General features: G+C 70.7%; 51 protein-coding genes, 2 tRNA genes and 1 pseudogene (1 of these 54 cut by a window edge). 20 read left to right on the top strand and 34 right to left on the bottom strand.

Going from position 1 to position 56,305, the window contains the following annotated elements; translation table 11 throughout:
- Both F603_RS33160 and F603_RS0128630 read right to left on the bottom strand, forming a co-directional pair.
- Positions 1–319 carry the 5' end (the start) of a TetR/AcrR family transcriptional regulator gene (locus tag F603_RS33160; protein WP_019549365.1) on the bottom strand. The gene continues 371 nt to the left of window position 1, outside the view, so only the first 319 of its 690 coding nucleotides appear in the window; it begins with the start codon at positions 317–319; its stop codon lies off the left edge, out of view.
- Positions 316–1,536 carry a cytochrome P450 gene (locus F603_RS0128630; RefSeq protein WP_019549364.1) on the bottom strand — a complete coding sequence of 407 codons (1,221 nt, stop codon included), beginning with the start codon at positions 1,534–1,536 and terminating at the stop codon, positions 316–318. The genes F603_RS33160 and F603_RS0128630 overlap by 4 nt, the downstream gene beginning before the upstream one ends.
- 127 nt (positions 1,537–1,663) lie before the next feature.
- On the opposite strand from F603_RS0128630, the gene F603_RS0128625 reads away from it, so the two are divergent.
- Together F603_RS0128625 and F603_RS0128620 are read left to right on the top strand one after the other, a co-directional pair.
- Positions 1,664–3,121, top strand: a complete 1,458-nt coding sequence (locus F603_RS0128625; RefSeq protein ID WP_019549363.1) for an MFS transporter — start codon at positions 1,664–1,666, stop codon at positions 3,119–3,121.
- A 179-nt stretch (positions 3,122–3,300) separates the two neighbouring features.
- The gene (locus tag F603_RS0128620) at positions 3,301–4,314 is read left to right on the top strand and encodes an SDR family oxidoreductase (protein ID WP_019549362.1); all 1,014 of its coding nucleotides are present in this window, start codon (positions 3,301–3,303) and stop codon (positions 4,312–4,314) included.
- A 40-nt stretch (positions 4,315–4,354) separates the two neighbouring features.
- Here F603_RS0128620 and F603_RS0128615 read toward each other — a convergent pair whose 3' ends face one another.
- Both F603_RS0128615 and F603_RS0128610 read right to left on the bottom strand, forming a co-directional pair.
- Positions 4,355–4,729 carry a 6-pyruvoyl trahydropterin synthase family protein gene (locus F603_RS0128615; RefSeq protein ID WP_019549361.1) on the bottom strand — a complete coding sequence of 125 codons (375 nt, stop codon included), beginning with the start codon at positions 4,727–4,729 and terminating at the stop codon, positions 4,355–4,357.
- Between the two features lie 59 nt (positions 4,730–4,788).
- Positions 4,789–5,109 (bottom strand): hypothetical protein, encoded by a 321-nt coding sequence (locus tag F603_RS0128610; protein WP_211231133.1) that lies wholly within the window; start codon positions 5,107–5,109, stop codon positions 4,789–4,791.
- Between the two features lie 230 nt (positions 5,110–5,339).
- Between F603_RS0128610 and F603_RS33660 the strand changes: the two genes are divergently transcribed.
- Together F603_RS33660 and F603_RS0128600 are read left to right on the top strand one after the other, a co-directional pair.
- Positions 5,340–8,999, top strand: coding sequence for a WD40 repeat domain-containing serine/threonine protein kinase (locus tag F603_RS33660; RefSeq protein ID WP_051096416.1), 3,660 nt, complete (start codon positions 5,340–5,342; stop codon positions 8,997–8,999).
- Positions 9,000–9,486: 487 nt separating this feature from the next.
- Positions 9,487–9,804 carry a hypothetical protein gene (locus F603_RS0128600; RefSeq protein ID WP_019549359.1) on the top strand — a complete coding sequence of 106 codons (318 nt, stop codon included), beginning with the start codon at positions 9,487–9,489 and terminating at the stop codon, positions 9,802–9,804.
- A 555-nt stretch (positions 9,805–10,359) separates the two neighbouring features.
- On the opposite strand, the gene F603_RS0128595 is transcribed toward F603_RS0128600, so the two are convergent.
- Both F603_RS0128595 and F603_RS36130 read right to left on the bottom strand, forming a co-directional pair.
- The gene (locus F603_RS0128595; RefSeq protein ID WP_019549358.1) at positions 10,360–10,806 is read right to left on the bottom strand and encodes a PPOX class F420-dependent oxidoreductase; all 447 of its coding nucleotides are present in this window, start codon (positions 10,804–10,806) and stop codon (positions 10,360–10,362) included.
- A 17-nt stretch (positions 10,807–10,823) separates the two neighbouring features.
- Positions 10,824–10,946 (bottom strand): annotated as a pseudogene (locus F603_RS36130) (IS5/IS1182 family transposase); the annotation flags it as partial.
- Positions 10,947–10,951: 5 nt separating this feature from the next.
- Here F603_RS36130 and F603_RS34460 point away from each other — a divergent pair.
- Positions 10,952–11,551, top strand: a complete 600-nt coding sequence (locus F603_RS34460; RefSeq protein WP_342665940.1) for a GNAT family N-acetyltransferase — start codon at positions 10,952–10,954, stop codon at positions 11,549–11,551.
- A 67-nt stretch (positions 11,552–11,618) separates the two neighbouring features.
- On the opposite strand, the gene F603_RS0128590 is transcribed toward F603_RS34460, so the two are convergent.
- Positions 11,619–13,682, bottom strand: a complete 2,064-nt coding sequence (locus F603_RS0128590) for a SpoIIE family protein phosphatase (RefSeq protein ID WP_019549357.1) — start codon at positions 13,680–13,682, stop codon at positions 11,619–11,621.
- Positions 13,683–13,820: 138 nt separating this feature from the next.
- Here F603_RS0128590 and F603_RS0128585 point away from each other — a divergent pair, with 138 nt between their 5' ends.
- From F603_RS0128585 to F603_RS0128575, 3 genes are all read left to right on the top strand, one after another.
- Positions 13,821–14,312 carry a MarR family winged helix-turn-helix transcriptional regulator gene (locus tag F603_RS0128585; protein ID WP_019549356.1) on the top strand — a complete coding sequence of 164 codons (492 nt, stop codon included), beginning with the start codon at positions 13,821–13,823 and terminating at the stop codon, positions 14,310–14,312.
- Positions 14,313–14,406: 94 nt separating this feature from the next.
- Positions 14,407–16,518, top strand: coding sequence for an MMPL family transporter (locus F603_RS0128580; protein ID WP_019549355.1), 2,112 nt, complete (start codon positions 14,407–14,409; stop codon positions 16,516–16,518).
- Between the two features lie 67 nt (positions 16,519–16,585).
- Positions 16,586–17,554, top strand: a complete 969-nt coding sequence (locus tag F603_RS0128575; RefSeq protein ID WP_019549354.1) for an amidohydrolase family protein — start codon at positions 16,586–16,588, stop codon at positions 17,552–17,554.
- Between the two features lie 908 nt (positions 17,555–18,462).
- Here the strand turns inward: F603_RS0128575 and F603_RS0128565 are convergent.
- The 4 genes from F603_RS0128565 to F603_RS0128550 all read right to left on the bottom strand — a co-directional run bounded on the left by F603_RS0128565 (position 18,463) and on the right by F603_RS0128550 (position 22,370).
- Entirely contained in the window at positions 18,463–19,236 is a 774-nt protein-coding gene (locus F603_RS0128565) for an SAM-dependent methyltransferase (RefSeq protein ID WP_019549352.1), read from the bottom strand.
- Between the two features lie 303 nt (positions 19,237–19,539).
- Positions 19,540–20,964 carry a protein kinase domain-containing protein gene (locus F603_RS0128560; protein WP_019549351.1) on the bottom strand — a complete coding sequence of 475 codons (1,425 nt, stop codon included), beginning with the start codon at positions 20,962–20,964 and terminating at the stop codon, positions 19,540–19,542.
- Positions 20,961–21,728, bottom strand: coding sequence for a hypothetical protein (locus F603_RS0128555; protein ID WP_019549350.1), 768 nt, complete (start codon positions 21,726–21,728; stop codon positions 20,961–20,963). The genes F603_RS0128560 and F603_RS0128555 overlap by 4 nt, the downstream gene beginning before the upstream one ends.
- A 231-nt stretch (positions 21,729–21,959) precedes the next feature.
- Positions 21,960–22,370, bottom strand: coding sequence for a peptidase inhibitor family I36 protein (locus F603_RS0128550; protein WP_019549349.1), 411 nt, complete (start codon positions 22,368–22,370; stop codon positions 21,960–21,962).
- Between the two features lie 318 nt (positions 22,371–22,688).
- Between F603_RS0128550 and F603_RS0128545 the strand changes: the two genes are divergently transcribed.
- On the top strand, positions 22,689–23,909 hold the full coding sequence (locus F603_RS0128545; protein ID WP_019549348.1) for a PP2C family protein-serine/threonine phosphatase: 1,221 nt from the start codon (positions 22,689–22,691) through the stop codon (positions 23,907–23,909).
- 689 nt (positions 23,910–24,598) lie between these two features.
- Here the strand turns inward: F603_RS0128545 and F603_RS0128540 are convergent.
- The 7 genes from F603_RS0128540 to galU all read right to left on the bottom strand — a co-directional run bounded on the left by F603_RS0128540 (position 24,599) and on the right by galU (position 30,179).
- A tRNA-Ala gene (locus F603_RS0128540) sits at positions 24,599–24,672 on the bottom strand.
- An 87-nt stretch (positions 24,673–24,759) separates the two neighbouring features.
- Positions 24,760–25,950 carry a divisome protein SepX/GlpR gene (sepX, locus tag F603_RS0128535; RefSeq protein WP_019549347.1) on the bottom strand — a complete coding sequence of 397 codons (1,191 nt, stop codon included), beginning with the start codon at positions 25,948–25,950 and terminating at the stop codon, positions 24,760–24,762.
- Positions 25,951–26,167: 217 nt separating this feature from the next.
- Complete coding sequence (locus F603_RS0128530) at positions 26,168–26,791, bottom strand: GNAT family N-acetyltransferase (protein WP_026328797.1); 624 nt, start codon at positions 26,789–26,791, stop codon at positions 26,168–26,170.
- Positions 26,788–27,282, bottom strand: a complete 495-nt coding sequence (locus F603_RS0128525; protein WP_019549345.1) for a MogA/MoaB family molybdenum cofactor biosynthesis protein — start codon at positions 27,280–27,282, stop codon at positions 26,788–26,790. Before F603_RS0128525 ends, F603_RS0128530 begins: the two co-directional genes overlap by 4 nt.
- Positions 27,279–27,779 (bottom strand): cyclic pyranopterin monophosphate synthase MoaC, encoded by a 501-nt coding sequence (moaC, locus tag F603_RS0128520; RefSeq protein WP_019549344.1) that lies wholly within the window; start codon positions 27,777–27,779, stop codon positions 27,279–27,281. Before moaC ends, F603_RS0128525 begins: the two co-directional genes overlap by 4 nt.
- A gap of 128 nt (positions 27,780–27,907) precedes the next feature.
- Positions 27,908–29,260, bottom strand: a complete 1,353-nt coding sequence (glp, locus tag F603_RS0128515) for a molybdotransferase-like divisome protein Glp (protein ID WP_019549343.1) — start codon at positions 29,258–29,260, stop codon at positions 27,908–27,910.
- A gap of 4 nt (positions 29,261–29,264) precedes the next feature.
- Entirely contained in the window at positions 29,265–30,179 is a 915-nt protein-coding gene (galU, locus tag F603_RS0128510) for a UTP--glucose-1-phosphate uridylyltransferase GalU (RefSeq protein ID WP_019549342.1), read from the bottom strand.
- 112 nt (positions 30,180–30,291) lie between these two features.
- On the opposite strand from galU, the gene F603_RS0128505 reads away from it, so the two are divergent.
- Entirely contained in the window at positions 30,292–30,891 is a 600-nt protein-coding gene (locus F603_RS0128505; RefSeq protein WP_019549341.1) for a 5-formyltetrahydrofolate cyclo-ligase, read from the top strand.
- Positions 30,892–30,922: 31 nt separating this feature from the next.
- Here the strand turns inward: F603_RS0128505 and F603_RS0128500 are convergent, their stop codons facing one another.
- Positions 30,923–33,640, bottom strand: a complete 2,718-nt coding sequence (locus tag F603_RS0128500) for a penicillin acylase family protein (RefSeq protein ID WP_019549340.1) — start codon at positions 33,638–33,640, stop codon at positions 30,923–30,925.
- Between the two features lie 436 nt (positions 33,641–34,076).
- Here F603_RS0128500 and F603_RS0128495 point away from each other — a divergent pair, with 436 nt between their 5' ends.
- The 4 genes from F603_RS0128495 to mscL all read left to right on the top strand — a co-directional run bounded on the left by F603_RS0128495 (position 34,077) and on the right by mscL (position 38,324).
- Entirely contained in the window at positions 34,077–35,456 is a 1,380-nt protein-coding gene (locus tag F603_RS0128495) for an MFS transporter (RefSeq protein WP_019549339.1), read from the top strand.
- A gap of 118 nt (positions 35,457–35,574) precedes the next feature.
- The gene (locus F603_RS34450) at positions 35,575–35,904 is read left to right on the top strand and encodes an FmdB family zinc ribbon protein (protein WP_245600930.1); all 330 of its coding nucleotides are present in this window, start codon (positions 35,575–35,577) and stop codon (positions 35,902–35,904) included.
- A 62-nt stretch (positions 35,905–35,966) separates the two neighbouring features.
- A complete protein-coding gene (locus F603_RS0128485) occupies positions 35,967–36,797 on the top strand; it encodes an S-methyl-5'-thioadenosine phosphorylase (RefSeq protein WP_019549337.1) in 831 nt (276 codons plus the stop codon).
- 960 nt (positions 36,798–37,757) lie between these two features.
- Positions 37,758–38,324: a large conductance mechanosensitive channel protein MscL gene (gene mscL / locus F603_RS0128475; RefSeq protein ID WP_019549336.1), complete on the top strand. Its 567-nt coding sequence runs from the start codon at positions 37,758–37,760 to the stop codon at positions 38,322–38,324.
- Between the two features lie 28 nt (positions 38,325–38,352).
- Here mscL and F603_RS0128470 read toward each other — a convergent pair whose 3' ends face one another.
- Complete coding sequence (locus tag F603_RS0128470; protein WP_019549335.1) at positions 38,353–38,550, bottom strand: hypothetical protein; 198 nt, start codon at positions 38,548–38,550, stop codon at positions 38,353–38,355.
- A 101-nt stretch (positions 38,551–38,651) separates the two neighbouring features.
- Here F603_RS0128470 and F603_RS0128465 point away from each other — a divergent pair, with 101 nt between their 5' ends.
- Positions 38,652–39,716 (top strand): P1 family peptidase, encoded by a 1,065-nt coding sequence (locus tag F603_RS0128465; protein ID WP_019549334.1) that lies wholly within the window; start codon positions 38,652–38,654, stop codon positions 39,714–39,716.
- Positions 39,717–39,875: 159 nt separating this feature from the next.
- The gene (locus F603_RS0128460) at positions 39,876–40,508 is read left to right on the top strand and encodes a class I SAM-dependent methyltransferase (protein ID WP_019549333.1); all 633 of its coding nucleotides are present in this window, start codon (positions 39,876–39,878) and stop codon (positions 40,506–40,508) included.
- A gap of 94 nt (positions 40,509–40,602) precedes the next feature.
- Here F603_RS0128460 and F603_RS0128455 read toward each other — a convergent pair whose 3' ends face one another.
- Positions 40,603–41,619, bottom strand: a complete 1,017-nt coding sequence (locus F603_RS0128455; protein ID WP_019549332.1) for a sigma-70 family RNA polymerase sigma factor — start codon at positions 41,617–41,619, stop codon at positions 40,603–40,605.
- Between the two features lie 771 nt (positions 41,620–42,390).
- Between F603_RS0128455 and F603_RS0128450 the strand changes: the two genes are divergently transcribed.
- Entirely contained in the window at positions 42,391–44,205 is a 1,815-nt protein-coding gene (locus tag F603_RS0128450) for a glycoside hydrolase family 3 protein (protein ID WP_019549331.1), read from the top strand.
- A gap of 203 nt (positions 44,206–44,408) precedes the next feature.
- Positions 44,409–44,484 (top strand) — tRNA-Arg (locus F603_RS0128445).
- 68 nt (positions 44,485–44,552) lie between these two features.
- On the opposite strand, the gene F603_RS0128440 is transcribed toward F603_RS0128445, so the two are convergent.
- From F603_RS0128440 to F603_RS0128390, 11 genes are all read right to left on the bottom strand, one after another.
- Positions 44,553–45,704 (bottom strand): tyrosine-type recombinase/integrase, encoded by a 1,152-nt coding sequence (locus F603_RS0128440; RefSeq protein WP_019549330.1) that lies wholly within the window; start codon positions 45,702–45,704, stop codon positions 44,553–44,555.
- Complete coding sequence (locus tag F603_RS0128435) at positions 45,704–45,883, bottom strand: helix-turn-helix domain-containing protein (RefSeq protein WP_019549329.1); 180 nt, start codon at positions 45,881–45,883, stop codon at positions 45,704–45,706. Before F603_RS0128435 ends, F603_RS0128440 begins: the two co-directional genes overlap by 1 nt.
- Positions 45,876–47,195 (bottom strand): replication initiator, encoded by a 1,320-nt coding sequence (locus tag F603_RS33140; protein ID WP_037957304.1) that lies wholly within the window; start codon positions 47,193–47,195, stop codon positions 45,876–45,878. The genes F603_RS0128435 and F603_RS33140 overlap by 8 nt, the downstream gene beginning before the upstream one ends.
- A gap of 152 nt (positions 47,196–47,347) precedes the next feature.
- Positions 47,348–47,665: a hypothetical protein gene (locus F603_RS0128425; protein ID WP_019549327.1), complete on the bottom strand. Its 318-nt coding sequence runs from the start codon at positions 47,663–47,665 to the stop codon at positions 47,348–47,350.
- Positions 47,666–47,677: 12 nt separating this feature from the next.
- Positions 47,678–47,872, bottom strand: coding sequence for a hypothetical protein (locus tag F603_RS0128420; protein WP_019549326.1), 195 nt, complete (start codon positions 47,870–47,872; stop codon positions 47,678–47,680).
- Positions 47,873–47,888: 16 nt separating this feature from the next.
- Complete coding sequence (locus tag F603_RS0128415) at positions 47,889–48,080, bottom strand: mobile element transfer protein (protein WP_019549325.1); 192 nt, start codon at positions 48,078–48,080, stop codon at positions 47,889–47,891.
- Positions 48,080–48,265 carry a hypothetical protein gene (locus F603_RS0128410; RefSeq protein WP_019549324.1) on the bottom strand — a complete coding sequence of 62 codons (186 nt, stop codon included), beginning with the start codon at positions 48,263–48,265 and terminating at the stop codon, positions 48,080–48,082. Before F603_RS0128410 ends, F603_RS0128415 begins: the two co-directional genes overlap by 1 nt.
- A gap of 18 nt (positions 48,266–48,283) precedes the next feature.
- A complete protein-coding gene (locus F603_RS0128405) occupies positions 48,284–48,976 on the bottom strand; it encodes a DUF2637 domain-containing protein (protein WP_019549323.1) in 693 nt (230 codons plus the stop codon).
- An 82-nt stretch (positions 48,977–49,058) separates the two neighbouring features.
- Entirely contained in the window at positions 49,059–50,435 is a 1,377-nt protein-coding gene (locus F603_RS0128400) for an FtsK/SpoIIIE domain-containing protein (protein ID WP_026328795.1), read from the bottom strand.
- A 4-nt stretch (positions 50,436–50,439) separates the two neighbouring features.
- Positions 50,440–50,790 (bottom strand): SCO3933 family regulatory protein, encoded by a 351-nt coding sequence (locus tag F603_RS0128395; protein WP_026328794.1) that lies wholly within the window; start codon positions 50,788–50,790, stop codon positions 50,440–50,442.
- A gap of 203 nt (positions 50,791–50,993) precedes the next feature.
- Positions 50,994–51,782 (bottom strand): GntR family transcriptional regulator, encoded by a 789-nt coding sequence (locus F603_RS0128390; protein ID WP_019549319.1) that lies wholly within the window; start codon positions 51,780–51,782, stop codon positions 50,994–50,996.
- Positions 51,783–51,894: 112 nt separating this feature from the next.
- On the opposite strand from F603_RS0128390, the gene F603_RS0128385 reads away from it, so the two are divergent.
- A complete protein-coding gene (locus tag F603_RS0128385) occupies positions 51,895–52,302 on the top strand; it encodes an NUDIX hydrolase (RefSeq protein WP_019549318.1) in 408 nt (135 codons plus the stop codon).
- Positions 52,303–52,347: 45 nt separating this feature from the next.
- On the top strand, positions 52,348–52,812 hold the full coding sequence (locus F603_RS0128380) for an ATP-binding protein (RefSeq protein WP_019549317.1): 465 nt from the start codon (positions 52,348–52,350) through the stop codon (positions 52,810–52,812).
- 2,386 nt (positions 52,813–55,198) lie between these two features.
- Here the strand turns inward: F603_RS0128380 and F603_RS0128375 are convergent.
- Both F603_RS0128375 and F603_RS33135 read right to left on the bottom strand, forming a co-directional pair.
- On the bottom strand, positions 55,199–55,516 hold the full coding sequence (locus tag F603_RS0128375; RefSeq protein ID WP_019549316.1) for a MazG-like family protein: 318 nt from the start codon (positions 55,514–55,516) through the stop codon (positions 55,199–55,201).
- A 169-nt stretch (positions 55,517–55,685) separates the two neighbouring features.
- Positions 55,686–56,231 carry a hypothetical protein gene (locus F603_RS33135; RefSeq protein WP_019549314.1) on the bottom strand — a complete coding sequence of 182 codons (546 nt, stop codon included), beginning with the start codon at positions 56,229–56,231 and terminating at the stop codon, positions 55,686–55,688.
- Positions 56,232–56,305: the final 74 nt, after the last annotated feature.

Raw genomic sequence — 56,305 nt, 5'->3', positions numbered from 1 at the left:
CGAGCGACGCGAGGTACCTCAGCGGCGGCCGCACGAGGCACTCGACCCAGCCCCGGACGTCGTCGCCTGGCGGGCCGCCCGCCAGGCACCTCCCGCGCAGCCGGTCGACCTGCTCACCGTGGCGCGCCATGATCGCGCGCACCAACTCGGTCCTGCCGCCGAAGTGGTAGCCGACCGCCGTGACGTTGCGCTGCCCCACGGCCTCGCCGATCCGGCGGTTGGAGACGGCGAGCAGCCCGTGCTCGGCGTAGAGCCGCTCGGCGGCCGCCATGAGCGCCTCACGCGTCCCGCCGGTACGGTCCCGGCGTGCGCGCGTCACCGTCGCCAGGTGACGGGGAGTTCGCGTAGCGGAGCGGTGAGCAGCCCCTCGTGGGCGCGCAACTCGGCCGCGTCGACGGCGAGTTCGAGACCGGGCAGTCGGCGCAGCAGCACGCTGAGGACAGCCTGCATCTCGGTGCGCGCGAGCGGCTGCCCCAGGCAGGAGTGCGCGCCCGCGCCGAAGGTGAGGTGCCGGTTGGGACTGCGCCCGAGGTCCATCTCCGACGCGTACTCCCACGCGTCCTCGTCCCGGTTGGCCGAGGCCATGCTGCACACGACGGTCGCCCCCGCCGGTACGGTCCCCCCGGCGAGCTCGGCCTCCTCGTCGGCGTACCTGAGCATGCCGAAGTTGGCGCCGTTCGGGTCGAATCGGAGGCTCTCCTCCACCGCGAGCCGCGTCAGCGAAGGGTCGGCGAGCAGACGCTCCCAGCGGCTCCGGTCGGAGAGCAGGTGGGCGAGCATCAGCCCGATGAATCCTGCGGTCGTCTCGTGCCCCGCGAGCAGCAGCGCCTGCCCCGTGGCGACGAGCGCCTCCTCCGTCATCGGCTCGCCCTCGCCGTCCGCGCCGCTCATCAGGAGGCTGAGCAGGTCGTCGCCCGGCTCGGCGCGCTTGCCCCCGACGAGCCCGGCCATGTACGCGGCGAACTCCCGGTGCGCCGCGGCCGTTTCGTCCTTCGTGTAGCGCGTCATGGTGAGGAAGGTGTCGGACCAGGTCTTGAACCGGTCGCGGTCGGCCTCGGGAACGCCGAGCATCGTGCAGATGACGTAGACGGGCAGCGGGAAGGCGAGGTCCGCGACGATGTCCGCCGGGCTGCCCCGCTCCACCATCCCGTCGACGAGCCGGTCGGCCATGGCCTCCATGTCCGGGCGCAGTGCCGTCATGCGCTTCGCCGTGAACCACTTCCCGACCATCCGGCGCCACCGCTCGTGCCCTTCGGCGTTGAGCGTCCTCGCCATGGGGCTGCTGAAGATCCCCTCCGAGTCCCCTGCCGCGATGCGTGCCGCGTCGGGGCGCGCCAGGCCCTCCCGGCTGAAGCGCGGGTCGGAGAGCGCCGTGCGGACGTCCTCGTACCGGGTGAGCAGCGCGGCCTCGTCGCCGCTGGGCAGGACGACCCGTGCGACGGGGCACTTCTCCCGCAACTCCGCCCACTCCTCGGCCGGTTGGAGCGGCGTCCGCGCTTTCAGCGGGTAGGGGACGGGTGCCTGCGCATCGGTCACGGAGGACCTCCTGGGGACGGCAGCGGTCGGTGGGGGCTCCTGAGGGAGTGAACACCCGCGACGCCAATTAAGTCAATCGACTGATTTATAGTTGCCGCAAACATCTGTGCAGCGGGAGGGGAACGTCTTGAAGCAGGAGTCAACTCGTACCGGAGGGGTCGTCGGCGTCCTGGCCCTCGCCGGCACGACGGCCGCGGTGATGCAGACCCTCGTCACCCCGCTGCTGCCGAAGCTGCCCGGCATCCTCGACACCACGCCGGCGAACGCGACTTGGGTCGTCACCGTCACCCTGCTCGTCTCCGCCGTCTGCGTACCCGTCACGGGCCGGCTCGGCGACATGCTCGGCAAGCGCCGCATGCTGCTGTGCTGCGCAGTCCCGTTGTTCCTCGGCTCGGTGGTGTGCGCCCTCTCGTCGAGCGTCGTGCCGATGATCCTCGGACGCGGACTCCAGGGCATGGGGATGGGCATGGTCCCGCTCGGGATCGCGCTGCTCCGCGACGTGATGCCGCCGGAGCGGCTCAGCTCCTCGATCGCGCTGGTGAGCGCCTCGTTGGGGATCGGCGGCGGGCTGGGGCTGCCGATCTCGGCCGCGGTCGCGCAGTACGCCAACTGGCGTGTGCTCTTCTGGGGTTCGGCCGTGCTCGCCCTGCTGATCGCGCTGCTCGTGCGCAGTGTGGTGCCGGCGGTGCCGGCGAGCGCGCGGGGGCAGCGCTTCGACGCGCCGGGCGCGTTCGGGCTCGGCGCCGGGCTCGTCTGCCTGCTCCTCGCCGTCTCCAAGGGAGCGGACTGGGGCTGGGCCTCCGGCACGACGCTCGGCCTCTTCACCGCCGCCGCGCTGCTCTTCCTCACCTGGGGAGCCTGGGAGTTGCGCACCCGCGAGCCGCTCATCGACCTGCGGGCGACCGCCGAGCCCCGGGTGCTGCTCACCAACATCGCGTCGGTCTTCACGAGCTTCGCGATGTACGCGAGCATGCTCGTGATGCCGCAGCTCCTCCAGTTCCCCGAGGAGACCGGGTACGGCCTCGGCCAGTCGCTCCTCGCCTCGGGGCTGTGGATGGCTCCCGGCGGCCTCACCATGATGCTCGTCTCCCCGCTCGGCGGGAGGCTGACCGATGCGCGGGGCCCGAAGACCACGCTCATCAGCGGCGCCCTCGTCATCGCGGGCGGCTACGCCGTCTCGCTGCTGCTCATGGGCTCCGCCTGGGGGATCATGCTCGCGATCATGGTCATCAACGGTGGCGTCGGGCTCGCCTACGGCTCGATCCCCGCGCTCATCATGGGCTCCGTGCCGCAGTCGGAGACCGCTGCGGCCAACGGGTTCAACACTCTGCTGCGGGCGCTCGGCACGTCGATAGGCGCCGCAGTGATCGGCGTCCTCCTCGCGCAACTGACCACGACGGCCGGCGGCCGCACCCTCACCTCCGAGACCGGTTTCCGCACCGGGCTGCTCGTCGGCTGCGGCGTCGCGCTCGTCGCCGTCGCCATCGCCGCCGTGATCCCCGCGGTACGCCGGGCCGCCGACCCGGAAGAGGACGCACCGTCCGGCACCGGGTCCGCCGCGCCGCAGCCGGCCGGGCGCGACTGACCTCCGCGACGAGCGCACCGGGCAGGTGAGCGGACCCGGCTTCGCTCGTCCCGTGACGGTGCGCCGGACGGCCGGTGGCGCGCCCCGCCCGGGTGAACCCGCGCCCGCGGTTGGCGCGGCGGCGTGGGTCGGCCGTCGCGGGCGGGCCAGTGTGCCTCGTCTCCTGGGAGAGGACGGACATGGCCGAGGCAGAGCGCGCGCGGGTCGCGGTGGTGACGGGCGGTTCCGCAGGCGTCGGGCGGGCCGCGGTACGGGAGTTCGCGCGGCGCGGCTACGACGTGGCGGTGCTGGCGCGCGGGCGGGCCGGGCTGGAGGGCGCCGTCGCCGACGTCGAGCGGGAGGGGCGTCGGGCGCTGGCCGTCCGGGCCGACGTGGCGGAGTGGGAGGAGGTACGCGGCGCAGCGGCCCGCGTCGAGGAGGAGTTGGGCACGATCGACGTGTGGGCGAACGTCGCCTTCGTCGGCGCGCTCTCCTTCGCCTGGGACACCCCGATCGCGGAGCTTCACCGGACCACCCGCGTCACCTACCTCGGGCAGGTGCACGGGACGTTGGCCGCGCTGGAGCGGATGCGCCCGCGCGATCGCGGCGTCATCGTGAACGTGGGCTCCGCGATGGCGTTCCGCTCGATTCCGTTGCAGTCGGCGTACTGCGGGGCCAAGCACGCCGTGAAGGGTTTCTCCGAGTCGGTCGCCACGGAGCTGCGCCACGAGGGCAGCGCCGTACGGCTCTGCCAGGTCCAGCTCCCCGGGCTCAACACCACCCAGTTCAACTGGAACGCCTCCCGGATGCCGCACCACCCGATGCCCGTACCCCCGGTCTACCAACCGGAGGTGGCGGCGCGGGCGATCGCCCACCTCGCGGAGCACCCGCGGCGCAACCTGTGGGTCGGGGTCCCCACCGCGTACACGATCCTCGGCGAGCGGTTGGCACCCAAGCTCGTCGACCTCTACCTCGCCCGCACCGGCGTCGCCTCCCAGCAGACCGGGACCGACCTGCCGCGCTGGGGAAGCAACGTCTTCGAGCCGCGGGACGACGAGCACGACAGGGGCGCTCACGGTTCGTTCAACACCCTTGCGCACGACCGCGATCCGGTGCTGTGGCTCTCCGTCCACCGGTGGCGCGTCCTCCTCGGCGCGGCGGCAGCGGCGACGGCGACGTGCACGGCGCTCGCCCGCCGGAAGACCCGCCGGTGAGTCCGGCACCGCGCCGAGCGGTGCAGCCGCAGACGCCCGCCTAGGCAGGCTCGGCCCCTCCCCGGTAGATCGCCCAGGTGCGGGGCGTCTCGGAGACCCAGACGGCCGTGAGCTCCGGGTAGGTCTCCACCCAGAGTGCGTAGATCCAGTGCGCGAGTCGCTCCCCCGACGGGGAGAAGTCCACGGCGTCGTTGAGGTGGCGGTGGTCCAGGGTCTCGTCGAGCCAGGTCTTGAAGGCGTCCAGGTCGCCGTAGTCACGGACGAAGCCGGCGTCGGTCAACTCCTCGGGGGGAGCGCAGAGTTCGAGGACGACCACGTAGTTGTGGCCGTGCAGGCGGGCGCACTTGTGCCATGAGGGGAGCTTGCTGAGTACGTGGCTCGCCGAGAAGTGGAACTCCTTGGTGATGGTCAGCATTCCGGCCGCGCCCGGACGAGGCCCTGCCTGTGGTTCTCCGTTGGCTGGATGCACGACGGCTACTCACTCTCCAGATCGCCGAGCGCGAGGGCACGGTTCAGCGGAACGTCTTCCCGGAAGCCGCGGAGCAGCGCCGGGTCCTCGATGCTCTCGGCCTTCCTCTCCATCTTCTCCCGCGCCCGGCTCAGGAGCTCCTCCGCTTCGCTCCGGGCGCCGGCGGCGTACAGGGCCCTCGCAGCGTGGAAGAGAACCTCTTCACTCCGCAACGCGGGCATGTCCCCGGTCCGTTCGAGCAGCGCGACCGACTCCCGCGCGAAGGCGGCGGCGCCCGCCGGGTCCCCCTCGCGGAGCCTCGCTCGGCCGGCGTCGCCCGCCGGCACCACGGGTCACTCGGCGCACACGATCCACCACACAAGAAGCTAGCCGATAGGCCGCCCGCGGGACAGCGGAACCTGCCCGCCGCCATCGAACGTGCCCCGGCAGCCCGTTGGGGCACCGTGTACCGATCTCGTCAGCTCCGTAACAGGGCCGCACCCCCGGCCCGGTGCGGGCGGCAGCGCGTCAGGATGGTGACGGCGTAAGGCAACGGCACCGGACGGAAGAGGGCAGCGTGAGCCAGGAGTTTCTCAGGCCCGAAGACCCCCGGAGCATCGGCCCGTACTGGCTTGCCTCGCGGCTCGGGGCCGGCGGGCAGGGCGTCGTCTACGAGGCGTACGACGGCTCCGGGGCCCGCTGCGTGGTGAAGGTCCTGCGGCGGGAGGGCACGGGGGACGACTACGCGAAGGACCGCTTCCGCAAGGAGGTCGCGGCCTCCCAACGGGTCGACTCCTTCTGCACGGCCCGCGTGCTCGCGGCGGACCCCGAGGCCCAACCCCCGTACATCGTCAGCGAGTTCATCGACGGCCGCGACCTCCAGGCCACCGTCGCCGAAGGCGGAGCCTTCGACGGCGACGCGCTGGTCCGCCTCGCCACCGGCATCGCCACCGCGCTCACCGCCATCCACGCCGCCTCGGTCGTGCACCGGGACCTGAAGCCGGGCAACGTGCTCCTCGGACCCGACGGGCCCCGCGTCATCGACTTCGGTATCGCCCGCACCCAGGAGATGTCGCTCACCGAGACCGGCAGGATGATGGGCACCCCGAGCTACATGGCCCCCGAAGTGCTGCGCGGCTCCCGCGCGGACGGGAAGAGCGACGTCTTCGCCTGGGGTGCCGTGGTGCTCTTCGCGGCGACCGGCACCGCCCCGTTCGACGGGGAGAACCTCGGCGAGATCGTCGTCCGCGTGACCGAGCGGGAGCCCGATCTCACGCCCGTGCCGGAGCGCATACGTCCCCTCCTGGCCGCCGCGCTCTCCAAGGACCCGGCGGAGAGGCCGACTTCGGCCGATCTCCTCTTCCGGCTGCTGACGGCCGGCGCACGGGACCCGCGTCCGCCCTCCTCTGCGGACCTGCTGGCGGAAGGCGCCCGCGCTGCGGCGCTCCCCGCGCGTGCGTCCGCCTCGCTGCCCGAGTGGGGCGCGGTGGCGGAGGGCGTGTACGCGGGGCTCGGCCCTGTCGAGCAGGCCGTCGCCGAAGAGGTCCTGCTGCGGCTGACGGTTCCCGGGGACGCGCCGGACGGCTCGCAGGACGGCGTACGGACGGCGGAGTACGGCGAGTTGCTGCACGGTCGCCCGGCCCCCGAGGCGGCCGCCGTCGAGCAGGTGCTCGCAGCCTTTGCGGCGGAGCGGGTACTGATCTGCGAACCCGATGGCTCGGTCCGCCCCGTCAGCGCCGCGTTGCACAGGGCATGGCCCCGGCTCGCGGCGTGGACAGCCGAACACCGGGCGGCGCTCCGGGAGTTGCGCAGGACGGGCGACGCCGCGCGGGCCTGGGACCGTGCCGGGCGCCCCGCCGACCGCCTCCTGCACGGGAGCGTCCTGCGCGCCGCCGCGGACCACGCCGCGACGGCCGGCACCGCGCTCCGGCCCAACCTCGTCGAGCGGGAGTTCCTCTCGGCGTCGCGCGCCCAGGAGTCCCGGAGGCACCGCCAACGCCGCAGGCTGCGGGGCGGGATCGCGGTACTGCTGGCGACGGCGCTCGTCGCGGGCGTCGCCGCCTGGCAGTTCCAGCGCGCCAACGCGGAGCAGCAGGCGTTCGCCACCGCGCGGAACGTCGCCGCCGTTGCCGACGGGCTGCGGACGTCGGACCCGGAGACCGCGGCGCTGCTCAGCGCCGCCGCCTGGCAGGTGGCGCCCGCCGAGGAGGCGCGTGCCGCGCTCTACCGGTCGGCGTGGCAGCGTGAGAGCGCCGTCTTCCAGGACCCGACGAAGCAGCCGACCGTGATCGGAAGCCCGACGACCCGCAGGCTTTCCGCCGACGGCAGCACTCTGGTCACCGCGACGTTCGGAGCATCGGAAGGCAAGACACGGCGCTTCGACCTCCGCACCGGGAAGGAGCTCGCCTCACGCACCAAGGGGGAGACCGCCCCGGGCGCCGTGTCACCGGACGGCAGGTTCGCCGTGCAGGACGGCGAGGTGCAGGAGATCGCCACGGGGAAGGCCGTCGGCGAGGTGAACGATGAGGAACACTCCGTCGAGGCCCTCGCCTCCGGCGGCGTACGCGCACTCGAAGTGAGCGAGAACGGCGAGGATGCAGCGTCCGTGGTCGACACGCACACCGGCGACACCCTGCTCCGGGTGGCCGGCACAGGTGCCCAACTCTCCTCAGACGCCCGATATTTGGTCTCCTGCCCCGAGGACGGCACACCGCTCCTGCACGACATCGACGCCGGCGCCTCGACGGAGCTGGACAGCGCGGAGGAGCAGGGCTGCTCCGACGGCTTCACCGCCTCCTTCAGCGCCGACAGCGGCCGGATGGCCCTCGGGACGACCGAGGGAGCGCTGGCCGTCTGGTCCACCTCGACCGGCGAGAAACTCTCGGAGGCATCCCTCGAGAGCTGGAATCTCCAGGCCCCGTCCGGCGAGGACGTCTATCCGCTCCCCGTCCGCATGAGCCCCGACGGGAAGTTCGTCGCCGCGATGGCGGACGGCTCCGTGGCCGTGGCCGCAGCCGCGGACACGTCCCAACCCCTCTTCACGCAGTCCACGGGCGTCACCAACTCCGAATTGATGACGGACGAGGGCGACCCGCTCGCGCTCGACTCCGCACGCGGCGAACTGCGCTACGTGGAAGGCACGTCGGTGCACACGCTGAGCCTGCGCTCGCTCGCCCTGCCGAGGAAGCAGCGGGACCGCTCGCTCGCCCGCTTCGGCCCCGACGCGAAAACCCTGCTGGCAGCGGAGAACGAGGGCCGGCGCCACCGCGTCCGGACCTGGACGCTCCCGGAGGACGGAAGGCAGGCACCGCGCAAGCGGACCGACCACCCGGTCTCGGGCGGCACGGCCCTGGGGGAGTTCCTTCCTCAGGGCGAGTACATGGCGCCGGCCGAACTCAGCCCGGACGGAGGGACGCTGGCGTACGCCCGCGAGGAGGAGAAGTCGACCGCCGTCCTGCTCCAGGACACCCGGACGGGAAAGGTGACACGTCGGATCGGCTTGGGCGGCGGCTCGGGCGGACGCGTCGCCGCGCTCGCCTTCGGCGAGGACGGACGGACCCTCGCTGTCAGCCGTGCCGGGACCGACGGCAACGACGCCTGGTCCGTCGACGTCGTGGACACCGCGGCGGGCAGGAAGACCCGCACCCTCCCCCGCGTCGGCGGCTACAAAATCGCCGTCGGCGGATCGGCGGAGAAGCCGCTCCTCGTGACGACAGACGGCGACCGCGCGGACCTGTCGACGGGCCGCACCACACGCAGGGCACTCGGCGAAGTCGACCTGAGCGACGTGGCGTTCAGCCCCGACGGGAAGACGCTCGCCGTCGCCGAGCCGGAAGGCGTCGCCCTCTGGAACGGTGACGCGACCCGCCGCGTGGGGCACCTGCCAGGCCCGGACAAGCCCTCGGAACGGGGGGTGTTGCAGCTCCGGTTCTCCCCGGACGGCGACTCGCTCGCCGGCATCGTCGGTTACGGCAGCGTCCACCTCTGGGACGTCCCCTCCCGGCAGCCGATGGGGGGCGTCCTCCCGGGGATCGACGACCGCCTGCTCGACGCGGCCTTCGACACCGCCGGCGACCTCCACCTCGCCGGCGGCGCGGTCGACGCGTACAAGATGAGCCTCGACCCGGAACAGCTCACCGAACAGCTCTGCGCACGCGTCCACAGAGCGAAGAACCTGACACGGGCGGAGTGGCAGCAGAACGTACCGGACGCGCCCTACCGGAAGGTTTGTGACTGATCGAGCGCCGCATCTGGTTGATCGGCGGGACTTCGGGGGTGCGGACGGGCGGTTGGCGGGCGGTGGTTGGCGGTGCGGAACCGCGGACGGGTCGTTGAACGACAGGGCCAGGGATGTCTTCGGTCAGGTGCGCGCAAGAGCGTCGATGAGCCCCTCGCAGTCGCCGTCGTGCGTACGGATTCGGCGCTGCGTCTCGTCGCGATAGGCGTCGGGGCGGTGCCCATGGGAGGCAGAGCAAGCGCTTCGACCGGCTTGCGACAGGCGCGTAACAGACGATCTTGAGCCCTTGAAGCGTTCTTCGCGCGCGTGGTGAGGTTCAGGTGTCCCGACGAGATCTTGGAGCACGGCGCGGCGCTTTGCCACAGCCGGACACGACTCCGGCCGACAGCGAAGCCGGCCGGTTCGCCCCCGCTCCGCGACAACCGGGCTCCTATGCCGTCGAGGTGTGCAAGCACCAGCACACCTCTGCACTCGAAGAGAGGAAAACATGCGCAAGTTCCAGCGCGCAGCAGTCGCCGCCGTCGGCCTCCTGGCCTTCTCGGGCGTCGCCGCCCAGTCCGCCCAGGCCGCACCGGCCGCACCGACCACCAAGGGCGGCGGGTACTACAACGGCACGTACGGGAGCTTTTCGGCCTGCCAATCGGCTGCCGAGAACAACCCGGTGATCACCAAGTACCACTGCGACCAGAACGAGGACGGTAGCTGGTGGCTGCTCGTCGTCGAGGACACCTGCAAGTCGGCAACTCCGAACAGCACGGCTGCGCAGGCTTCCCCGAAGAACGAGATCTCCACGAGGGGATGCTGAGGACTCCTCGGCACGAACCGACCCGGGGCCTGTTCGGCATCGGTGGCACGTGAATTCCGGTAGCTGTTGCCACACCGCTTGATCCAGGCGGTGAACAGACCACGCAAGACGCTCGGCTGGTGTCTTCCAGCCGAGCGTCTTGCGTGGGCGGGCCGTTGAGTTCCTGTGCGCTGTGCGAGGCATCCGTACATCTCACACGCCACGGGACACAGCCACCGCTCCAGCCCGATCAGGGACTTCGTCAAGATGCACCCTGACGCCCTGAAGTCAGCAGTGAGCGTTGATTGGCAGCGCACGGCAGTTGCCGAACGGCACCGAAGGAGCCTTTACCGGGCGGCAGTCGACACCCGGCACCACGGACGGGCAGCAGACGACGGTCGGCACCGCAATCCGCAGTCGGGCCAACTCCGGCTCGACGGGCAGCAGTCGGCGGCCGGCGTCCCGATCCCACCCGGAGTCAGCGTCGCCCACCCCACCGTCGCGCCCCCGGCCCCGGCCGCGCAGCACCCCGTTGCGCCCCCGGCGTGACACGTGCCCGCGACGGTGTCGGACCGCTCAGGAAGCAGCCGTCGGACCGCCGGCACGGAAGCGCTCCACCCCGACGATGTGCCGCACCTTGAGCGGGCGCACGATCACCGCGACGCGCTCCTCACCCGGCATGAGCCACTCGAACCGCTCGCTGCCGAGGTACTTCCTGGCGAGCAGGTCCATGCGCTCGTGCGCCTCGTCGCCCTCGATGAAGCGGGCGACCTCGCCGCTGATCTGCACCCGGTCGAAGGGGTCGTCGTCGGCCGCGTGCGAGAGGTAGACACGCGGATCGCGGCGGAGGTTCTCCTCCTTCACCCGCCCCACCGAGGTGTTGAAGGCGAGCTCCCCCTCCCCCTCCAGATCCACCCACATCGGGCTCACCTGCGGCGCCCCGTCCGGAAACACGGTGCCGACGTACCAGATGTGCGGCGCCTCCAGCCGAGCGCGCACGGCCTCGTCGAAGATCGAACTCATCCCCGGGAGGCTACCAACCAGTACATGACGACGAGCAGAACCCGGTCTCCCGACAGCGACCTCCACGGCCGTCCGCTTGGGACCGCATCCGCGCCTTCGCGGTGCAGCGCGGTGCTCAATCTGCCGAACTGGCGCGCGGAATCCGATGGCGCGACGCTGCTCCGGCGTCAACAATCGCCGGATGCAGGAGGCGAATCCGTCCGACGGGATCATCACTCTGTCCCCACTGCGTCCGGACGATGCCGAGGCGCACCTCGCCGGGGAGGATGAGCCGCTGGTCCACTGGCTCAGCGGCCGTCCCGGCACACGCGAGGGCGTCGAAACCTATATCCGGCACTGTCAGGAACAGTGGGACACCGCCGGCCCCCTCCGCGCCTTCGCTATCCGAGTAGGCACGGACGAGGCACTCGCGGGGACGATCGACCTGCGGTGTGCAGCAGAGGGCCTGTCTCCCGGCCAGGTGAACGTCGCCTACGGCCTCTACCCGCCCTGGAGAGGACGCGGTCTGGCCACCCGCGCGGTCCTCCTGGCCTGCCGGTACGCGGCAAGCGAGGGCGGGAAGGAGGCGGTGATCCGCGTGGTCCCGGAAGAACACCGCCTCCGCCGCGGTCGCTCTCCGGTCGGGTTTCACGCCGAGCAAGCACACGCAGGACGAGGACGGGTCACGCCTCGACTGGTACCTCCGGGACCTGCGGCTCGACACCTGGTGACGCCCCTGGTGTCCGAGCCGATTCAAGGCCGTTGAGCAACGCGTGGACGGCGCTCATGGGCCGCCCTTCAGCTTCGTTGCCGACATGCCCCGGAGCGCCCAGTCAAGAAAGCTCGCACCAGACGCTCTTGCCCGTCCCCCGCGGCTCCACGCCCCAGGCCGCCGCCAGCTCCTCGATGAGCATCAGCCCCCGTCCGCGGGTGGACAGCTCGGTGGCCGCCCGGCGGACGGGGAAGTCGGAGGACTCGTCGGCGACGGAGAGGCGCAGCGACCGCCGCTCCCCGTCGTAGTGCACCGGGCGGGCGCTGAGCGTCGCGTTCCCTCCGGTGTGCCGCAGCGCGTTGGTGGCCATCTCGCAGGCGAGCAGCTCCGCGACGTCGCCGAGCGGGTCCATCGACCACCGGTGGAGGGAGGTCCGCAGCAGGGCGCGGGCGGTGTCGAGGGATGCCGGGTCGTTCTGGAGGACCTCGACGTCGAGTCGGGGTTCCGGCGCCGGCGGGCGCGTCCCCCGTTGCAGGACGAGCAGGGCCACGTCGTCCTCGGCGCCGGTGTAAGCGGCCATGCCGCCGAGCAGGTGGTCGGCCAGCTCCCCAGGGGAGGCCGGACCCGTGGAAAGGGTGTCGACGAGCAGGTCGCGGCCCTCGTCGATGTCGCGTCCCCTCGACTCCAGCAGCCCGTCCGTGCACAGCAAAAGCTCGGCGCCCGGCGGCAGTACCGTCTCGCTCGCCATGTAGGCCGGGCGGTCGTCGATCGTGAGGCCGAGGGGGAGGCCGCCCGGACTTTCGAGCCAGGTGCAGGTTCCGTCGGGGAAGCGGGCCAGGGGCTCGGTGTGCCCGGCACGTACCGTCTCGGCCGTCCCGGTGGCGGGGTCGAGGACGGTGAGGAGGCAGGTGGCGAACAGCTCGGTGTCGAGTTCGGTGAGGAAGGACGAGGCGCGGGCCATCACGGTGGCGGGCGGATGCCCCTCGGCGGCGTACGCCCGCAGCGCGATGCGGAGTTGGCCCATCACGGCCGCCGCCTTGACGTCGTGGCCCTGTACGTCCCCGATCACCGCCGCCACCCGGCCGTCGGGCAGGACGAGCGCGTCGTACCAGTCGCCGCCGATGCCGCTGCGGGCGCGGGCCGGGCGGTAGCGCGGCACCAGGGTCAGCCCCGGCACCGTCGGCATGCGCCCCGGGAGCATGGCGTTCTGGAGCCCGGCCGCCAGTTCGTGCTCCTGGTCGTAGAGGAACGCCCGCTCCAGCGACTGGGCGATGGTGCGGCCCAAGGCCCGCAGCACCGTCCGCTCGTCGGTGCTGAAGCGGCCCTTCCCGTCGTAGGTGAGGCCGAGCGCGCCGATCGGCCTGTCGTGCGCGATCAGCGGCAGGAAGACGACGGCGCTGGCGGCGGAGAAAAGCTGCAGATAGCGCCCCATGGCGGGGTACAGCCTGAGGTACTCCTCCGGATCGGTGAGGAAGACCGGCTCGCGACGGCGGATCACGTCGGCGAGCGGTAGCTGGTCCCCGACCCGGACGACCTGGAGGTCGTGCTGCACCTCCTCGTTGATTCCACTGGCACCGATCATCTTCACCAGACCGTCCTCGACCAGCCCGAGTACGACGCTGGAGACGCCCAGCCGCTCCTGCATCTGCGTGCCGGTGAGCGCCTCGGCGACGTCCTCGACGGTGACGGTCGGGGCGAGCTCGTCGTTGACGAACCCGACGATGTCGGCCTGACGGTGCCGCTCGGCCCGCTCCTCCCGCAGCTTGTGCGTCTGGTCGACGGCGCGCAGCTCCTGGCTGGCGTCGCGGATGATGCCGAGGACCCGGGTCGGCCGCCCCTCGTCGTCGCAGACGACGCGCCCCTGGGTGTGCGTCCAGCGCAGCCACCCGTCGCGGTACCGCACCCGGAAGTAAGTACTGAACGCCGACCGCTCGCGCAGCGCCCGCTCGATCTGCTCGTTGACGACGGACACCTCTTCCGGCAGCATCCGGTCGCTCAGCATGGTGAGGCTTCCGTCGAACTCGTCGGGGGCGAAGTCCATCACCTGGTACGCGCCCTCGTCGTAGTGCATGACGCCGGTTTCCAGGTCCCAGGTGAAGCTCCCCATCCCGTTGACCGCGAGTGCGACGTCCGCGGTCGGAGGCTCCCGGGGGGAGTGCTCACCGCTCGGATCGGAGGAGCCCATCCCTGCCTCCCGCTCGCGCCGCCGCTTCGTTCCATTCTGCGCCGCCTGCGGAGAACCGCCACGTGGCTTGCCCCCACGGTGCGCGGGCCGCCCCTCGCACGTGTCCGGCGTCCACCGCGCTCTCTATAGGGTGGCCGGGTGGTGACGAGCGAGGAGCGCGGACGGCGGGGTCCGCGGCAAGAGGACGGCGCCGATCTCCAGGCGTTCGCCGTGCAGTTGCGGCGGGTGAACGGGGAGGTCAACCGGACGATGCACGCGTTCGCGCCGGAACACGGCCTGCACGCCACCGACGTGCAGGCTCTCTCCCTCGTCCTCGACGCGGAGTGCCCCGTGACGCCCGGCCTGCTGCGCGAGCGCCTCGGCCTGACGTCGGGCGCCGTCAGCGCGTGCCTCGACCGGCTGGAGCGCGCGGGCCACATCCGTCGCCTACGCGACGACGCGGACCGCCGAGTGGTGCGCATCCAGTACGCGGCAGGGGCGCGGGCCGCCGCCCGCACCCACTTCCGTCCGCTCGCGGAGGCCACCGAGCGCGCACGCAACCGCTTCAGCGAGGACGAACTCGCCGTCGTACTGCGCTTCTTGACGGCGCTCAACGAAGAACTGGCCGAGGTCCGCACCGAGCCCCGCTGAGCACCGACGACGCGCAAGGTCGTACCCGGGCGCGGGCCGGGCGGCCGTGTACGGTGATCTCTCAACGATTGAGATTTCTATGCCCCGGAGCACCATGGCCGCCACCGCCCGTCGCACCCGCTGGCTGATCCCCCTGCTCCTGCTCGCGGTCTGGCTCGGCGTCGGCGGCACCCTCGGCCCCTACGCGGGCCAACTCAGCGAGGTCTCCACCAACGACCAGGCCGCCTTCCTCCCCGAGGACGCCGAGTCGACCAAGGTGATCGACGCGCAGGAACGGTTCCAGCAGGGCGAGACGGTGCCCGCCGTCGTCCTGTGGACGGCGGCCGACGGCGGACGCCTCGACACCGGCCAACGACGCGCCGCCACCCGCGCACTCGCAGGACTCCGCGACGACGCCGCCGTCACCTCCGTCTCGCCCGCCCTACCCTCCCGCGACGGCGAGGCCCTCCAAGGCGTCGTCGACCTCCCCCCGGACCTCGACGACGAGCTCGGCGCCGCGGTCGAACGGGTCCGCGACGCGGCACAGCACGTCCCCGGCACCGACGTCGGCGTCGCCGGCCCCGCGGCGAGCCAGGCGGACCTGTCCGAAGCGTTCGCCGGCATCGACGGCATACTGCTGGCCGTCGCCCTCGCGAGCGTGCTGCTGATCCTGCTCGTCGTCTACCGCAGCGTGCTGCTGCCGCTCGTCATCATCGCCGGCGCGGTCTTCGCGCTCGCCCTCGCGAGCGCGGTCGTCTACGCCCTCGCCGACCGGGGCACCGTGAGCGTCGACGGACAGGTGCAGGGCATCCTCTCCATCCTCGTCATCGGCGCCGCGACGGACTACGCGCTCCTCCTCACCGCCCGCTTCCGCGAAGAACTCGCCCGCACGGCCGACCGCTTCGCCGCCATGCGCGCCGCGTGGCGCGAATCCGTCGGCGCGATCACGGCGAGCGCCGCCACGGTCGCGCTCGGACTCCTCGCACTGCTGCTCAGCGGCCTCACCAACAACCGGGCGCTCGGCCCGGTGGGCGCAATCGGCATCGTCTGCGCCGTGGCCGGCGCGCTCACCTTCCTCCCGGCCGTGCTGCTGCTCCTCGGGCGTGCGGCCTACTGGCCGGCGAAGCCCAAGTCCGCGGAGGCGAAGGCCGCTTCGGGCACCCTGTGGGCACGGATCGCCCGCCTCGTCGACCGTGCACCGCGGCGGGTCTGGGCACTCACCACGGTCGGCCTCCTCGCCTGCGCCGCGTTCGCGCCCACCTTCAGCTCCGAGGGCGTCTCCCTCGACGAGATCTTCGTCAACGACGCCCCCTCGGTCGCCGCCCAGCGCACGCTGGGCGAGCACTTCCCCGGAGGCTCCGGCAACCCCGCCGTCGTCCTCGCCGACGCGCGCAAAGCGACGCAGGTGGCCGACGCGGCGACGGCGACCGACGGCGTGGCCTCGGCCGCCCCCGTCACCGAGTCGGGACGGCCGGGCGGCGGCGCTCCGCTCGTCGTCGACGGGCGGGTGCGCGTCGACGTCACGCTGAAGGACGCCGCCGACAGCGACGCGGCGAAGGAGACCCTCGTGCACCTGCGCGACGCCGTGCGCGCCGTGCCCGGCGCCGACGCGCTCGTCGGCGGCTACACCGCCCAGCAGTACGACACCCTCCACACCGCGGAGCGCGACCGGACGCTGATCGTGCCCGTCGTGCTGGGGATCATCCTCGTCATCCTCGTCGGGCTCCTCCGGTCGCTGGTGACGCCGGTGCTGCTCGTCGCGACGGTGGCGCTGAACTTCCTTGCCACGCTGGGAGTCTCCTCGCTCGTCTTCACCCACCTCTTCGGCTTCGCCGGTACCGATCCCGCCGTCCCGCTCTACGGGTTCGTCTTCCTCGTCGCGCTCGGCGTCGACTACAACATCTTCCTGATGTCGCGCGTCCGCGAGGAAACGCACCACCACGGCCCGCGCCAGGGCGTGCTGCGCGGCCTGACCGCCACCGGCGGCGTCATCACCTCCGCAGGTGTGGTCCTCGCCGCCACCTTCGCCGCCCTCGGCGTCATCCCGCTCGCCTTCCTCGCCCAGGTCGCCTTCATCGTCGCCTTCGGCGTGCTCCTCGACACCCTCGTCGTCCGCTCGCTGCTCGTCCCCGCTCTCGTACGGGAGTTGGGGCACCGTGCCTGGTGGCCGGGCGCGCTGGGCCGACGCCGGGACGACGACGGCACGAACGCACGGGTCGAGGGCTGAGCCCCGGCCCGTGTGACGGACACCTCACCGTGTCGCTGCCGTACCGTGCCCGTCACCGGGGACGCTCGTGGACGTGAAGGAGCACCGCACGGCATACGTCAACTCTGCTGCCCCCGACGCGCGTTGCGCCCCGGAGTCTGCGGACGAAGCCGGGGCGCCGGGAGCGGAGGCCCCCGAGGTCCGTCGCTTCTGGGGCCGGCTCGGTCTGCCCGGGCTGGTCGACGTGCACACCCACTTCATGCCCGAGCGGGTCCTGCACAAGGTCTGGGAGTACTTCGACGGCCAGGGGCCGCTGACCGGCGGCCTGGAGTGGCCGATCACGTACCGGGAGACGGAGGCGCAACGCACGGCGCGGCTGGGGGCGTTCGGCGTCCGCGCGTTCACCTCGATGCTCTACCCACACAAGCCCGGCATGGCCCGCTGGCTCAACGGGTGGGCGGCCGACTTCGCCCGCCGCACCCCCGGCTGTCTGCACACCGCCACCCTGCACCCGGAGCCGGACGTCGGCGCGTACGTCCGCGAGGCCGTCGAGGCGGGCGCGCGCGTGTTCAAGTCCCACGTACAGGTGGGGGCGTACGATCCGGCCGACGCACGCTTGGAGCAAGCCTGGGGCGTACTGACCGAGGCGCGCATCCCCGTGGTGATGCACTGCGGTTCCGGGCCCGCGCCCGGTAGGTACACAGGGCCCGAACCCGTCTCCCGACTGCTGGCACGGCACCCGAAGTTGCCGCTCGTCGTCGCACACATGGGGATGCCCGAGTACGAGGAGTTCCTGCACCTCGCCGAGCGGTACGACCAGGTGCGCCTCGACACGACGATGGCGTTCACCGACTTCACCGAGGGGTTCATGCCCTTCCCCCGTCGGGCCCTGCCACGGCTCGCCGCGCTCGGCGACCGCATCCTCCTCGGCTCCGACTTCCCCAACACCCCTTATCCGTACGTGCACCAGCTCCACGCTTTGGAGCGGCTGGGGCTCGGGGACGAGTGGCTGCGCGCCGTGTGCCACGACAACGCGGCGGATCTCTTCGGGCTGTGAAACGTGCGGTGCACTCCCCCGATGACCGGCGCCGGTTCGGGGGTTTCCGTCGAGCGGAGAGAGCTCCTCACCGCGGACGTGGCGACGGCGGCAGGCGGGCTCGCCCGGAGGCGAGCAGGCCGGCTCGACGAACAGCGCGCGGTCGGACGTCAGTCGATCTCCGCGCCGGACAGGGCGTCGGTGATCACACGGGTGGTGAAGTCGGGGTCCGCAGGGACGCGGTTGCTGTGCTCCGCCAGGAGGGAGGCGGTGACTTCAAGAGGGGTCATCTCCCTCTCCGTCCACTTCCCGTACTGCTACCGCCACAGAGTGGGGGCGGGGAGAGGGTGCGCCCGCTTCGGGAGGCTGACCGCGCCGGGGTTCCCTCCGACATCGCGGGCCCGCCTCAATCACCATGGCTCCTGCTCCTCGCAACCTCGGCCAGGAGTACGAACGGCAATCCCTGAGCCGCGTGCGGCTCCACAACGTGGGGGTCGTGCTGGGAAAACAAAATCGCGCACACACTACGGCAACGAGCGCGCGAGCAAAGAAAAGGTAACCAACGCACCTGCCACCGACCACGATTCGTTGCATTCGGCGATCCGCGCACGTCCTGCGGCCCGGCGAGCGCACATTCGGTCGACCCGCCGGTCCCATCTCTCGGGCCTCTTCCGGCGCCCCGCGTGCTGCTTGCTGGTGCTCGGCCAAGACCGTGTCCACGGCCCGAGCACGGCGGCATTCCGCGTAAACGGGAGACGGAAAGGGCGTCCGTCAGGCGTACCCGCCTGACGGCGCCGCGGCTATCGTGCCCTACGTAACAAGACCTGCCGACCACCGATGCTTTCGCCCGAGTCCGGGCACCGCCACCGGCATACGGCAGCGCCTCGACGGTTCGCAGAGTCGAACGGAAGGAGGCGCTACCGTTCACGTCACTGCCGGACTTGTGCCACCCCGGCGAATCCGCCGATTTCGCTGTCGGCCTGGACCACCGGTTCGTCGGGCCGCCACCGATGGGTGGCCACCAGGCCGGGCTCCAGGAGGTCGAGGCCGTCGAAGAACCTCGCCACCTGCTGCTGGTCGCGGGGGGCGAAGGGGACTTTGCCTGTGGCGTAGATGTCCTTGAAGTAGGCGGCGCCTTCCGGGTCGAACTGGCCGGTGGCGTGCGAGAGGACGAGGAAGCTTCCGGGGGCGAGCGGCTCGAGGAGGCGGCGGACCATCTCGTAGGGCTCGTCCTCTTCGGATATGAAGTGCATCAGCGCGACGAGGCTCAGCGCGACGGGCTGCTCCAGGTCGAGGGTGTCGGCGACATGGGGGTCGGCGACGATGTCGTGGGAGCGCACATCCGCTTCGAGGTACGTGGTGCGGCCCTCGGGGGTACCGCGCATGAGGGCGTCGGCGTACTCGACGACGAGGGGATCGTTGTCGACGTAGACGACGCGGGACTCGGGCGCGATCTCCTGGGCGACCTGGTGGAGGTTGGGCGCGGTGGGGATGCCGGTTCCGATGTCGAGGAACTGCCGCACCCCGTGCTCGCGCACCAGGGTGCGGACCGCTCGATGCATGAACGCACGGTTGGCCCGCGCACCGGTACGTACTTTCGGCAGGCGCCCGAGGACGGCCTCCGCGGCCTCCCGGTCGGCGGCGAACCAGTCCTTCCCGCCGAGGTAGTAGTCGTACATGCGGGCGGAGTGGGGCTGGTTCATTGTCGTGTCCTGGGGTAGGCAGTGCGCGCGTCGTCCCACCGCCGGTTGTCGGTGGGCGGAATCGCCGCGGACCTTCGGTGGTCCGGGCGCGAGCACAGGCTAGCGCCCGCAGCGTGGAAATGCCGTTCCGCGTACTGCAAGACTCCGTGGAGGCAGGGCAGTTGCTCGACGAACCGGCCGTGGAGTACGAGGGCCCGGGGGCGACGGACCGGTTGGCACTCGGTCGCGCTGGGAGCGAGCACCGCGCCCTGCATGACGAAGCCACGCGGCCGCGAGGCGTGGGCGCCGGACGAGCCCACGGCCTCAGCAGTCGCGGACCCAGCGGTGGGAGCGCACACGGTAGGTGCCGGTGAGGTTGCCCTGTTGGTTGATGCTGGTGCACCCCACGCGGGCCTTGTAATGCGGCCGCAGGTAGAACTCGACCTTGTAGTACGGGTTTTTCAGGTCGCCGTTGTTGAAGAGGGAGGAAACAGGTTTCCTCCGCGTCCAGGCGCACTCGTCGTTCTTCGCCCAGTCGCCGTCGCTCTCGCGGTAGGAGCACATGTCGCCGTTGCCGTTCCGCTCGCTGAAGAAGCACACATTCTTCTTCGGGCACCGGGCGTAGCCGTAATCGCCCGCCGGGGGCCGCGTCAGGGCCCAACCGAGCCCCAGGCCGAGCCCGCACAGCAGCGCGGTGGTGGTGAGAAGGACCGTACGCAGCCACGTCCGGCGCCTGGTCCCCGTGGCGTCCGCCCCCGTACGGGGCACGACGACCTCTCCGCTCGGTCCGGTCGCCGATTTCGCCCGCTCGAGGAGCAGCGCGCTGGTGTGCGGCGCGCGTGCCGTGTGCGTCGGGGCAAGGCAGTCGGAGACCAAGTCCCGCCAGGCGTCCGGCAGTCGGGCCGACAGCGGCAGCGGCTCGTGCCCCGAGGCGTAGCGCAGAGCCGCGTCGCGCCGCAGTGCCGGGGTGGCGCCGGGGAAGGGCAGGCTTCCGGTCAGCAGCAGGTGGCTCAGGACGCCGAAGGCCCACACGTCGGCGGTCTGGCGCGTCCGGATGCCGCGTGCGCCCGTCTCCGGCCAGAACAGCTCCGGAGGCGTGTAGTCGAGGGTGGAGAAGGCCGGGGTGTAGGCGTGGGTGCCCTCCAGTTCGGCGGCGAGGTTGAAGTCGGAGAGCCGGGCGGCGCCGTCGGCGAAGAGGAGGACGTTGCCCGGCTTGAGGTCGCCGTGCACCCAGCCGGACTCGTGCAGTTGGGTCAGGCCCGTACCGATCTGGATCAGCAGCCGACCGGCGCCCGGCAGCGCGGTGTTGGGGCTGGTGAGCGCGTTCAGGCGGAGCAGTACGTCCAGGGAGCTCTCGGCCTGCTCCAGCGCCAGGACGCCGCAGCCGTCGAGCTCGGGGTTCTCGGGGTCGTCCACGGTGTACGCCTCGTACATCCGGACCAGGTGGGGCCGGCGGAGCGCCTCGTGCAGGCGCAGCTCGCGCTCGGAGAGTTCCTGCAGGTGACGCAGTTGGCGGGGCGTCCGGGTGCCGGTGGCGAGGAACTTCAGGGCGGCCGTCGCGGGTTCGCCGCCGCAGGTGTCACCGTCCGCCTCGGTGGCGTCGTCCACACCTCCTTGCCCGGCCCCGGCGGTGTTCCTGGCCGCGTAGACGCTGGAGAAGGCGCCCGAGGCCAGGGGGTGCAGGACCTCCCAGCGGCCGACCCGATACCCGTACGGCACGACGACCGGCAGGCCGTCGGGATTGCTCATAGCGGTAAGGGGCTGCACACATCCGGAGCCACCGTCTCCAGCAGCTCCAGGTCGTCCTCGCCCACCAGGTCGAACCGGAGTGCCAGCGAGGCCAGTTGCTCCTTCTTCCCGTGCATCCGCTCGCCGCAGACGGACTGCTCCCGGGCCGGCTTGAGACCGAGTTTGACCGCCAGGTAGTCGATGTTCCACTGCACCGAGGCCCGGTTGGCCTCCGGCCATACGGCTTCGACTCTGGAGATGAGCTGCGCGGAGGTCGGAAGCGGCGCCAACGTCCGCCCGCGCAGGCGGGGTTCGCACAGTGCGGCGAGTACGAGGAAGTAGCGCTTGCTGCGATCCAGGGAGAACGCGTGCGCCGTGGTGTGTCCCTCGCCGCGCTCGTGCGCGGCCGACACGTAGAGGTGGCGCGGCGTCCACACGTCGAAGGTCGCCATGCCTTCGCGGGCGGGCAACAGCACACGGGAGAACTCGAACGGCACCGGCGCCTCCACGCGCCCGGGGGCGAGCTTGATGTGCTCCCCCGCACCCTCCGGGTTCTCGACCACGTACGTGTGGTGCCGGCTGAGGTTGCTGAGCGACCAGAACGCCGCACCCGCGGTCAGGCACCCCGCCGTACGGGACACGGCCTCGTCCCCGATCACGAGCCGGAGAGCGTCGGGAGCTGCCGTCCTTCTTGCCCGCCCGAAGTGCAGGACCTCGCCGGGCGCGAGGCGGATCTGCTCCTCCACCCGCGTACACCCGGGCGGCACCACGATGATGCTCTCCATGCTCGATTCCTCCCCCGAAACGAAGCTCCAGACTAGGCAGCGCGCGGGGTGAGGCCAAGCCCTCGTAAGTGGTACTGAGTTGGCATATACCGGATCAGCAAGCGCGGGGAGGAGCGGACGCCCTCAGGCGGAACGGCCTCGGGCCCGGCAGCGGCACTCCGCTGCCGGGCCCGAGGGGCGCCGACCGAACGCCATGCGCCATCAGCCGCCTGGCACGGGTCGCTCAGAGGCTCACCCGCACTTGTTGGAGACCCACTTGAGGGACATGGGCACGTAGTCCCCGGAGATGTTGCCGCCGCTGCCGTTCTTGGTGCAGCCGATCCGGCCGCCCTTGTAGTTGGTCTTCCAGTAGTAGGCGACACCTGTGGAACCGTCGGCGCTGGTCCCGTTGTTGTACACGGACTTCGGCTCGGTGCCCTCCCTCATCCATGAGCAGGAGATCGAGCCGGAAGTGGTGTCGGGGTCCGCGACGTCCCAGTCGCACATGGACCCCGAGTAGTTGCTGCCCGTGTAGAAACATACGTTGCCCGTTGCGCACCCCGAGGGCGCGGCGGCGGGGCTGGCGCTGGCAGGTGCGGCCGTGAACACGGTCGCTGCCGCGGCCATGGAACCGGCCACCGCGAGCACGCTGCGTACCTTCATGTTGGCTCTCCTCCCGTTGAACGCACCCGACAAGGTGCGATACCGACGAACAGGACCTGTCCGACGTCCGTGAGATTACTGACGGAGGGAGGAGCCTTTGTACCTAGCAACAGTGAGGGTCCGTCTCGGCCGTACCGACGACGCGAACCCGGGCACCCGTCGACGCGACGCTTGTGGCGGGAGCCGGTCACGGTGCGGCGCAGGCGCGCGCGTGGGGCTCCCTCAGCTCATGACGCACCCCGGCGCCGCGGATCGTAGCCTGACGGAAGTGCCCTGTAGCCGCAGGTGCGCACCCCCTCGGGCCGGAGGTGAACGGCCATGACCAACCGCTCCGACTCCTCGGACGCGGTCTTCGAGGCTCTGCTGGGCGACATTCACCGCATGCAGCCCTCCGAGCTGCCGCAGCTCCTGCAAAGCCACCGCTCCGAACTGGGCGCGGAGAACGTCTTCCTCTACCTGGCGGACGTCCAGCAGGAACGGCTGACCATGATGCCGGACGGCTCCGCCCCCGCCCATGCCGCACTGCCCATCGACTCCACAGTGGCCGGCTGGGTGTACCGCACCCTCGTCGAAAGAGTGACCACAGGAGAGTCCCGCGGGCTGACCCTGTGGCTGCCGTTGGTGGACGGCATCGAACGCCTCGGTGTTCTGTGCATCGAGGCCGACACCCTCGACGAGGAGGCTCTCCGGCGCTGCCGGACCCTCTCCACCATCGTCACCCTGGTTTTGTACGCCAAGGGCGTCATCAGCGACCTCTATGCCCGCTCCCAACGCACTCAACAGATGAAGATCTCCGCCGAGATGCTGCGGGCCTTCCTTCCGCCACGGTCCATCGGCACCCGGCTGACAACCTCCAGCGCCATCCTGGAGCCCGCCTACAACCTGGGCGGGGACGCGTTCGACCACGCCGTGGTCGACCACACGCTGCACGCCACCATCGTCGACGGCATGGGTCACGACCTGTCCGCCGGCCTGTCCTCCTCCGTCGCCCTGGCCGCCAGCCGCAACACCCGCCGCTCGGACCCGACGGCCGAACTCGAACCGCTCGTCCACAGTGTCGACCAAGCCCTGTCCGACGTTTTCGACGACCGTCACGCCACGGCCGTCTTCGCCCATCTGCACCTGGACACCGGCGCCCTGGAATGGATCAACGCGGGCCACCCCCCGCCCCTGCTGATGCGCGGCACCGACCTCGTCCCCGAGGCACTGGAACGCGAGCCCGAGCCCCCGCTCGGCCTGCCCGCCGGCATGGCCGACTCCAAGCGGACCGTGCAGAGAGCACACCTGCAACCCGGCGACCGGGTCCTCCTCTACACCGACGGGATCATCGACGCCAAAGACGACTCCGGACAGCGCTTCGGCCTCACACGCTTCACCGACTTCCTCATGCGCGCCATGGCCGCCGACGAGCCCCCGCCCGAGGCCCTGCGCCGCCTCATCAAAACCCTCCTCGCATACCAGCACGGCGGCCTGACCGACGACGCCACCGTCATGATGTTCCAGTGGCACCCCGCCAGCTCCCCCGACTACTTCACCTGACCTCCGACCCGAACGAAAAGCAGCCCGACTCCCCGCCTCCCCCGTCGTCGGCCCTTGGCCTTCAGCGGCGGCGACCCGAGCCCGTCGGGCTGCCGCTGACCATGGGCATTCACCGAGTCACGGTCATCAGCGAGAGAAGATCAGCACTGTCGCTCATGCGAGGAACTTACTCGCCAACTTCTTTGCTGCGGTGAGTGGTTGTCCAAGGGGGGCTGCCAAGAAGGGTGCTGAAGACTGCGACGGCCCCGACCGTTGAACGAGGCCCACCCGAGGCAGCCCCTTGGCGGCCTTACCTGCCCGATCAACAAGCGCTCAGCATCTGCCGGAGAGCCACTGCCGATTGGGGTCTCGGCGGACCCTCGAACCGGCGCGTGCCTGCCGTGCACCAGCAAGAGCAACGCATCGGGCTCCGGCCGGCGCCAAGCGCTGACCTTGGGACATACACCGAACCCGGCAACTGCTCAGCGGCCTCTCGGCTGTCGAGCACTCGGGCTCCTTCTTCCCGCTGAGGAGCTGCCCCCCTGCCACCGAACGACGCAGCACCCTGCCCCGTTCGCGCGGCGCCGGTCCTGGACGTGCACCACGCAGAGCAACATAAGGGAGGCGAGCGATGGTGAGATCCGCTCTGGGAGCCAAAAAGATCCCCCTTCGACCAACGTTCCCGCTGATCGAAGGGGGCTCTTGCACTGTGGACCTGAGGGGATTTGAACCCCTGACCCTCTCGTTGCGAACGAGATGCGCTACCGGACTGCGCCACAGGCCCTTGTTTGCGACGGATGAAACTTTAGCATCACCAGCGGGCTGCGACGAAATCCGTTCCTGTGCTGGTCGGCAAGGGCGAGGTGGCGGGCTACTCGTTGGCGGCTCGCGGGCGGTCGTCCTCGCCTGCGTACTGGTCGAAGAGAGGAGTGCGGCGGTCGCGCGGGCGGGCCTCCCGCTCGGGCGCGGGGTCCGCGCGGGGGCCGGTGGAGCGGGCGGAGCTCCACGCGTCGGGGGCGTCGAGGTCGACGTCGCGGGAGGCGCGGGGGGCGACGGGGGCGTTGACGTAGGTGGGCAGAGGGACGGGGACGGGGTCCCAGCCGTCGGTGGGCTCGCGGTCGCGGGCCGCTCGCTGCTGGTCGATCCACTCGGCGTGGTCGGTCTGCTCGACGAGAGCGCGGCGGTCGGCCGAGGCAGGGGGCGACGGGCGACGGGCCGCGCGGGGGCGTTCCGAGGTGGCCGGGTCGGGGGTGGCGACTGCGTCCTCCGTGCCGGGGTCAGGAACGCCGTCGTCGGTCTCGGCGAGGGCGGTGGGCTCCGCCGTCGGCTTGCGGGTGCGGTGGAGTTGCCGGGCGGCGGCCTCGGCCTGGCGGCGGTCCATGGTGAAGGTGAACCGACGGCGCTCCTGGACGCGGAGGTAGACGATGTACGCGCTGAGGAGGACGGCGGGCGCGGCCGGGACCCAGAGGAAAGCGAAGCCCCCGACCGCGGCGACGATGGCACCGAAGGTGAACGCCAGGAAGAGGCACATCGTGGTGCGCCGGCGCCGAGCGAGCAGTTTGGCCCGCTTCGCGCGGCTCGTGCGCTTCGCCTGGCCCGGCCGGGGTGCCGGTCTCGCGTCCCGTCCTGCCTCGGAGGCGGCGCGGGCCGGGCGGCGGGGCGCGGCATCGTCGAAGGGTGCCGCGAGGTCTCGCTCTTCCTCGGCCTGAGGGGCGCCGATCATGGTTCTGGGGTTGGCGAAGGCCCGGACGTCGACCGAGGGATCGGTCGGCTCCGCCGCGTAGGCGTCAGTCCGGGCGCCCGGTGTTTCGGCGGTCGGCGCGGAGGGCTCCTCCGGGTCGGCCGCGTCGGTGTCGTCGGTGCGCTGGGCCTGGCGCCGCTCCACGTCCTTGGCGTAGCGCCGCTCCATACCCGCCTTGCCGGAGAGCAGGCGGATGGCGGTGCTGAAGCGTTCCGTCGGACGGGCCTCGTTGAGCTCGTCCTGTCTACGGAGCCACATCGGCACCAGGTAGGCGGCCCAGGCCCCGACGATGACTGCGTAGATGAGGCCGCTGCTGCTCACCCTCACACCGTAGAGGGGTTTGCAAGGGGCCATCTGCCAAATACCGCGGTGTGTCGCACGATCTGGCTGATCCCTCGAACTTTTTTTGTTACTGCCGGACTTCGTGGCTTCAAATGTGCTCGTTCCATGGGGAAGTTGAGGACACGGGAAGAACGCCGGGGACGCAGTCGGAGTTCCCCGCACCGGTCAACTGCCCTGCTCGGCAACGCACTCCGGGTCACTTCTGCGACGCGCCCGGGGCCGCCCGGTGCCACCTGGCGAGCAAGCTCTCCGGCACCTCCTCGACGGTGAGCGCGTAGACGAGATGGTCCCGCCAGGCACCGTCGATGTGCAGGTAGCGCGGCCTGACGCCCTCCTCGCGGAAGCCGAGTTTCTCCACGACCCGCCGGCTGGGTGCGTTCTCCGGGCGGATGCAGACCTCGACCCGGTGCAGCCCGACCGCGCCGAAGCAGTGGTCGACGGCGAGGGCGACGGCGGTGGGGATCACGCCGCGTCCGGCGACGGACCGATCGACCCAGTAGCCGATGTGGCCCGAGCACATGGAGCCCCAGGAGATGCCCGCCACCGTCAACTGTCCGACGAGGCGGCCCTCGTGCTCCACCACGAACGGCAGCATCCGCCCGGCCTGCGCCTCCGACCGCAGGTGGCGGACCATCTGCCGGTAGGTGGGGCGGTGCCCCGGAAGGTGGCCGGGCGGGGCCGGGGGGATCGTCGCTTCCCAGGGGCGGAGCCAGTCGCGGTTGCGTTGGTTGACCTCACGCCAGGCGCGCTGGTCGCGAAGGCGTATCGGACGGAGGGCCGTTGGACCGTCCGACAGCTCTGCTGGCCATCCGGCGTTCAGCTCGGGTCGTCCCCTCTGCGGTGATCGCCGCCGTGCATCTGCTCGACGGCGTGGACCAGCAGCCGGGCAAGGACGGCGAGGCCGTCGCGGACGCCTCCCGAGGAGCCCGGCAGGTTGACGATCAGAGTACCGCCGGCGACGCCTGCCGTGCCGCGCGAAAGGGCCGCCGTGGGGACTTTGGCGAGGCCCTCTGCGCGGATCGCCTCGGCGAGGCCCGGGATCTCGAAGTCGAGGACGGAGCGGGTCATTTCGGGGGTGCTGTCGGTGGGCGAGATGCCCGTGCCGCCCGTGGTGACGACGGCGTCGTACCCCTCGGTGACGGCGACGCGAAGCGCCTCGGCAACGGGCTTCCCGTCCGGCACGACGCTCGGCCCGTCGACCGTGAAGCCCATCTCGCGCAGGCCCTCGACGATCAGCGGTCCGCCGGTGTCCCGGTAGACGCCGGCGGAGGCGCGGTTGGACGCGGTGAGGGCGAGGGCGCGGTAGCTCATGCGTCTGCCTCCTGTGTGCGCTGCCAGTCGCCGGACTTGCCGCCCGTCTTCTCCTCGACGCGGATGCCGTCGATCACTGCCGCCTTGTCCACGGCCTTGACCATGTCGACGACGGTGAGCGCAGCCACCGAGACCGCGGTGAGCGCCTCCATCTCGACACCGGTCCGGTCGGTGGTGCGCACCTGCGCCGCGATCTCCACCGCCCCTTCGTCGACGGACAGTTCGAGCTCCACGCCCGAGAGGGCCAGCGGGTGGCAGAGCGGGACGAGGTCGGGGGTGCGCTTGGCGCCCATGATGCCGGCGATCCTGGCGACGGCGAGCGCGTCGCCCTTGGGTACGCCCTCGCCGCGCAGGAGTGCGACGACGCGCGGCGAGACCCGCACCCGGCCCGTGGCACGGGCGGTTCGCGCGGTGGTCTCCTTCGCCGAGACGTCGACCATGCGGGCGGCGCCCGTCTCGTCGAGGTGGGTGAGGTGCTGTTGCTCCGCGGTGCTCATCTCTCTCCCGATCCTGCTCTCCACCTGCTCGGCCCCGGGAAGCGCAGGATACGGCCTGCCCGGCCCGCGCCGAGAGTGCGAAGACACCGTACCGGCAGCCCGAAGCCTCCCCGGCGTCGGACGGCTGCTCAGCGGGAGGGCACGCCGCTCTCCTCCAAAAGCAGCACCTCGAACTCCTCGCCCGGACGCGCCCGGGTGACCTTCTCCGGAAGGACGATCAGCGCGTCGGCCCGTGCGAGCGCCGCGACGAGGTGCGAGGAGGAGCCGCCCTCGGGGCGCACGGTGCCGATGTCCGCGCCCTCCGACGGCGGGGCGTAACTGCCGCGCAGGTACTGCCGCTTGCCCTCGGGCGAGCCGAGCGGCTCGGGGCACTCCAGGCGGGCAGGGACGGCGGGGCGCAGCACGGGCTCCAGGCCGCTGAGCGTGCGCAGGGCCGGACGGACGAAGAGCTCGAAGGAGACGTACGCGCTCACCGGGTTGCCCGGCAGCGTGAGGATGGGGGTGCGGTCGGGCCCGATGAGGCCGAAGCCCTGCGGCTTCCCCGGCTGCATCGCGAGCCGGCGGAACTCGACTCCGGCCGCCGGTGGCTCCTCCGCCGGGCCCTCCTCCTGCGGCACGGCCGTCTCGAACTCCCAGTCGGTGAGCGCCTCCTTGACGACGTCGTACGCCCCGACGCTCACCCCGCCGCTGGTGACGACGAGGTCGGCCCGGATGAGCTGGTCCTCCAGGGTGGCGCGGAACTCCTCGGGGTCGTCGGGGACGGCTCCCACGCGGTACGGGATGGCGCCGGCGGCGCGGGCGGCGGCCGTGAGGAGATAGCTGTTGGAGTCGTGGATCTGGCCGGGGCCCAACGCCTCACCCGGTGGGACCAGTTCGGCGCCGGTGGAGAGCACGACGACGCGCGGGCGCGGGCGCACACGGACGGTCGCGATGCCGAGCGCGGCGAGGAGGCCGAGCTGGGGCGCACCGAGCACCGTCCCCGCGGTGAGCGCGGAGGCGCCCGGTTCGACGTCGCTGCCTCGGGTGCGGACGTGGGCGCCCGGTTCTGCCGGGCGGTGGACGCCGACCTCGCCGCGCGCCTCCTCAGCGGTCATCGACTCGGCCGGGCCCTCGCCCGTGCCGCCGTCGGTCCATTCGACGGGGACGACCGCGTCGGCTCCCGGGGGGAGCGCCGCGCCCGTCATGATGCGGGCGGCCGTGCCCTCGGCGACCGTGGGCAGTGCGCCGCTGCCGGCTGCGACTTCGCCTGTGACCTCCAGGACCGTCGGCTTCTCCTCGCTCGCGCCGGCGATGTCGGCGGCGCGTACCGCGTAGCCGTCCATCGAGCTGTTGTCGAACGGCGGGAGCGCGGTGGGGACTTCGATGCCCTCGACGAGGACGCACCCCTGCGCCTCCGGGAGCGGAAGCTCGATCGGCTCCAGCGGGCGCACCCGCGCGAGGATGTCGGCAAGGTGCTCGTCGACCGACCAGGTCCTGCTCAAAGCGCTACATCTCCTCGTTGACGAACGTGCTCAGCCACTCCCGGAACTCCGGGCCCAGGTCCTCACGTTCGCATGCGAGTCTGACAATGGCACGGAGATAGTCGCCCCTGTCCCCGGTGTCATAGCGGCGTCCGCCGAAGACGACGCCGTGGACGGGGCCGCTCAGGGACTCGTCGGCGGCGAGTGCCTGGAGTGCGTCGGTCAGTTGGATCTCGCCGCCCCTGCCCGGCCGGGTGCGGCGGAGGACGTCGAAGATGCCGGGGTCGAGGACGTACCGGCCGATGATGGCGAGGTTGCTCGGGGCCTCCTGCGTCGACGGCTTCTCCACGAGATCGGAGACGTTGACGACGTCGTCGTCCTCGGTGGGCTTGGCGGCGGCGGCGCCGTAGAGGTGGATCTGCTCGGGGTCGACCTCCATCAGCGCGACGACGCTGCCCCCGTACCGCCGGCGTACCTCGATCATGCGGGCGAGGAGCGGGTCGCGCGGGTCGATGAGGTCGTCGCCGAGGAGGACGGCGAAGGGCTCGTCGCCGACGTGGGGGGCCGCGCAGAGCACGGCGTGGCCGAGGCCGCGGGGGTCGCCCTGGCGGACGTAGTGCATCGTCGCGAGGTCGCTCGACTCCTGGACGCGGTCGAGTTTGGCGGCGTCGCCCTTGTCCCTGAGGACCTGCTCCAGCTCGTAGTTGCGGTCGAAGTGGTCCTCGAGCGGGCGCTTGTTCCGACCTGTGATCATCAGCACGTCGGAGAGCCCGGCTCCGGCGGCCTCCTCGACCACATACTGGATGGCAGGCTTGTCGACGACCGGCAGCATCTCCTTGGGGGTGGCCTTCGTCGCGGGGAGAAAGCGGGTGCCGAGGCCGGCTGCCGGGATGACGGCCTTGGTGAGGCCGTTGCCGGTCCGAGAACGGGAGGTAGTCATGTCCCGCACGATAACGGCCGGCTGAGCACCTAAATAAGCTTCGCTACGGTTTGTTGCGGTACACGTACATTCGCGTTCACATGAGGGGTTTTGACGGCGCGGTGATCGAAGAGTGAGCGGGACCGAGGACCACAAGCGCGCCGTACGCCACGAACTCCTCCACGCGCGGACGGCGTTGACGCCCGACCAGGTCAGCCGTGCGGCCTCGGTCCTCACCGAACACGCCCTCGGCCTGACGGAGTTGGCGGACGCACGTACCGTCGCCGGCTACGTCTCGATGGGCGGCGAGCCGGGTACGGGGCCGCTCCTCGACGCGCTGCGGGCACGCGGTGTACGAGTACTGCTCCCCGTGCTCCTCCCCGACAACGACCTCGACTGGGGCGAGTACGCGGGCCAGGAGGCACTGACGCCCGCGAAGTACGGCCTGCTCGAGCCGGCGGGCCCCCGGCTGGGCACGTCGGCGATCGTCGCGGCGGACGCGGTGCTGCTGCCAGGGGTCGCCGTGGACGTGCGGGGCGTACGCCTCGGGCGCGGCGGCGGCTCGTACGACCGTGTGCTGGAGCGGCTCACCGAATCGGGCGCCGAGCCGGCGCTCGCCGTCCTCCTCTACGACCACGAGGTGGTGGCGCACGTCCCGGCGGAGGCGCACGACCGGCCGGTGCACGCGGCGGTGACCCCCTCCGGCGTGCACAGATTCGCCGGGCGCGGCTGACCGCGCCCGGCGCTCCGAGGGGGCGCACCCGTCACGGGGTGAGCGCCATCTTGTCGTCGGTCGCTTTCTCTACGGCCTTGTCGCTGAACGCCCACGGAAGCAGCTCGCCCTTCGCCCAGAGCGACGTCTGGTCCGTGTAGTGGTCGTTGTACGCGTGCCCCGAGGCCCCCGTGAGATTGATCCAGCGGGAGTCGTCGAAGTCGTCGAGGTTGACGACCATGCGCATCGACGGGACCCAGGTGACGTCGTAGCCGCCGGCCGCGTTCCACCCCGTGGCGTCGACGGCCGCCTCACCGCCCGAGAGGTTCCACGGGCCGCGGTTGAGCAGCCAGCGGGCGATGCCGGGGCCCTCGGTGCCGATCGTCTGGTTGCGGAGCGTGAGCTGGTGGAGGCGGCCCCAGCTCCAGGTGTCGATGTCCTTGCCGAGCTTGGCCGTGAGCTCCCAGCGGGCGTCCTTCATGGCGTGCCGCAGCAGTTCGTCGCGGTTCTTGTCGCCGGAGCGCAGCTTGGTGTCGCGGGTCTTCCACCAGTCGCTGTCGGGGTCCTTGAGGAGTCGGCGCACGACCTCGAACCAGCGGTCGCCGCCGTCGGGTTGGGCGGAGGCGGCGTCGCGCTTACCGCACTCGCGCACCAGGCGGGCGTTGCCGTCGAGATCGTCGAGCGGTCCCGACTCATCCGACGGTGGGACGTTGAGGCACTCGCCCTTGACGCGGAGCTCCTTGGGGAGCTTGTCGCCGAAGGCGAGCTTGAGGAGGTTCCGCCAGACGGCGTTGAAGTAGGCGGCCGGTGCGGAGTCGGCGTCCTGGGTGTAGTCCCAGCCTTCCAGGAGCTGTTGCGCCTCGCGGACGTACTCGTCGTCGATGTCGAGCTTGAGCAGGTACGGCACGAGGAGCTTGGCGATCTCGGAGCTGTTGTCCATCTGCATGGTCTGCATGTCGCCCATGGAGATCTTGCCGCCGTCCTTGATCTTCGAGTGGATCAAGTCGTTGATGCGCTGGCTGCGGGCGCCGTAGCTCCAGTCGTCCGTGAGGTGGTACGGGTACTCCTTGTCGACGACGGCCTGGTTCGCCGTGACGATGTAGCCGCGCTGGGGGTTGTACTCCCACGGCAGCGCGGACTGCGGGACCGGGTCCTGCTTCCAGCGGTAGCGCGGGTCCCAGCCCGGCGCGGGGTAGCGGCCGTCGCCGGCGCCGCGCACGGGGATGCGGCCGGGTGCCTGGTACCCGATGTTCCCCTTCGTGTCGGCGTAGGTGAGGTTCTGCGAGGGGACGGCGAAGTCGCGTGCCGCCTTGCGGAACTCCTTGAAGTTCGAGGCGCTGTTGAGCTCGAAGACGGCGTCCATCGTGCGCGAGGGTTCGAGCGCCGTCCAGCGCAGCGAGACGGCGTACCCGTCGGCCCGGTCGGGGGCCGCGCTGCGGACGGGGGCCTCGTCGCCGACGCGGCGGATCTCGGTGTCCCGGTCGGAGATGACGGGGCCGTTGTTGGTCTCCCGGACGGTGATCTTCCGGCTCGCTCCGTCGGCGACCTCGATGGTCTCCTCACGGCTGCGGAAGGGGACGCGCTTGCCGTCGTAGAGGTACTTGCCGTCGCTCACCTTCTGCAGGTACAGGTCCGTGACGTCGGCGCCGAGGTTGGTGAAGCCCCAGGAGATGTCCTGGTTGTGGCCGATGACGACGCCCGGCATGCCGGAAAAGGTGAAGCCGGCCGTGTCGAAGGGACAGGAGGCGTCGACCTGGCGGCAGTGCAGACCCATCTGGTACCAGACCGACGGGAGTTGGGGTGACAGGTGCGGGTCGTTGGCGAGGAGCGGCTTGCCCGTCGTGGTGTACTCGCCCGCAACGACCCAGGAGTTGGAGCCGATACCCGTGCCGTTGGGACCGAGCAGGGAGGGGACGGAGTCCAGCTTCTGCGCCACGCCGCCGAGTTGGGTCGCCACGCCGCCCGCTGCGTCCTGCGGGCTCCGCGTACCGGCACGGTTCTCCTGCTGCCCGTCGGACGCATCCGAAGTGCTGAACTCGTCGGTCGCCGGGTTGACCGAACCGCCCTCCACGATCGGCTTGTTGCGGTCGTACGGGTAGGACGGGTAGAGGTCCTCGATCTGCTTCTTCGTCAGCCGGCTCGACATCAGCGCGCGGTCGATCTCGTCCGAGATGTTGCCTCGCAGGTCCCAGGCCATCGCCTTGAGCCAGGCGACCGAATCGATCGGGTCCCAGGGCTCCGGCTCGTAGTCGGTGCCGGTGAGTTCGAGCATGCCGTACTCGACGGAGGCCGCCGAGCCCTTGTGCTCCTTGAGGTAGGCGTTGACGCCGCGCGCGTAGGACTGGAGGTACTTCTTCGTCTTCCCGGAGAGCCGCTGGTACTCCTTCTCCGCCACCTTTCGCCAGCCCAGGGTGCGCAGGAAGGCGTCCGTCTCCACCTGCTCCTCACCGAAGAGTTCGGAGAGCCGCCCGGAGGTGGTGTGCCGTCGTACGTCCATCTCCCAGAAGCGGTCCTGGGCCTGCACATAGCCTTGCGCGAGGAAGAGGTCGTCGGCGGAGTCCGCGTACACCTGCGGGACGCCGTGCGCGTCGCGCTTGACGTCGACCGGTGACGCCAGGCCCTTGACCTTCAACGAGCCCGTCGTCTGCGGGAAGGAGCCCCGGACGGTGTCGACGCTCCAGTACGCTCCGCCGCCGAGGCCCACCAGGAGCAGCAGCACGACTGCGATCACGATCAGACGGGCGCGTCGCGAGGTCTTCTTGGCGGGCATCGCTGTCCTTCGCGGGGCAGGGCGGATCTGGAGCTCGGTTGCCGACGGGGAGTTGTACGGAAGCAACCATAGGCGCAGCCCCGTAGCGCCGACACAGCGAGTCGGCGGCTCACGCCACGCCCACCGATCGGGTGAGCGCAAACCACCCGCATCCGGGCGGAGTTGACGGACGGTCCAGCGCGTCCCCTCCGACCCTACGGCACCCGGCGAGGAGCAAGCAGCCGGTGACTGTGCGACCACTTTCGGTAACGATCGGACGCAGTACGGGAGTTGGCGGCGCATCGACGCCGGAGCGTCCGGGTGGACGTCCGGTTCCCGCTCGCCCGAAGCGAGTCGGTACGCTCGGGCCGTAACCACCAGCACCGACTCTGCCTGGCGCAGGGCTGGCACGACCGCACGGCGGCCACGGTCGAGGGACCAGGTATCTACCCCGGTCATGCGCGAGAGGACAGCTCTCGGCGCGTACCGCGTGCGCGTCACCAGGCAGCGGAGAGGCCAGACCGTGGCATCCCCGGCCGGCACCGGCGAGCAGACCGAGCACCCTGAAGCGGGGCAACGCCCGGGCTACGGGCGGCTCCTGCGCACCAGCGGCGCACGGACCTTCGTGCTCACCGGATACCTCGCGCGGCAGCCCTTCGCGATGCTCGCGATCAGCATCCTCCTACTCGTCCAGCACACCACCGGCTCCTACGGCACGGCCGGCGCCGTCTCCGCCGCCTCCGGTCTCGCCTTCGCGCTCCTCGCCCCGCAGAGCGGCAAGCTCGCGGACCGCTTCGGGCAGCGCGCGGTGCTCGTACCCGGCGTGATGCTGCACGCGGCCGCCGTCTCCGTCCTCGTCACGCTGGCGCTCGCGCAGGCGCCGACGTGGACGCTCTTCGTCGCCGCGGTGCCGACGGGCGGGACGGCGCCGCAGGCGGGGCCGATGGTCCGGGCGCGGTGGGCCGCGAAGCTCGGCGGCTCGCCGCTCGCCTCGACGGCGGCCGCTTTCGAGTCGGTGACCGACGAGTTCACGTTCGTCGTCGGACCGGTGATCGCCACGGCGCTCTGCACCGGCGTCCACCCGGCGGCGGGGCTCGTCGCCGAAGGGGCGGTCACGCTCGTCGGGGGGCTGCTCTTCGCCGCGCAGGGGCGCACGCAGCCGGCGCCCGTACGCTCCCCGCGCACGCAGTCGGGACAGGGCACGCGGTCCGCGCTGGGAGTGCCGGGGACGAGAGTGCTCGCGATCGCCGTGCTCGGCATCGGGATCGTCTTCGGCGGGATGCAGGTCTCGCTGACGGCCTTCACCGAGTCGATCGGACGGCCGGAGGCGAACGGCGTGATGTACGGGGTCTTCGCGGCCGGCAACATGCTCGCCGCGCTCGCCGTCGGCGCCCTCCGCAGCGGGCGCGGGCCGCGGACCAGGCTGCTCACCGCGTACCCACTGCTCGTCCTGGCCACGCTCGCGCTCGCCGCCGCGGCCCAGTGGGGCACGTGGGCCGTACTGCTCGGCGGACTCGGGCTGCTCACCGGGCTCTGCGTGGCGCCGTGCATGATCACCTGCTTCACCCTCACCGAGCTGCTCGTCCCCGCAGGCGTCCGCACCGAGGCGTTCACGTGGCTGACGGGCGCGATCGCGTTCGGTCAGGCGCTGGGTTCGACCGTCGCCGGTCAACTCGCCGACGGCATGGGCGCGAACGGCGGCTTCCTCACGCCGCTCGCCGGCACCGCTCTCGCCCTCGCCGTCCTCGCGGTCTTCCGGGGAGCGCTGGACAGCCCGGCGCGCGAGGCGCTCCCGTCGCGTGGTGTCGGTCACCGCGAAGGTGCCGCGGTGGACTGACGGGCCGGAATACTGCACTATGGAGCGTCGTTAGCACTCAACGAGTACGAGTGCCAGGAGGAAGAACGTGCCGACGTACCAGTACCAGTGCACCGACTGCGGCGAGGGCATCGAGGTGGTGCAGAAGTTCACCGATGACTCGCTGACCGAGTGCCCCGGATGTGAGGGACGCCTGAAGAAGGTCTTCTCCGCCGTCGGCATCGTCTTCAAGGGTTCCGGCTTCTACCGCAACGACAGCCGCAGCTCCTCCAGCAGCTCGGTGGGTTCCGGCTCGGGGTCGAACGGCTCGGAGACGTCGTCCTCGGACTCCTCCGCGAAGAAGTCCGAATCGGACTCCTCGTCCTCCTCCTCGTCCGACTCCTCGAAGTCGTCGAGCTCCTCGGACAGCGGCTCCAGCTCGTCCGGCTCGTCGTCGAACACCAGCAAGGCGAGCAGCACCGCCGCCTGACTGCCCGCCCCTGCACGGGTCTTCGGGTCGGGCAGAGGAGCAGGCGGCTCTAGGGTTGCCGCATGAGTGACCACGCAGAGATCGGTGTCATCGGCGGTTCCGGCTTCTACTCCTTCCTCGAGGACGTGACCGAGGTCGACGTCGACACCCCCTACGGGCGCCCGAGCGACTCCCTCTTCCTCGGCGAGATCGCCGGGCGCCGCGTCGCGTTCCTGCCGCGCCACGGTCGCGGCCACCACCTCCCGCCGAACCGGATCAACTACCGCGCAAACATGTGGGCGCTGCGCTCCGTCGGCGTGCGCCAGGTCCTCGCGCCGTGCGCCGTCGGCGGGCTCCAACCCAAGTACGGCCCCGGCACACTGCTCGTCCCCGACCAGCTCGTGGACCGCACCAAGTCACGCACCCAGACGTTCTTCGACGGCTGCCCCCGCGAGGACGGCGCCGTACCCGAGGTCGTCCACCTCGGCTTCGCCGACCCGTACTGCGAAGCCGGCCGCAACGCCGCGCTCGCTGCCGCGCGGGCGCACGGCTGGGAGGCGGTCGACGGCGGCACCCTCGTCGTCATCGAGGGCCCCAGGTTCTCGACGAGGGCCGAGTCGCGCTGGCACGCGGCGCAGGGCTGGGAGGTGGTCGGGATGACGGGGCACCCTGAGGCGGTCCTCGCGCGCGAACTGGAGCTCTGCTACGCGTCGATGACGCTCGTCACCGACCTCGACGCAGGGGCGGAGGCCGGTGACGGCGTTTCGCAAGAGGAGGTCATGCGCGTCTTCAGCGAGAACGTCGAGCGGCTGCGGCGGGTGCTCTTCGACGCGGTGAAGGAACTTCCAGCGGAGCGCAACTGCCTCTGTACGGCGGCGCTGGCCGGGTTGGAGACGGGGATACTGCTGCCCTGAGGCCGTACCGGGGCGCCGTTCGGGATGGCTCGGGAGCTCGACGTGCCTTCGGGTACGTGGCTCAACGTAGCGTCAGGCAGCGGAAGTTGAGTCGGACGAGTGACGGAGTTCTCCACAGGCCAGGTGTTGTCCACAGGTTCAAGCGGGATTCCGGAGAAGCATGCACGGTGTTCCTCGACGGCCTGACCGTGGCCGCCCCGAGACCTGGTGGTGAAACCCGTGCCCGCAGAACCGCGCGCTCCGCGCACCGACAACCCGCCCAGCGGCGGTGGTCCGTCCCCGGCAGCGCTCGGGGCGGTGCCTTCGTTCGCCCCGATCCGGGTCGAGCAGAGCCGCTTTCGGTTGCGGCGACGGCTCCGGAGGCGCCGGGGCGCGGCGACCGCGGGGCTCGCCGTCGCTGCGGTCGCCGCTGCTGTCGCCGCTGCGGTCGCCCTGGTCCCCGGCCGGGTGGCGCCGAGCGCACCGCCGGGTGCCGCTCGTGCGGACGGCGCCGAAAATTCCTCGGGGCCTGCGGCGCGGGGTGCCCGAAGCCGCACCGAACGCCGGGTCTCAGCACCTGTCCGGTTTCCCGATGCTGAAGCGGTGCGTCTGCTGAAGCCCGGTGATCGGATCGATGTGCTCTCCGTCGGCCGCGGGACCCAGCGTGCTCGGATACTCGCCACATGTGTCCGAGTGGCTGATTTGCCGCGTAATCGAGAGACTGTGCCGGGCGACGGGGCGCTCGCCGTCCTCCGCGTCACGCGGAGCACGGCGGCGGCGTTGGCGAAAGCCCGGGAAACGCGGCTGGCGGTCACGCTGTGCTGAGCATCGTCGGACGCCTGCCCGCCTGCGCGGTGGTGGCGCTGGCGGCGCTTCTCTGCCCCGTCGCGGCACGCCGCACCATCCGGCGTCGCCATTCCCCGTGTGCTCCGGTGGAGCCGCGGGACGAGCAGGGCACAGGCCACGGGAAGAGGCAGGAAGTTGAGCGAGCAGACCCCGCGTGCGAGCGGGCAGGACGAGGAGCAGGGCACGGAAGCCGCGCAGGAGGAGAAGCAGAGCCTTCTCTCCGGCTTCAAGGAGTTCCTGATGCGCGGGAACGTCGTCGAACTGGCTGTTGCAGTCGTCGTCGGCGCCGCGTTCAGCAAGATCGTCGAGGCCGTGGTGCAGGGCTTCATCAACCCGCTGGTGGGCGCCATCGGCACGCGGGACCTCGACGAGTACCGCTCATGCCTCCAGGGCCCCTGCACCTTCGACAAGAGCGGGGAGCTCACCGAGGGCATCGCCATCAGCTGGGGCCCGGTCGTGAGCGCCTCGCTGACGTTCCTGATGACGGCGGCGGTCGTCTACTTCCTCATGATCCTGCCGATGAACAAGTACAAGGCCCACCTGGCCGCCAAGCAGCCCCCGGAGGAGCCCGAGCCGACGGAGGTCGAGCTCCTCAAGGAGATCCGCGACGCACTAGTGCAGCAGCGCGCTTCCTCGACCGCTGCACCCACGACAGGCACGGAGATCCCGCGGCAGCAGCCCGGGACCGATCTGCAGAAGTAGCCAAGCAGCCGTCGGCCGGGCATCGCGCCTACAGGTGGTGGGGAGGCTTCTCGCGGAGGAAGCGGGCGAGATCGTCCTGGTCTCCCCCGCGGTCGTCTCCCCAGCCGGAGTCCGAGTCGTCGGACGAACGGCCGTCGAGCGGATCGTCGAAGACGAGCGCCGCGCGTCGAGCGGTCCGCGGCGGGCGGCCGGCCGGAACCTCGCCCTCGGCGGGGCCGTCGGGCACGGGCTCGGTCGGAGGCTGCGCGCTGGTAGTCACGTCTCCAGCGTACGGCGACGGTGGCGCAGAGCTGTCGTGGTCGGACGACCCGCTGGTATGCATGCTCCATGCAGAACCACGGCGCCCGCGATGCGCTCACCGATGTCCCCGGCCTCCACGTCGGTCACTCCCAACGCACCGACGAGGGCTGGCTCACGGGGACGACCGTGGTACTCGCTCCCGAGGGCGCGGTAGCGGCGGTCGATTCGCGCGGCGGCGGCCCCGGCACGAGGGAGACCGATGCGCTGGAGCCGAGGAACGCCGTCGAGCGGATCAACGCCGTGGTGCTCAGCGGCGGGAGCGCTTTCGGACTCGACGCGGCCTCCGGGGTGGCCGAGTGGCTGGAGGAGCAGGGCCTCGGCGTCCAGGTGGGCCCGGAGCCGGGACAGGTGGTGCCCGTCGTCCCTTCGGCGATCCTTTTCGACCTCGGACGCGGAGGAGGTTGGAGAAACCGCCCGGACCACGCCATGGGCCGTGCGGCAGCCCAAGCAGCAGGAGAGAGCCCGACAGGCGCCCCGGTCGAGCAGGGGTGCGTCGGCGCCGGTACGGGTGCGGTCGCCGGCGGCCTCAAGGGCGGCGTCGGTACGGCCTCCGCCGTGCTGGAGTCCGGAACGACGATCGCCGCGCTCTCGGTGGTGAACGCCGCGGGTTCTCCGATCGACCCGTCGACGGGCGCTCTCTACGGCGAACTCCTCGGCTCCCGGGCGCTCTTCGGCCGGGCTCCGCACTTCCCCCCGGCGGACGAACACGCGGAAGCCGTGATGTTGCTCACCGAGGCCGCCGAAGAAACGTCCCGTCGGACGGGCGGGCCGGTCCGCCCCGTACTCAACACGACACTCGCAGTGGTGGCGACCGACGCCCGTCTCGACAAGGCGCAATCACAGAAACTCGCCGGCGTGGCACACGACGGGATGGCCCGCGCCGTCCGCCCCGTCCACCTCACGTACGACGGGGACGCCGTCTTCGCACTCGCCACCTGTCAACGTCACCTGGAAGACGAGGAGTTCAACACGGTACTGGCCGCGGGAGCCGACGTGCTGACGCGCGCCATGGTGAAGGCGGTCCTCGCAGCCGAAGGGGTGGACGGCCCGGGCGGTGTCTTCCCCGCCTACCGGGACCTCTACGGTCGCTGACCGCCGGCCACGCCCTGAATCCGCCATCGTTCCGCGGAGCACGGCGCGGCCGGCCGCGCTCCGCTCATGCCGGACTGCCCCACGTCACCGTCCCCGGCGTACTGAAGGCAGGCCCGAGTGCCCGGCAGAGCCGGTCGCCCTCCTGGCTACCCTCACCGTATGGCGCCGCAGACGTACTGGAACCACAACGCCGCTTACCACCCCGAGCTCTGCGCCATCGCCGCGGAGCAGGGCGGTCGCGTCCTCGACATCGGCTGCGGCGACGGCCTGCTCATGGAGCGTCTCTCCCCGCACGTCCGCGAGGTCGTCGGTGTCGACGCCGACCCCTGCGCTCTCGAGGTGGCGCGGGAACGGCTCTCGGAGGTGCCCAACTGCCAGGTGGTGCAAGGCGACTTCCTCGAGGCCACCGAGTCCGGAGACGCTCCCTGGCAACCAGGATTCGACACCGTCCTCTGCGTGGCGAGCCTGCACCACATGCCGCTGAGACCCGCCCTCCGCCGCGCAGCCGGACTCCTCGCCCCCGGCGGGCGGCTCTGCGTGGTCGGTCTGGCCGCGCGAAGATCACCGCTCGACGTGCTCGTCGCAGCGCTGTCTGTGCTGCCGATCCGCTTCATGGGTCTCGTGCACCGGGAGGCACGCGATGTCGGCGTCGTCGTCGCGGAGCCGTACGAGTCCCTCGACGAGATCCGTCGCACGGCCGCCGAGCTCCTCCCCGGCTCCCGCGTCAGACGCCGCCTCTACTACCGCTACTCGCTCAACTGGGCGAAGCCGACGGCCACTTCGCGCACCTGACCGCGCCGGCACCTGGCGGAACGGCCACGGCAGAGGTGAGCCCCGGCGCTCGGGGGAGGGCGCCGGGGCTCGTTCAGGGGGCTCGATCGGGCGGTCAGGCCGCCTCGTCGAAGCCGGTGTCGTGGGCCATCTTCTTCAGCTCCAGCAGCGCGTGCTTCTCGATCTGCCGGATGCGCTCACGGGTCAGCCCGTGCTGCTTGCCGACCTCGGTGAGGGTCCGCTCGCGACCGTCCTCCATGCCGTAGCGCGCCTTGATGATCGACGCAGTACGCGGGTCGAGACGGCCGATGAGGTCGTCGAGGCCCTCGCGGCGGAGCACCGTGAGGACCGACTGCTCCGGGGAGACCGCCGAGGTGTCCTCCAGCAGCTCGCCGAACTGCGTCTCGCCCTCGTCGTCCACGGACATGTTGAGGCTCACCGGGTCGCGCGCCCAGTCCAGCACGTCGGTGACGCGCTCCGGCGTGGAGTTGAGTTCCTGCGCCACCTCGGCGGGCTCGGGGTCGCGCCCGTGCTCGCGGTTGAACTCCCGCTGCACGCGCCGGATACGGCCGAGCTCCTCCACGAGGTGCACGGGGAGGCGGATCGTACGCGACTGGTCGGCGATGGAACGCGTGATCGCCTGCCTGATCCACCACGTCGCGTAGGTGGAGAACTTGAAGCCCTTGGAGTAGTCGAACTTCTCAACCGCGCGCACAAGACCGGCGTTGCCCTCCTGGATCAGGTCGAGCAGCGGCAGCCCCGAGCGCGGATAGCGCCGTGCAACGGCGACGACGAGGCGGAGGTTGGACCTGATGAAGACGTCCTTCGCGCGCTCCCCCTCGGCCACGACCCTCTCCAGTTCCTCACGCGAGGCGGTGGCGCTGGGCGAGTCGCCGGCGAGGGGCTCCTCCAGACCATCGAGTATTCGCCGGGCGTAGACGCCGGCCTCGATGGTGAGGGAGAGCTCGACCTCCTTCTCCGCGTCGAGCAGCGGGGTGCGGGCGATCTCGTCCAAGTACATGCCGACCAGGTCGCGGTCCGCGACTTCGCTGCCTGCGGCGCGAACACTGCTTGCCGTGTCAGCAGCACCGGTCGAGGTGGCGTTACGACGGGCGACGGCACGGGTTGCCATGCGTGCTCCCTTGCGAGTGGTCTTCAACTGGCCTGGCGGCTAGCTCGGACACTCCCCGAGTGCCCTCTTGCGATCAGTTCAACGACTGGAATCCGGACAGAATTCCCAACTCACGCAACATTTTCCGGATCATGCAGTACCCTGTGCGGCCACGCTGCCGCCCCGGCTGCAAAACAGCCGGTCGCGGGGCCTCCGGAAAGCCTCGTGCCCTCGGCGGCCGGTCGGGACCGCGGTCGGCTCCCTCTCCCGGCGCACCCGCCTCGGTCTCGCCCGTTGCGCGCCGGCGTGACTGCTTCCGTCAGAGCGGCGCCGGGTCCTTCGGTGCCCGGCGGGCGCTGCGCCCCTCGTCCGCATTGACGACGTACGGCCGCGCATGGTTGCGCCCCCAAGCACATTCCGCTTCGACGGCCCGGTACCCCTCCACGGCTCACCGCCCGAGTCCGGCGCCACGGCCGCGACGTCCCAGCGCGGGAACAGAGCAGATCACAACCCCGGCATGAGCATTCTCCGGTCGGAGTCGGGGAGTTCCCGTCCTCTCTTCTCGAGTGCCACCAGGGCGCCTCCCCACACAGACGACCTCAAACCTCACGCAACCCACCGACGAACCTCAGCCAAAACCAGGCACCTCGACGACGCCCGAGCACACACCCCCAACGGTCGCTACTCACCGTGCCCCCTGCGCGGCGTCTGGCCCCCCACCGCCCCCGCTGCCACGATGTGCTGATCACACGACCTGCGCACTCCCACAACCCCACAGTGAGGAGCGTTCCGTTGCCGCACACCACCCGCAGACAGGTACTCGGCGCCGCCGCCGGAACCGCAGCAGCCCTCGGTATCAACGCAGTTCACGCAGACGCCGCCCCGCCGCCCGCCGCGTCCCGCCGCGCACGACAGCGCGCCGAAGCGCTCGTCAGCCGGATGACGCTGGAGGAGAAGGTCGGGCAGCTCTTCGTCGTCGAGGTGTACGGACAGGCCGCGGACGCCCCGCATGCGAAGAACCGCGAGCTGTACGGCGTCGACACTCCCGCAGACGTCATCAAGGAGTACCGTCCGGGCGGCGTCATCTACTTCGACGCCCGACGCGGCACCGACAACCTGCGCACCCCCCGCCAGACGGCCGCGCTCTCCAACGGCCTCCAACGCGCCGCTCTGCACTCCGGCGCGCGCCTTCCACTGCTCATCGCGACGGATCAGGAGGGCGGCAGCGTCGTCTACCGCATGCCCTCCCCCGCCACCCAACTCCCGGGCAACATGGCGCTCGCCGCCTCCCGTTCGCGCACCGACGCCCGACGCGCAGCGGAGATCACGGCAGCCGAGCTCGCCTCCGTCGGCATCAACCAGGACTACGCGCCCAGCGCGGACGTCAACGTCAACGCCGACAACCCCGTCATCGGCGTCCGCTCCTTCGGCTCCGACCCCGAGCTCTGCTCCCAGCTCGTCACCGCGAGCCTCCGCGGCTTCCACCGCGGCGGCACCGCCTCCGCCGCGAAGCACTTCCCCGGCCACGGCGACACCGACACCGACAGCCACACCGGCCTGCCCGTCATCCACCACTCCCTCGACGAACTCAACGAGATCGACCTCCCCCCGTTCCGCGCAGCCATCGCACAGGGCGTCGACACGGTGCTGTCCGCACACATCGTCGTCCCCGCCCTCGACCCGGCGAAGAGACCGGCCACCATGTCACCCCCGATCATCACCGGACTCCTCCGCGAGAAGCTGGGTTTCCGCGGCGTGATCGCCACCGACGCCCTCGACATGAGCGGAGCGACGGAGGACTTCCCACCCGACATCGCCCCCGTACGCGCCCTCCAGGCCGGCTGCGACCAACTCGTCCTGGCACCGCAGTTGGACACCGCGCGCAAGGCCGTCCTGAAGGCCGTCCGCGACGGAACGATCACGCAAGCCCGCCTCGACGCCTCCGTCGTCCGCCTTGTCGCACACAAGCTGCGGCACGGCCTCTTCCCCCGCCCCTACGTGCAGGAGTCCCGCGCCGAGCGCACGGTCGGCAAGCGCCGTCACCTCCTGGACGGCTCGGCGCTCACCGACCGGACGATCACGCTGGTGAAGAACGACGGCGACGTCCTCCCCCTCCCCGCCGCCCGACGCTCCGTCCTCGTCACCGGCTGGGGCACGGACCAGGTCGACGGCGTCTCAGCAGCGATCGCCGCACGCGCCGACCAGCAAGCCTCCCCCTTGTCGACGGGCTCGGCCCCCGACGCCGACCGCATCGCCGCCTGCGTCCGCGCCTTCGCCGACCACGACGTCGCCCTCGTCCTCACCAACACGGCAGTCGCCTCCGACCGCGGCACCGCCCAGGCCGCCCTCGTCGAGGCCCTGCGCAAGTCGGCCGGCAACCGCCCCGTCATCGTCGCCGCCGTGCAGAACCCTTACGACATCCGCCACTTCCCCAACGCCCCCACCTACCTCACCACCTACTCCCACACCACCCCCTCCCTCGACTCCCTGGTCCGCACCCTCTACGGCGACACCCCACCCACAGGCCGCCTCCCCGTCCCCATCCCCACTCTCGACGACCCCACCCGCACCCTGTTCCCCCACGGCCACGGCCTCCGCTACCCGTAGCCCACCGCGTGCCTGCCGGGCTCCGCCTCACCAACGCTCCCCGCCTACCGGGGAGTTGCCCTGCATTCCGACAACACCTTCCCGCGTTCCCCACCTCCGTCCCCACTCCTGCGAACTCCCCGACGCCCACCTCCCGATCACCCGCTACACTGGCCCGGGCAGCGCGGCACCCCGCCCTGCCCACCGGCCGCAACGGCCACTCCGCCTCCGTAGCTCAGGGGATAGAGCACCGCTCTCCTAAAGCGGGTGTCGCAGGTTCGAATCCTGCCGGGGGCACCAGCACAAAGGCCCCCAACCGATCATGGTTGGGGGCCTTTGACATCCACGCCTGACATCAACGGTGGCGGTCAGCCACGGTCGGGACGCCTCTTCAGCATCCGGTCCATGTGGCTGATGGCCTCCCGCTGGGTGTCCTGCACGACGTGCGTATAGACGTCCATGGTGATGCTGATCTGGCTGTGCCCGAGGATCTCCATGACCACGCGAGGGGCCACCCCGGCGGCGACGAGGAGCGTCGCGCACCCGTGCCGGGCATCGTGCAGCCGGATCACGCGGAGGCCGGCGGACTTGGCGACGCGGGTGAAGGAGCGGTACACGTTGCGTGGTTCGACCGGCCGCCCGGTGCCGGTCGTGAAGACGTACGCGCTGTCCTGCCACTTCTCCCCCGCCTTCCGCTTTGCTGCGGCCTGCCGCATCCGGTGCCAGCGCAGCGGGGCAACGCACATGGCGGGAAGCGGAATGGCACGGCTACGGCGTCCCTTCGGACCGTCGCTGTAGAGCTCTCCGCGTCGCCGCTGGGTCTGCTGCCGCACGTACAGAACGCGGTTCTCCAGGTCGACATCCGACCAGCGGAGTCCGACGATCTCACCCCGCCGGAGCCCCATGGTCACGGCGAGCACGAAGGCCGCGTACAGCGGGTCCTTGCGCGCGGCGCCCAGGAACGTCAGCGTCTCGTCCAGCGTCCACGGACTCAGTTCCCGAGCGGTCACGCGGGGCGGCTCGACGAGGCTGGCGACGTTCCGCGTCAGCAGCTCTTCCCGGCAGGCGGCGGAGAGAGCCGACCGCAGCACGCGGTGCGATTCCTTCGCGGTGGCGGCCGTGGTCTGCTTGTCCAGGCGGGTCAGGAAGCGGCGTACGTCGGCGACGCCCAGGGATTCCAGCCGCTTGGTGCCGATCATGGGAACGAGGTAAAGCCGTACGTGCGCCTCGTATTTGTCGAAGGTGCTGAGCTTCCGACGAGGGCGTACGACGTGCTCGAGCCAGTAGGGCAGCCAGTCAGCGAGCTTTGCCGACCTGGTAGGCACCGGGATGCCCTGGTCTGCCTTGTCCAGCAACTCCCGTCGCTTGGTGTCGCATTCAGCCCGGGTCTTGCCGTACGCGAACTTGCGGGCTCGGGTGCCGTCGGGCTGCATCACGTAGACGGCGGCCTGATAGCGGCCGTCCTTGCGCTTGGTGATCGTGCCCGCGCCGTTGGGGTTCCGCTTGCGCTGCTGAGCCATCAGGCCGCCACCTCCAGCTCGTGCGCGATGAACTCGCGAACGGCACTCTCAGGAATCCGGCGGGAACGGCCGATGGTGATGGAGGCCAACCGGCGGGACCTGATCAAGTCGTAGACAGCGGACCGGCCCAGCTTGAGCCGTCGCATGACCTGGGGAACGGTCAGCAGCTCGTCAGCCATGGTTGGTATCTCCTTCCTGGGCGAGTGAGGCGCTGAGCCATTCCTCGGTCGGGGTGAGGCCGGTGCCGGTGTAGGTCCAGTGATCGAGAACGAGAGTGGTCTCCTCGGTGTCGGCCGGAGCACCGTCCACAGGCTGTAGATCCTTTTCGCCGCGTGCGATGGCGGCCTGGAGACGGCGCCATTCGGCGCGTGCCTGGCGGAGGGCACCGAGGGTGGTGGAGTACCGGCGGGTCTTGGTGGAGAAGTGGCCCCGGAAGCCGAGCATGTGGGCCCAGGCGCGGAGCCTGAGGTGTTCGAGATCCTTGCGGGCGCCGAGCCACCAGGCGGTGCGGATCATGCGTTCGGCATGCGGCGGCAGGTTCATGTGCGCCAGCTCGGCGGCGAACTTCAGCGGGCGGTCGAGGACGCCCGTGGCGGTCTCGGCGCCCTTGGTGGCGTACTTGGCGATGTACGCGGCGACGGCCCGGTCGGTCAGCTCGACTCCGCCGTCGAAGTCGGCGCCCCGGATGGTGCGTACGTCGAGCTGGCAGCCGAAGGCGAAGGAGTGTGCGCGGCCGTCGAGTTCGGGGCCGGCCACCTCTGCCTTGCGGGCAGCGGTATGGATGGCGTCGGTCAGCACCTCGGCGGAGGCCCAGTGCGGGGCCGGGGTGTCTCCGCCGCCGGGGCCGTCGAGGCGGATGACGGCGTGGAAGTGCACGGCGCCGCGCTTCTGGTACTCGGCGACCTTCGCGAAGGAGACGCGAGCGTGGTCCGGGAATGCGCGTTGGGTGAGCCCGGCCCGGCGGGCGATCTCGCGGCGGAGGTAGATGGTGAAGCGGCGCCAGAGCATCCCGGCGTGCGCGTTCCAGAGCACGGCCGCGTCGTAGTCGTAGCGGTCCGGATCCAGGGGCGCCCCGAGCGCCGGATCGTCGTCGGTGTGGCGTCGGCCGCAGCGGCACGGCCGTACCGAACCACCGGGCCCGGTCGGGTGGTTGTGCACCGGGCCGAAGCTCGGCGCGGTGAAGGTCGCGAAGACGCGCGGGTGCGAGGTGACCGTTTCCGGGGTGCCCTTGCCGCCCCGGAGTCCGGCCGTGATCAGGTGGAAGGTGTCGCGGCGGTAGACCTCGGCGCAGGCCGCACAGCGGGTGGCTCGGCGGTTGCCACAGCGGACCAAGAGGTCGCCGGCGGGGAGGTCAGTGGAGTCGAGCCGCCGCAGAGCCGGGCTGATCTCACCGGTATTGGTGTTCAGGGTGTGCTCGGTGCGGTGTCCGGCCAGGCGTACGGGGTGGGTGCAGCCGCCCAGGTTGGAGAGCTGCCGGATAATACCGGGCAGGGCGCCCGTTGAGGCGAGGCTCCCGAGGTCCGCGAGCGGAGCCGGGTTTTGGCGGGTGATGATGGAAGTTCTCCTTACGGCTTCGGTCGTGAAGGGGTGGGCTGCCGGGGCGGCGGATGCTTGGCGGTATCGAGGCCGCCCCGGCAGCCGCGTCAGTGGTGGCGCTGGGGGTTCATGAGGGAGCGCAGGACCACGGCGGCGAAGGCCACGGATATGGCCGTGACGGCGACGGCGGCCAGGAGCGCGGTGACGACGACCCCACTGACGATCACGGCGGTGATGGCCCGGGTGCTGACGTTGGACAGCGACCGGCGGGCAGGGGCGACCGCCGGGACAGCGGGGCCGGCGGTGTGCTGGCAGCCGCAGGCCGACGCCGACGAGTGGTCGTGAATAGCGGGACGTGAAGCCGTCACGCTGGTGATCTGCGCGGGAGTCTGCGGAGCGTCGGGCAGTTGAGGCCGGAAGAGCATGACGATCTCCGTTCAGTCGTGGGTGCCGTTGACGACCTCGACCCCGTTGCGGGTGCCGGAGTCGATGGCGGGGGCGAGGAACGTGTCGGCGAGGTAGAAGCCGAAGAGCGCGATCACGACGACGAGCCAGGTGCGGACGCCGAGGAACTTCACGGCGAGCCAGGCGATGAGGCCGAGGACGACGACGATCGGCAGGTTGACGGTCATGCGGGCGGGGCTCCCTTCAGCGCACCGGGCAGCGGTGCGTACGGGCGGCGAGTTCGGCGGCGGCGCGTGAGTCGTAGTCGGCGGAGAAACCGCAGCGCGGGGCCGTACAGGCGGCGGTGTGCTTCTCCCGGCCCCAGTGGTCGTTGGCGGTGCCGACCTGGACGGGGCCCACACGGGTCACGCGGCGGAAGCGACGGTTGAGCGGCATCAGCAGTCCTCCAGTCGCAGCGAGCGGCCGGGGAAGTCGCGCAGGATGCGGGCCGCTTCGGCGGGGTCCGAGACCGACGCGGCAGCTTCCTCGGCGAGCAGGCGGGCCAAGGTCGGACGACCTGTTGCAGCCATCTCGTATGCCGCGTCGAGGAAGTCGAAGCGGTCCGGTGTGTCTCCGGGCATGGCAGATCTCCTTCGGTGTCAGGCGAGTTGGGCGGTGAGCTGGTCGGCCATGGGCGCCGGGACTCCGAGGCGGGTGCGGAGGGTGTCGGCGTCGATGGGCGAGCCGGTACGGGTCTGGTGGTCGTCGGCGACCTTGCGGGCATGCGCGACGAGCGCGGCAGGTACGGGCGGTGCCGCAGGAGCGGGCTCCCGCTCTGTCGCGGGTTCAGGCTCGGGAGCGGGCAGAGGCTCAGGCTCCGCGACCGGCGCGGGTACAACCGGGGCGGGCTCTGGCTCGGAGGCCGGAGGCTCGGCAGCAGGCTTCAACGGCGCCGATTGGCCCGCAGGTTGCCGCGCACCGCGTTCCTCCCTGGCGGCGTGCGCCAGCAGAGTCCCGCCGAGGAAGGCGAGCGCCGGCCAGCCCGCAACGAGAATCCGGAGCCAGTCGGGCACATCGTTCAGGTCGAGAAGGCCGGCGGTGGCGATGTTGGCACCGAGCGAGGCGGCCAGGGCGACGAGGAACCAGCACCAGGCCGCGGACTTCTCCTGTCCCGACCGAAGCCGGTGCCAAGCGGCGACCAACAGCAGGTCGACGGAGACCGGGTAGGCCCACGCCTTCCAGCCGTCCTGTCCGGCGGCCGATGCCAGGTCGTGCAGGTGGGCGAAGGACAGCGCGGCAGCGATGACCGCCTGTACGAGTACGGCGTCGACGCGGGCGAGGTAGCTACGCACGCGGCGCCTCCTTCCGGATTCAGGCATGGGCGGGGTAGGGACTCGGCGCGAGGCGGTCACGCCAACTGGGTTGGGGAGGAGGTCAGTCGGCCACGGGCCGGGGCTTCACGAGCGAAGCCGGGCGCTCGACAGGCTCGGCCGGGACGACGGGCCGGAAGGGCGTGAGCGCGGGCACGTCGGGCACCAGGTGGGCGTGTTCCTGGCAGACGGCGGAGGCGTCGGCCAGCGAGAGGTACGGCGTACGGACGCGAGTCCAGCCGCCGGAGGTGTCTCCGGCGACGGCGAGGCCGGGCCGTTCGGGGGCGATGGCGCACGCGGCACCGACCGCTTCCGGAGCGATGTCACCGAGCGCCATCTTGGCGGAGGCTTCATCGTTCACGCGGTGGCAGACGCGGCCGGAGAGCTGGGACCGGAGCATGGTCGCGCCCTTGCCGAGTTCAGCCCCGAAGCGCTGGCCGCAGACTTCCAGGTAGATGCCGGCAGCGCGGCCGAGCTGGGCGAGCCGGATGAGCTGGGTGACCATCTCGTCCCGCCGTTCCTCGTCCTTCCGCGTCGTGACGAGGAAGAGTTCGGCCACCTCGTCCACGAACAGCACCACCGGCACCGGTCGTTCGCTCTCCGGCAGCCCCCACACATCGGACGTGATCTCTTCGTCCGGCGTGCTCGGGGCGATCCCCTGGCGGGCTTTGATCAGGTCGTAGCGCGACTCCATCAGGTCCACCAGCGCCGGCAGCAGCTCTGACGCCTGTTCCGGGTCGGTTGCCAGCGCGGACAACCGCGAAGCAAACGGCGCCAGTTCCACACCCCGCTTGCAGTCGATCCCGACCAGCGCGACGGGCTGACGCGCGAGCCCGGTGATTAGGTGCCGCAGGTACATAGACTTGCCCGAAAGCGTGGCGCCCAGAGTCAGTTGGTGGGGGATCGCCCGGTAGTCCCGTACGGAGGCCGTGGCGTCCTCCCGGAGCGCGACCGGTATCCGCAGGAAGCCGCCACCGGCCTTGCGCGGCATCCGCACCCGCGACAGCACGTCGAAGCCGACGAGCCGCAGTTCGACCACGCCGGGCTTCACGTCCTGCACGTACACGGAGTGAACTCCCCAGGCGTGCCGCAGCCGTTCAGCCGCAGCCGCCACGTCCTCGGGCTCCTGGCCCGGTGCGAGCCGGAGCCTCAGCCACAGACCGGTCGAGGTGGGCCGCATCAGCCCACGGCGAGGCGGCACCGGACGAATCTCCCGCCGAGTCGTGGCCCGAGTGGCCAGCACACGCAGCCGGGACGGCTGCACCGTCAGCCCGCACGAGTCCATGACCGACCCGTACGAGCCGAGTATCCGGGCCACCGAGACCGGCAGGCCGACCGTGGACCAGTAGGCCGCCGGGTGCCGGGCCCGGAGGTAGGCGGCCCCGCCACCACATGCGGCGATGGGACCACCCACCTCCATCAGCGTCGTCAGCTCGGACATGCGGTCAGGCCCCCACACCGGCCGAAACGGCGCCCGGGACGACGGCTGTTGCCCGGTAGGCGATGCCGTGCCGCTGCTGGCCGTTGAACACCGACTCCCAGGGACGGGCGATCAGCCCCGGCAGGGAGATGGAGGCGCCGAGCGTCAGCCCCTCGGCCACCCCGCTCTCCGGAACGGTCACGTGGATCAGCGAGGACTCCCCCTCGTCGATGTAGACCACGCCGACCTTCATCAGCGACTCGCCGCTGACGGCGTCCTTGGCGACCTCGCCGGTCTGCCGATCGCGCACCTTCGGTTCCGGGGCCTCGGTGAGCAGGACGGTCGCGTTCGAGGTCTCGATACGGATCGTTCGCAAGGTCACTTCTCCTTCTTCGTATGCCGTCGCCCGGCGGCGATCGACACCTAGTCGTCTAGATGAGTTCCACCAGAACAGTCCGCTCGGGCGGAATGAGAACCACTGTGACACACAGCTTGCCCACTCGTCTATACGAGTATGCCCATCGGCGTGTACGAGTTCGGGAGAAGCGCACCCACCAGCCCATTGACCAGCAACGACGATCAGTTGGCGGGAAGTTGATACGCCAGTACGTACGCGTCGGCGGCCATCACCGTGTCGCAGACCTCCACCGCACGGCCCTCGGAGTCGTACGCGGTCCGCACCAGATGGATGACGGGCACACCAGCAGCCAGCCGCAGCATCTTGGTCTCCTCCTGCGAGGGCATGCGCGCCTGCACCTCCTCGTCGAAGTGGTCCAGGTGGCGCCCGAGCTCTTCCAGCCGGGCGTAGATGCCACCGGGCCCCGGGTTCGGCTCGGCGATCTGCGTACCGCGCGCGAGGTCCAACGGCAGGTACGACGTGGCGAACTCGACCGGCCGGCCGTCCAGCAGATACCGCCGACGGCGCGAGAGAACCTTGCGCACCGATCCGAGCCGGGCAGAGATGTCCTGCGAGGCCCGCTCTTCCTTCACTTCCAGGCTGTCGACCTCGGGACGGCTCCCCGCGGCTTCTGCCTCCACGGTGAAAGCCGCCTTCCCCTGCTCGCGGTGCCGCCGGGCGAAGCGGTCGGAGGCCAGCCGTCGCACCGGAGGCCGAGGCCGTACGAAAACGCCCTTGCCGTGCTCGGACGAGACGAGTCCTTCGCCCTGGAGCTGAGAGATCGAATTCCGCACGGTCATCCGCGAGACCCCGAAGTGCTCCACGAGCTCAGCCTCGGACGGCAGCTTGGCGCCCTCCTTGAAGCGCCCCTTGTCGATCGCTTCGCGGATCTGGTCGGCGATCTGCCGGAAGACCGCGCGGTCGCTGGTCGGGTCGAGCGCTCCGAGTAGACCGGAGGGAAGAGCCGCCATGCTGTACTCCTTCACATATCTAGACGAGAGGCTGAGTTACGTTGCTACGGTGGAGAAGCCTAGTCAGCTGAGAGGACAGAGGAACGTGAGCACTGCTGAACGCCCCCACTCCGTGAGCGTCGCTGGGGTCATCGTCGACGACCACGGCCGGGCCCTGCTGATCCAGCGCAGGGACAACGGCAGGTGGGAGCCGCCGGGCGGCGTCCTCGAACCGGGCGAGACCATCCCGGACGCTCTTCAGCGCGAGGTCCTGGAAGAGACCGGCTACAAGATCTTCCTCCCCGCCACTCTGACCGGCGTCTACAAGAACATGACCGGCCTGATCGTCTCGCTCGTCTTCCGCTGCGAGGCGATCGACGGTTCCGCGACGACTGGCGACGAGACGTACGCCCTGCACTGGGCGACCCGCGATGAAGTCTCCGAACTGGCCGACGAGGCATACACAATCCGCGTCCTGGACGCGCTCGACGCAGCATCCCCGCCGGCCGTGCGTGCGCACGACGGCGTGAAACTCGTCTAGCTCACAACTACTACCCATAGCGGCCACCAGCACAAAGGAACTTGTATGCACGAGTATACGAGCACAGTGCGGATCTGGGAACTCTCCTGTCCAGGTCTTCGGGAAGAGATCGGACGCGCCCGCCGCTGGACGCACGACATCCTCAGCGACAGCCCGTGCGCCGACGACGCAGCGCTGATCGTGACGGAGCTGGGCACGAACGCCCTACTGCACAGCGCGAGCGGGAACGGCACGGGTGTCGTCCGCATCCACCTGCGGCGTACGGTCGATTCGGTCGCTGTCTCGGTCCGGGACTCCGGAGGCCGGCAGTCGATCCCGCACACCGAGGAACCCGACGAAGACGAGATCCACGGACGGGGCCTCGGCCTGGTGGCCGCTCTTGCCGACCACCTGGAAGTCCGCGGCGACAGCACCCACGGCTACACGGTCACCGCCGAGCTGCGACAGGAGACGCCGGCCGAACACCCGCATCCGGACGAGCACTTTCCCGCGCAGACCCACGCACCATGACTCCACCCAGCCACCGCAGCTTCAAGCCGAGGTCCGGCTACTGGTGCGAGTGCGTCTCCATCACGGATCCGGAGATAAACGCGACACCGTTCCGCGCGCACTTCGACGCCGAGGACGCGGCCCAGGCCGTGCGCTGGGTACGGGTCACACTGCGAACGATCGTGGCAGCGCTGGAAGGTGAGCCGTTCGACCGGGCATGGCAGTGGATCACGCGCGACTACAGGACCGCCCTGGACGAGCTACAGGCCGGAGGCTCCTATGCCCTCACGCTCCACGCCAGGCCGCCGAGCTCACATGGACCGCGCGCCCGGTACTCTTCCTGCCCCTGGTACACCGCCAAGCCGGACCGCTACCCGCATGCACGGAGTGGTTCTCAACGGCCCAACTGCCAGCCCTGGGGCGTGAGTAACAACTTTCTCTACGAGTTCAAGGCGGTCCGCTCACGCGGACCGCAACGGTGTGGGGCTCGACCGGGCCTGCGCTCCTGTCTTCGCCCCGCTCCGGCCCGGCCGATCCCCACACCGCACCGAGCAGACAGCAGCCTCACGGCGATGACGAGCACATGTGGTGGCCCGGTTGTGGGGTGTCTTGCGTACTCTGTCTGAAGAGTTCCCCAGCATTGTGGGGATGACCCCCTGCCAGCGGAGTCTCAGTGCGGGGCGGACAAGTTGCTCCCCGCACCATGCGGGGATGGAGAGTTGGGTTACTGACGCCAAGTGCGGCGTCAGTAACCCAACCTGCCAGCGGACTCTTCCTGCGGTGCAGCAGGTCAGCAGCAGTGCCGCTGACCTGCGCATTTCTGATGCCAGTAGAGGTTTTTGGCGTTGAACTCAGCTATATTGGTGGAGCCGCGCACGTTGCACATTCGCGTTCAGCGATGCATCTTGCCCGGCCCAACTGCGCGCAGAAGGGCCTGGCCACGGTTGCAGCCGTGACCAGGCCCAAGCGTGTAAGGCGCATAGCGGGTCCGGCCGACCTGGTCACGGTCGGACCCGCTCGCGCAGATCAGACCTCGTCGGCTACCGCATGCTCGCTATCGAGCTAGCGCCTCCACACATCCAGCAATTGCCGTCAGCGCAGTGAGTACAGCGAGGGTCAGTCGGAGTCTCGGAGAGTCCCCGGGCCCCTCACCTTCCACCCTGTCAGGCAGTCGCTCCTCTGGCATGTCGTGCCTTCCCGTCTCATAGGTGTCCCGCTCCTGCAGAGCGGACTCCAGTGGGGTACCCACTGGAGAATGTGAGTGACGGTCAGTCAGACTCCGAGAGCATATCGCTAGTGACACCTCGGTAGAGGCAGAATCCATCCTCGAAGCTCGGCCAAAGCGATCTATAGCGCGCCTCAGATGCGGTGACGCAGAGCGGAACCAGCCAAAGGTTCGCCCCGAAGGTCTCGGGGGACGCCCTGGTTGCTCCGACAGACGGACAGCGTGGGGGAGGCCGGTGGCCGGTGCGGCAGCCCACGCGCGCCTGATCGTTTGGGGCTCCCGCCGTTGTGGCGAGCTGTCTGTGGCTGAGGTCCAGACGGAGCCGCATCGGTACAGCAGCGAAGTACAGCAACTGCCTCAACCACAAGCGGCCCGTATCGGCCGCAGGAGGTCCATCCCAGGCTTCACCCCCGGCCCCAAGTCCGCAACGAGAGGGTCAGGTGCGGCACTTGGAGGGAGCCGGTGAGGTTTGCGCCCCCGCCGCCCCGTTGCATCGGGCGTGCGCCTCCCTCCAAGGCCGGTCACGCGCCAGCCTGAACCGAGTTGGACGTTGAAGTTCAGGGGGTGGTGCGTCGTGGGCACGCAGTCGAAGTGCGGGGCGACGACAGCGAAGGGGACTCGTTGCCAGAACTTGGCCATGGTGGGTGCGTCGCGGTGCCACAAGCACCGGGGCGACTGGTCGTCATACACCATCGAGAGACGCAAGGCGAACGCGCGCAAGCGCCGTAAGAAGTGAGCCCAGGCGTAGGGCAGTTGACATCCATCGCTGACATCAACGGCGGCGGACGGCAGCAAATATCGGCGGTCCACCCCGTACGTTGCCGTGCCAGTCCCGCAAGCACGACCAGACCGGCGGGCACAGCCCGATCGAACTCCTAAAGCGGGTGTCGCAGGTTCGAATCCTGCCGGGGGCACAGCAGGAAACAGCAGGTGAGAACGCCAAGAAGGGCCCCAGCAAACACGCTGGGGCCCTTCTTGATCGCCCACACGCCTCATCACCGGGGCGCTGAGACCAGTGGTGGGATCTCCTAGGACAGAAGATGCCCCGTCCGCGCCCCCCCGGGGCAGCACGCGGAGGGGCAGGGGCCGCTCGAACCCGGGATGACCAGTCTCCGAGCGCGAGCGGCAGCTAGGCAGAAGCGTGCACCACCACGGGCGGCCATCGCTTCCGGCAAATCACGGTCACAAGCCCACACGTTCGATGAGATGGTCGAGCCGGTCATCGAACACCTGGTGGCCATCCGACGTGATCGACGCGAGGGCGACCATGCTCGTCACGATCACATCGCACAACTCTTTCTCCACGTCGTCCCACGTGTGGCTGGAGCCTTTGCGGGGGTTCGCGGCGAGCGCGCCGTGCAGCGCCTCCGCTACCTCCCCGTACTCCTCGCCGATCTTGAGGACTCGGAGGAGTCGCCGGTCCTGCTCGGCTGCCGGGGCGGCCTCGTCATCGAGCCACTGGCGGAGCTTGTCGATCGAGGTCCAGGTGTTCGCGTCCACGAGTCTCCTTCGTTGTCGGGTCACAACAGTGCGAGGGCCGGTTCGTCCGCTTGCGGCTCGGTCACAGCAAGCGGCACGGTCGGTGCGGCACCGAGCCCCACCGTGAGTGGGGAATGGTCCGTCAGCCGGGCCCAGCCGGTCCGCGGCGCATGGACGTAGGAGCAGTCGGTCAGCTCGGCGGCCAGGGGCGCGGACACGTGCGCGTGGTCGTACCGGTAGCCGTCCCGGGTGCGGCCGACCCAGGAGTATTCGAGGGCATCGGGATGCAGGGCACGGAATGCGTCGCGGTACCCGGACGCCGCGCACGACCCGTAGAAGCGGTACTCGAACGGCTTGAAGAACCGGTACGTCGGGTGTGGTTGGCCTCCAGGACGTTGTAGTCCCCGATGACCAGGCGCGGTCCGCCACGGCCTTCCGGGATGCGTTCCCGGCACTCTTCGAGGAACTGCGTCTTGCGAACTGTCTTCTTCGGCCCGGCGTCCCGCGACGGTACGTACAGGCCGATAATCTCCAGCGGGCCACGGTCCGTTGCGACCGTTACGGCGACGGCCCGGTGCGGCAGGTACGAGACGATCGGCCAACTGTCCACCGTGGCGAGGCGGCTGACGATCATCACGCCGCGCTCGCCCCGCCGCGGGCGCGGCATCGGGGCCGCGGCGACGGTGCGGTAGATGTGCTCGGCGTCGTCGCTCGGATCGGTGTCGGTATCGGACATGGGTCCCCGCCTCGTTGGGTGTGTGGTGTGGTGCTCCGCCGCGTCGATGTCTTAGAGGCCGACGCGGCGGAGCC

Source organism: Streptomyces sulphureus DSM 40104 (assembly GCF_000381025.1).
Classification (GTDB): Bacteria; Actinomycetota; Actinomycetes; order Streptomycetales; family Streptomycetaceae; genus Streptomyces; species Streptomyces sulphureus.
This window is presented reverse-complemented; position numbering and strand designations above follow the sequence as displayed.

What these genes read in the sequence shown, in the direction of transcription:
- F603_RS0128415 (WP_019549325.1), bottom strand. Translation starts at nt 48,080, where the DNA reads ATGCCGCTCAACCGTCGCTTCCGCCGCGTGACCCGTGTGGGCCCCGTC.
- F603_RS0128525 (WP_019549345.1), bottom strand. Translation starts at nt 27,282, where the DNA reads ATGAGCTACCGCGCCCTCGCCCTCACCGCGTCCAACCGCGCCTCCGCC.
- F603_RS0128600 (WP_019549359.1), top strand. Translation starts at nt 9,487, where the DNA reads ATGCGCAAGTTCCAGCGCGCAGCAGTCGCCGCCGTCGGCCTCCTGGCC.
- F603_RS0128485 (WP_019549337.1), top strand. Translation starts at nt 35,967, where the DNA reads ATGAGTGACCACGCAGAGATCGGTGTCATCGGCGGTTCCGGCTTCTAC.
- F603_RS0128615 (WP_019549361.1), bottom strand. Translation starts at nt 4,729, where the DNA reads ATGCTGACCATCACCAAGGAGTTCCACTTCTCGGCGAGCCACGTACTC.
- F603_RS0128545 (WP_019549348.1), top strand. Translation starts at nt 22,689, where the DNA reads ATGACCAACCGCTCCGACTCCTCGGACGCGGTCTTCGAGGCTCTGCTG.
- F603_RS0128455 (WP_019549332.1), bottom strand. Translation starts at nt 41,619, where the DNA reads ATGGCAACCCGTGCCGTCGCCCGTCGTAACGCCACCTCGACCGGTGCT.
- F603_RS0128580 (WP_019549355.1), top strand. Translation starts at nt 14,407, where the DNA reads ATGGCCGCCACCGCCCGTCGCACCCGCTGGCTGATCCCCCTGCTCCTG.
- F603_RS0128435 (WP_019549329.1), bottom strand. Translation starts at nt 45,883, where the DNA reads ATGGCTGACGAGCTGCTGACCGTTCCCCAGGTCATGCGACGGCTCAAG.
- F603_RS0128590 (WP_019549357.1), bottom strand. Translation starts at nt 13,682, where the DNA reads ATGGGCTCCTCCGATCCGAGCGGTGAGCACTCCCCCCGGGAGCCTCCG.
- F603_RS0128460 (WP_019549333.1), top strand. Translation starts at nt 39,876, where the DNA reads ATGGCGCCGCAGACGTACTGGAACCACAACGCCGCTTACCACCCCGAG.
- F603_RS0128565 (WP_019549352.1), bottom strand. Translation starts at nt 19,236, where the DNA reads ATGAACCAGCCCCACTCCGCCCGCATGTACGACTACTACCTCGGCGGG.
- F603_RS0128420 (WP_019549326.1), bottom strand. Translation starts at nt 47,872, where the DNA reads ATGACCGTCAACCTGCCGATCGTCGTCGTCCTCGGCCTCATCGCCTGG.
- F603_RS0128400 (WP_026328795.1), bottom strand. Translation starts at nt 50,435, where the DNA reads ATGTCCGAGCTGACGACGCTGATGGAGGTGGGTGGTCCCATCGCCGCA.
- F603_RS0128560 (WP_019549351.1), bottom strand. Translation starts at nt 20,964, where the DNA reads ATGAGCAATCCCGACGGCCTGCCGGTCGTCGTGCCGTACGGGTATCGG.
- F603_RS0128495 (WP_019549339.1), top strand. Translation starts at nt 34,077, where the DNA reads ATGCGCGAGAGGACAGCTCTCGGCGCGTACCGCGTGCGCGTCACCAGG.
- F603_RS33135 (WP_019549314.1), bottom strand. Translation starts at nt 56,231, where the DNA reads ATGTCCGATACCGACACCGATCCGAGCGACGACGCCGAGCACATCTAC.
- F603_RS0128425 (WP_019549327.1), bottom strand. Translation starts at nt 47,665, where the DNA reads ATGCTCTTCCGGCCTCAACTGCCCGACGCTCCGCAGACTCCCGCGCAG.
- F603_RS0128550 (WP_019549349.1), bottom strand. Translation starts at nt 22,370, where the DNA reads ATGAAGGTACGCAGCGTGCTCGCGGTGGCCGGTTCCATGGCCGCGGCA.
- F603_RS0128410 (WP_019549324.1), bottom strand. Translation starts at nt 48,265, where the DNA reads ATGCCCGGAGACACACCGGACCGCTTCGACTTCCTCGACGCGGCATAC.
- F603_RS0128465 (WP_019549334.1), top strand. Translation starts at nt 38,652, where the DNA reads ATGCAGAACCACGGCGCCCGCGATGCGCTCACCGATGTCCCCGGCCTC.
- F603_RS0128390 (WP_019549319.1), bottom strand. Translation starts at nt 51,782, where the DNA reads ATGGCGGCTCTTCCCTCCGGTCTACTCGGAGCGCTCGACCCGACCAGC.
- F603_RS0128555 (WP_019549350.1), bottom strand. Translation starts at nt 21,728, where the DNA reads ATGGAGAGCATCATCGTGGTGCCGCCCGGGTGTACGCGGGTGGAGGAG.
- galU (WP_019549342.1), bottom strand. Translation starts at nt 30,179, where the DNA reads ATGACTACCTCCCGTTCTCGGACCGGCAACGGCCTCACCAAGGCCGTC.
- F603_RS0128500 (WP_019549340.1), bottom strand. Translation starts at nt 33,640, where the DNA reads ATGCCCGCCAAGAAGACCTCGCGACGCGCCCGTCTGATCGTGATCGCA.
- moaC (WP_019549344.1), bottom strand. Translation starts at nt 27,779, where the DNA reads ATGAGCACCGCGGAGCAACAGCACCTCACCCACCTCGACGAGACGGGC.
- F603_RS34460 (WP_342665940.1), top strand. Translation starts at nt 10,952, where the DNA reads ATGGCGCGACGCTGCTCCGGCGTCAACAATCGCCGGATGCAGGAGGCG.
- F603_RS0128620 (WP_019549362.1), top strand. Translation starts at nt 3,301, where the DNA reads ATGGCCGAGGCAGAGCGCGCGCGGGTCGCGGTGGTGACGGGCGGTTCC.
- F603_RS0128380 (WP_019549317.1), top strand. Translation starts at nt 52,348, where the DNA reads ATGCACGAGTATACGAGCACAGTGCGGATCTGGGAACTCTCCTGTCCA.
- F603_RS0128595 (WP_019549358.1), bottom strand. Translation starts at nt 10,806, where the DNA reads ATGAGTTCGATCTTCGACGAGGCCGTGCGCGCTCGGCTGGAGGCGCCG.
- F603_RS0128440 (WP_019549330.1), bottom strand. Translation starts at nt 45,704, where the DNA reads ATGGCTCAGCAGCGCAAGCGGAACCCCAACGGCGCGGGCACGATCACC.